Here is a 55,377-nt window from a genome sequence, read left to right as displayed (position 1 = left end):
CGCTGCGGGCAACGCCGCCGGCTTGCCCCTGGTCGGATTTCCGTCCGGCCGGACTGGTTGAGCTCATGGTTCCTAACTTCGCTTTCATAGTGCCGTCCCCGCCATGTCCCAGATCTGTTCCATCCGGACCAGCATCACGGCGATGGTGAGTCCGACGGCGCCCAGGACCAAGTTGCTCCAGCGGCTTCGTTCCAGCATGGACCACCAGAACGCCGCGACCGGGACCAGCAGGGCCGTGATCCAGTAGCCCCAGAACTCCCAGGCCTCCCCGGCGACCGGTTCTCCCCCGAGCTGCCGGAAGATCGCGGCGACGCCGTAGACGAGCAGGAAAAGTTCGACGGCGGCCACGGCCAGGATCGTGATGTCGTTCGGCGGCTGCCGGATGATCGCGGCGACGATGCAGATGAGCGCGGAAACCAGGCAGATCACCACGCCGGTGATGAAGAAACCGTCGACTACCACTACCGCCCGGCCTCGTCGTTACCCGGTGCGAACACCAGCAGCGGCTTCGCCTCGGAACCCTTGTTGTCCAGCAAGGCCACGAGCCGTCCATCCGGCGCGAACGCCGCGATAGGTCCCGCCTCGGGGCTGGCGGAGATGCGGCGCCCGTGCGAGAGGTCGGCGGCCTCGGCCGGTGCCAGCTCGCGCGCGGGAAAGAGCGCGCGGGCCGCGTCGTCCAGTTCCAGCAGCTGCAGCTCCTGGGCCAGTTCCTCGAGGGTTGCGGCAGAGCCGATCCCGTACGGACCGACCTGGGTCCGCCGGAGGGCCGTCAGGTGTCCGCCGACGCCCAGGGCAGCGCCCAGGTCCCGGGCCAGCGCCCGGATATAAGTGCCGGACGAACATTCCACGGTGGCATCGATGTCCAGGAGCTTGCCGCCCCGTTCGCGCCGGATGTCGTGGATGTCGAAGCGGTGGACCGTGACCGGCCTTGCGGGAAGGTCCACCTCGGCGCCGGCCCGCACCCGCGCGTAGGAGCGCTGGCCGTTGACCTTGATCGCGGAGACGCTGCTGGGGACCTGCTCGATGTCCCCGGTCAGGTCGGCGACGGCGGCGCGGATCGCGTCCTCGGTGACGGCCGCGGCGATGGTCTCGTTAGTGATATCGCCCTCGGCGTCGTCGGTCACCGTTGACTGGCCCAGCCGGATGGTCGCCGTGTAGGTCTTCCTGGTGCCCACGATGTAGGTCAAAAGCCGCGTCGCGCGGTTGATGCCAACGACAAGGACGCCGGTGGCCATCGGATCCAGTGTGCCGGCGTGGCCCACTTTCCGGGTGCCCGCCAGCCGCCGCATGCGGCCGACCACGTCATGGCTGGTCCACCCCTGCGGCTTGTCCACGATAATCAGTCCTGAACGGAGCGGCCCGGAATTCACGCCTTTCAGTATATGGGTGTCCGGATGCTGCGAACGACGCCGGTGTCTCAGTACTCGGTCTTCGCGTCCAGTTGTTCCCAGCTGCGGAAGGGCTCCTGCGACGTCGGCACCGTGATCTGGGAGACCGGCATCAGCGCTTCCTGGCCCCGTCCCATGATGTAGTCGTAGAAGGCGGCGTCGTCGAAACCTGCCCGTGCCGCGTCATGGCGGTCGGCGGCGAAATACACCCGGTCCAGCCTGGACCACAGCGCGGCGGAGAGGCAGAGCGGGCAGGGCTCGCAGCTGCTGTACAGCGAGGCGCCGGCCAGGTTGAACGTCCCAAGCTCCTGGCAGGCGCGCCGGATGGCCACGACTTCCGCGTGGGCGGTCGGGTCGTTGCTTGCGGTAACCCGGTTGGTGCCTTCGAAAACCCGGCCGTCCGCAGCGACAACGATGGCGCCGAAGGGGCCGCCCTGGGCGTCGACGTTCCTGACTGCCAATTCCACAGCCTGGGTCAGGTATTCGGCGATCTTGTCGTCCATGGCACCACCTTGGTTCGAGGACACTGCTTCGGTCGTTGGCAGCTCCCGCTGCCGGGAATAGCTCGACCCTACTGCACCATCCTGTGCCGGAACGCCGTGCCGTCATCAAAGCAGTCATCAAAGCCGTCATTAAAGGACAGTGCCCGGCACTGTGGAGAGCGCAAACACGCTCTTCGCCACAGTCCGGGCGCTACCGGAGTCTCCTCCGGCGGGGGCAGGTGCTGCACCGGCCCCACGGGGTTAGGTCAGCTCGACGGGATCAGCGGGTGCCGTCGCGCTCGTCGGGATCGGCCGCGAAGTCTTCCTCGTCGTCGTCCTCTTCATCCTTGCGGTAGGGATCGGAGTCCCCGGCGAAGGTCGCACCCTCGGCAAGGGCGGCCACCTCGGCATCCCGGGCCTTGGCCGTCCGCAGGAGTTCCTCCAGGTTGCTGGCGTTGACCGGGATCTCGTCCGGCACGAACTCCAGGGTCGGCGTCAGCCGGGCCGTAATGTTCTTGCCGACCTCCGAGCGGAGGATGCCCTTGGCAGACTCGAGGGCCTTGCGGGTGTCGCTCTGCTGGGCCTCGTCGCCGAAGACGGTGTAGTACAGCGTGGCGTGCTGCAGGTCGCTGGTGACGCGGGCGTCGGTGATGGTGACGAAGCCGAGCCGCGGATCCTTCACCCTGCGGTCCAGCGCCTGTGCTACGACGACCTTGATCCGGTCAGCCAGCTTGGCTGCGCGGGCTGGATCAGCCATGGGTCCCCTCCTCATGTCGGGTGGTTAAGGGGCGGACGCCTGGCCGGCTTTGCGGCCGGTCCAGGCGCCCGCCCGGGAGAACTGACTAGACGCGCGGCTTCTCGCGCATCTCGTAGGTCTCGATGATGTCGCCTTCCTTGAGGTCGTTGAACGACCCCAGGCCGATGCCGCACTCGAAGCCCTCGCGGACCTCGGTCGCATCGTCCTTGAACCGCTTGAGCGACTCAACGGTGAGGTTCTCGCCGATGATGTTGCCGTCGCGGGAGACGCGCGCCTTGGAGTTACGGCGGATCGTGCCCGAGCGGACAATCGAGCCGGCGATGTTGCCGAACTTGGAGGAACGGAAGATCTCGCGGATCTCGGCGGTGCCGAGCTGCGCTTCCTCGTACTCCGGCTTCAGCATGCCCTTCAGCGCCAGTTCGATGTCATCGATTGCGGCGTAGATGACCGAGTAGAAGCGCATGTCGACGCCTTCGCGGTCGGCCAGTTCGGCCACGCGCTCGGCCGGCTTGACGTTGAAGCCGATGATGATCGCGTTGTCCACGGTCGCCAGGTTGACGTCGTTCTGCGTGATCGCACCGACACCGCGGTGGATAACGCGCAGCTGGACATCTTCGCCGACATCGATCTTGAGCAGCGAGTCCTCCAGCGCTTCGACGGCACCGGACACGTCGCCCTTGAGGATGAGGTTGAGGGTGTCAACCTTGCCCTCGGCCACGGCCTTGTCGAAGTCCTCGAGGCTGATGCGCTTGCGGCGCTTGGCCAGCGCGGCGTTGCGGTCCGCAGCTTCGCGCTTCTCGGCGATCTGGCGGGCGGTACGCTCGTCGTCGGTCACCAGGAAGGTGTCACCGGCGCGCGGCACCGTGGACAGGCCCAGGACCTGCACCGGACGCGACGGCGAAGCCGCCTCGACCTGGTCGCCGTTCTCGTCGAACATGGCACGCACGCGGCCGTGCGCAATGCCGGCCACGATCGTGTCGCCCACCTTCAGCGTTCCGGACTGGACCAGCACGGTAGCGACCGCGCCGCGGCCCTTGTCCAGGTTCGCTTCGATGGCGATGCCGCGGGCGTCCTTGTTGGGGTTGGCCCGCAGGTCCAGCGCCGCGTCCGCGGTCAGCAGGACTGCCGAGAGCAGGTCGTCGATGTTGAGGTTCTGGCGTGCGGAGACGTCGACGAACATGGTGTCGCCGCCGTACTCCTCGGGTACCAGGCCGTACTCGGTCAGCTGGCCGCGGATCTTGTCCGGGTTCGCGCCTTCCTTATCGATCTTGTTCACGGCCACCACGATCGGCACGCCGGCGGCCTGCGCGTGGTTCAGCGCCTCCACGGTCTGCGGCATGACGCCGTCGTCCGCGGCGACCACCAGGATGGCGATGTCGGTGACCTTCGCACCACGGGCACGCATGGCGGTGAACGCCTCGTGGCCCGGGGTATCGATGAAGGTGATCCGGCGCTGCCGGCCATCGTGGTCGAAACCGATCTGGTAGGCACCGATGTGCTGGGTGATGCCACCGTGCTCGCCCTCGACAACGTTCGAGTGCCGGATGGCGTCGAGCAGGCGGGTCTTACCGTGGTCGACGTGGCCCATGACGGTCACGACGGCCGGACGCTTCTCCAGGTCCTCGTCGCCCTCGGCCTCAAGTTCGGCCTCGAGGTCGATGTCGAACGAATCGAGCAGCTCGCGCTCCTCGTCCTCGGGGGAAACGACCTGGATCTTGTAGCCCAGTTCCGCGCCGAGGACCTCGAAGGTCGCCTCGTCCAGGGACTGGGTGGCCGTGGCCATCTCACCGAGGTGGAACAGGACGGTCACCAGTGCGGCCGGGTTCGCCTCGATCTTGTCGGCGAAATCCGTGATGGAGGAGCCGCGGCGCAGGCGGACAACCGTGTTGCCATCGCCGCGGGGAACGCTCACGCCGCCCAGCGACGGTGCGCTCATCTGCTCCAGTTCCTGGCGCTTCGCGCGCTTCGACTTACGCTGCTTGCCGCGGCCGGCGCCACCCTTGCCGAAGGCGCCCTGCGTGCCGCCGCGTCCGCGGCCGCCCTTGCCGAAGCCGCCTCCGGCCGGAGCGCCGCCCGGGGCACCACCCGGACGGCCGGGAGCACCCGGGCGACCGGGACCGCCGGAGCGGCCGGCGGGTGCCGGACGCTCGGTGCGGTTAGGCATCATGCCCGGAGTCGGACGTGCGCCACCGGGACCGCCGCCGGGCCGCGGGGCGCCGGGGCGGGGTGCGCCCGGACGGGGCGCTCCGGGACGGGGTGCACCGGGCCGCGGTGCACCCGGACGGGGACCGCCCTGGCCGGCTGCGGGACGCGGACCGCCCTGGCCGGCAGCCGGACGGGGCGCGCCGTCGCGGCCGCCCCGGGGCATGCCCTGGGACGTGGCGAAGGGGTTGTTGCCCGGACGCGGAGCACGATCGGAATCGCGGTCGCGGCCACCCCGGGGCATGCCCTGGGACGTGGCGAAGGGGTTGTTGCCCGGGCGGGGACCGGAAGGCCGCGGTGCGCCGGGACGCGGGGCGGCGGAACCGGGCTTCGGTGCAGCCGGGGTTTCAGCCGGGGCCGAAGCTGACGCAGCGGCCGGAGCGGACGGTGCGGCCTGGGCCGCAGGTGCCTGCGGTTCGGCCGGTACCGAGGGAGCGGACGGCGCCGCAGTTTCGGCCGGCGTGGAAGCCGCCGGGGCCTGCGGAGCCGGCGAGGGCTTGGCGCCCGGACGCGGCGAGGGAGCGGCACCGGGCTTGGGCCCGGGAGCCGGACGTCCGGCAGGCGCTGGCCGGCCGGAGGGCGCCGCGGCGCCCTTTGCACCGGCGGCCGGGTAGGCATCACGAAGCTTCTTGACTACGGGTGCCTCGATAGTCGACGAGGCGGACCGGACGAATTCGCCCAGTTCCTGCAGTTTGGCAACTGCATCTTTAGAGGTAATACCGAGCTCTTTCGCGAGCTCGTGTACGCGGACCTTGGCCACATTTCTCCTGTCTCGGTCCGCACCGAGCCAGGTACGAACCGTCTATTTCTTGCTGCGGTCTCCCGCACCGCACATGGGGTGCTGCGGAGAACGACCGTGAGCAGTGCACAACAGATAAGTCATCGTTGGGCACTCATCGCTTGGCACTCATCGGGTTTCCATCAGTTTTCTGACCCGCTTTCAGGTTGGACGGTTGTTCGCGCGCTGAAGTAGCTTTCAACGGCGCGGCTATCAACTTTACCCCTAAAGGCTCGGTTAAAGGCACGCCGCTTCAAAGCCAAGGCCATGCACGCGGAATCCGGGTGCAACCAGGCACCCCTCCCGGGCAAGCGGCGGTGGAGATCGACGACGACGGCACCAGGGCCGTCCGGCGCGATGGCCAAACGCAGCAGGCCGGACTGGTCATCCTGCTTCCGGCAGCCAATGCAGGTACGCTGCGGAGGCTTCCGGGGAGACCGGACCGTATTCATTCTAGCGCTTTCGGCAAGCCGGCCACGAACCGGGCCGGTCAAATCGGACAGGGAGGCTATTGGACGGCCACCGCATCCGAGACGATGTCGATCCGCCAGCCGGTCAGCTTGGCCGCGAGGCGGGCGTTCTGGCCCTCCTTGCCGATGGCCAGCGACAGCTGGTAGTCCGGCACCACCACGCGGGCCGAGCGGGCATCCGTGTCCGTGATGGTGACGGAGGTGACGCGCGACGGCGACAGCGCGTTGCCGATGAAGGTCGCCGGGTCCTCGCTGAAGTCCACGATGTCGATCTTCTCGTCATGCAGCTCGGTCATGACCGCGCGCACCCGCGAACCCATCTCGCCGATGCAGGCGCCCTTGGCGTTCAGGCCCGGCACGTTCGCCTTGACGGCGATCTTGGTCCGGTGCCCGGCCTCGCGCGCCAGCGCCACGATCTCGACGCTGCGGTCCGCGATCTCCGGAACCTCAAGTTCGAAGAGCTTGCGCACCAGGCCCGGATGCGAACGGGAGAGCGTGATCGACGGGCCCTTCAGGCCGCGGTGGACGTCCACCACGTAGGCCCTCAGGCGCGCGCCGTGCGGATAGCTCTCCCCCGGCACCTGCTCGGGCGGCGGCAGCAGAGCTTCGACCGTGCCCAGGTCCACCTGCACCATGTTCGGGTTGTGCCCCTGCTGGATGACGCCGGAGACCAGCTCGCCTTCCTTGCCGCGGAAGACGCCGAGCACGTTGTCATCCTCGGCATCGCGCAGGCGCTGCAGGATGATCTGCCGGGCGGTCGATGCCGCGATGCGGCCGAAGCCGTTGGGCGTGTCGTCGAACTCGCCGACGACCTCGCCGTCCTCGTCGACCTCGGCGGCCCAGATGGTCACGTGTCCGCTCTTCCGGTCCAGTTCGGCCCGGGCCTTCTCGATGGAGCCGGGCGTCTTGTGGTACGCCACCAGCAGCGCCTGCTCGATCGTCGGAATGAGCAGATCCAAGGGGATTTCGCGTTCGCGTTCCAGCAGCCGCAGGGCGCTCATGTCGATATCCATGTCAGTCTTCCTCATTCTCAAGTTCGCCGCGCTGCTCAGCCGCGGCCAGTTCTTCGTCCAGCTGGGTGAATTCTATTTCCACTTTCCCGCTGCGGATGTTGCCGAAGGCCAGCTCCACGGGGTCGCCTTCCTTTGGCTTCATTCCCTTCCGGACCGCCAGCTGCGGGCGGAGGGTGACGCCGTCTTCCCGGACCTCCAGCAGGCGCCCGGTCACGTCCTCGCCGTCGATCACCTTGGCACGCACCAGCCGGCCGAGGTTCCGCCGCCAGTGCCGCGGCTCGGTCAGCGGCCGGCTCACGCCGGGCGACGACACTTCAAGATCGTACGGGTCGCCGGCATCGTGCGGATCCTCGTCAAGAATCTTGGAGAGCACCTGCGAGAGCTCGGCGATGGTGTCCAGTCCCACACCGCCCACGCGGTCCTCCGGCAGGTCCACGATGACGTGCACGGTGCGCTGGGTGCCCGCGGTTCGCACCTCGACATCCTCCAGGTAGAGCTCCTTGGCGGCCACGGCCGGTGCTACGAGTTCCTTCAGGCGATCCGCCTCTGCATTGGTGCCGGTTGGATTCCCCGGCTGGAACCCGCCGGTGCGATCGGGCCGATCCGCCATTGCTGCCTCCCGCTAGATGATGTTGTAGCTACTAGCCTAGCGACTTTCCCGGGCAGTCGTTGACGCCCGCCCCGGCGCGGCATGGCATCATCGACTGTTGTGGAACCGTCTCCTGCACCGTCCGCCGCCGCGAAGTCCGGGCGGTTCCTGCGCCGCACGCTCCTGCTGCTGCTGGCCGGCGCCCTGGTCATCGGCCTGGGCACCGTTGTGGCCCCGGTCGACGACGGCCCGCCGCCCCTGAGCACCACCGAGCAACTGCTCGTGGACGCGGAGGACAGCCTGCTGGATGCCGCGGGCAGCCTGGAGGCGCTGGCCGCAGCGAACGGCGAAAATAACGACGGCGGATCGCGGCTGGCCGCCCGCCTCGCCCAAGACCTGCGCCGGCAGGCGGCGCTGTTCCCCCTGGTCACCACCTGGCCGTCAGGTTCCCCCGCGGCCCAGGACGGCTCAGGCGAGGCGCGGCCGTCCGCAGGGGCCGTGCCGTCCGAGGGCGGGGAGCAACCCGCGGCCATGTCCGGCCCGGCCACGAGCGAACCCGCGCCGAGCCCGCAGCAGGCACTGGATGCGCTGTCCGGTACGTACCGGCTCCTGCTCGACGGCTCTCAGGCTGCCGAGCCGGGACTGGCACGGCTGCTCGCCTCCGTCGGCGCCGCCGTCTACAGCCAGGCCACCGCCCTGCACGGTGCCTACCCCCAAACCGAGCCTCCCGCACGGTGGACGCCGCCCCCGACGGCCGCCGCGCCGGAATGTCCGCCCGCTGCGAGCGGAGCCTCCTCGTCTTCCCCCGCCCCCGAGCCTCAGCCCGTGGACACCACCTCCCCTGGCACCCAGGGGAGCACCGAGGCGCAGGCCGTGGCCGGCGTCGTCGTCACCGAATACCGCACGATCTTTACCTACGAAGCCGCGCTGCCCAGGCTCTCGGGCAACGAACGCGCCGCCGCCGAGGAACGCTACGCGGTGCACCGCGCGCTGGCGGGCCGGTGGGAGGATCTCGCCGCCGCGGCCTGCCTCGGGCTGCCGGAGCGCGCGGCCGCCTACCCGTTCCCGGCCGACCCGGCCGCGCAGCCGCTTGAGGCGCTGGCCGCAGCCGAACAGGACACGGCCTCCGCGTTGGCCGACGCCGTCGCCTTCAGCCGGTCCCTGCGCGGAGCGGCGGCAGCCGACCTTGCCGCGGCGGCGCTCCGGCTCGCCGCGACCGGAGGCCGGCCGCCGCTCACCCCGGGTCTGGACGAGGACGGCGGCGAGGGCTGAGCCGGACGCGCGGGGCGGGCTGCAAACCGGGCCCGCAGTCAACGGGCCGGCCGCGGCGGAGCTACCCGCCCAGCACGTTCTCCTGCACCACGTCGTAGCCGAGCTTGATAATCAGCGCGGCCACAACGAGCAGGAACACGACCCGGATGAACCGGCTGCCCTTGGTGATCGCCATCCGGGCGCCGACATAGCCGCCGGCCATGTTGGCCACGCCGAGCAGCAGGCCGAGGCCCCACAGCAGGGCGCCGCTGGGAAGGAAGAACATCAGGGCGCCGGCGTTGGTCGCCATGTTGACGATCTTGGCCTTGGCGCTGGCGGCCAGGAAGTTGTAGCCGAGGATGGCCACCATCGCGATGATCAGGAACGAACCGGTCCCCGGACCGATCAGGCCGTCATAGAAGCCGATGACGAGCCCGATCCCGGCGGCGGTGCCGAAGTGCCGCACGCCGCTGTAACGCAGCTTCGTGAGGGTCCCGGCGGTGGGGCGGAGCGCAGTGAAGACGGCGACGACGATCAGCGCGACGATGATGATCGGCTTGAAGACCTCGGCCGGCAGCGCGGTGGCGACGATGGCCCCGGCGAAGCTGCCCGCCAGGGCCACACCGGCCATCGGCAGCGCCGTCTTCAGGTCCGGGTGGGCCCGGCGGTAGTACGTCACCGCGCTGGTCGTGGTGCCGAAGATCGAGCCCATCTTGTTCGTGGCCAGCGCCTGGACCGGGCTGATGCCGGGCACCAGCAGCAGGGCGGGAAGCTGGATCAGCCCTCCGCCGCCGACCACGGCATCCACCCAGCCCGCGGCGAAGCCGGCGACGACCACCAGGAGGATCGTCGCCAGCTCGAGCTCTTCGAGCCCGGAGATCACTTCCCGGTAAGCGCCGCCACGTAGGCGACCGCGTCCTCCAGCGGAATGTTCTGCGCCTCGCCGGTGGCGCGGTCCTTCACCTCGACGACGCCGTCAGCCAGGCCGCGCCCGACCACCACGATCGTCGGCACGCCGATCAGCTCGGCGTCGCCGAACTTCACGCCCGGGGAGACCTTGGGCCGGTCGTCATAGATGACGTCGAGGCCGGCGGCTTCGAATTCGTCGGCGAGCTCGGCGGCCGCCTCGAAGATTTCCGTGCCCTTGCCCGTGGCCACGAGGTGCACGTCCGCCGGTGCCACGTTCCGCGGCCAGACCAGCCCCCTGCCGTCATGGTTGGACTCGGCCAGCGCGGCCACGGCGCGGGTGACGCCGACGCCGTAGGAACCCATGGTCACGGTGGTGAGCTTGCCGTTGGAGTCCAGGACCTGCAGGCCGAGCGCCTCCGCATACTTCCGGCCGAGCTGGAAGATGTGTCCCATTTCGATGCCGCGGGCGGCCTCGAGCGCGCCGGAGCCGTCCGGGGCGGGGTCGCCCGCGCGCACCTCGACGGACTCGATCACGCCGTCCCAGCCGAAGTCGCGCCCGGCGACGAGGCCGAACACGTGCTTGCCGTCGAGGTTGGCACCGGTGATCCAGCTGCTGCCGGAGACCACGCGGGGATCCACCAGGAACAGCAGGCCGGTCTTGCCCTCGGTACCCAGCACAGCGGCGTCAAGGCTCTCCCCCGGTCCGATGTAGCCCTTGACCAGGCCCGGGTGCTTCTTCAGGTCGTCTTCGGTAGCCGGCTCGATGCCCACTTCGCCGCCGACCGGCAGGAAGCCCGCGATGTTGGCCTCCACGCGCTTGAGGTCGACCGCGCGGTCGCCCGGGACGCCGATCACCAGGATCTGGCGTTCCCCGGTCGGCAGCGTGGCGGCCAGCACCACGTTCTTGAGCGTGTCAGCGGCGGTCCACGGCCGGTCGGCCCGGGGCGCGATCTCGTTGGCGGCGGCCACGAGGGTCTCGATGGTCGGAGTGTCCGGGGTGTCCTTCACCTCGGCCGCGGGTGCTCCGCTGAAGTCGATGGCCGGCGGCACCACGGTGGTGACCGCCTCGACGTTGGCGGCATAGCCGCCGGCCGAGCGCACGAACGTGTCCTCGCCGACCTCGGTCGGATGCAGGAATTCCTCGCTCTTCGAGCCGCCCATGGCGCCCGCGGTCGCCTTGACCGGAATCACTTCGAGTCCGAGCCGGTCGAAGATCCGCAGGTACGCGGCCCGGTGCGCCGCGTAGCTGGCGTCCAGACCGGCGTCGTCGATGTCGAAGGAGTAGGAGTCCTTCATGATGAACTCGCGGCCGCGCAGCAGGCCGGCCCGCGGGCGGGCCTCGTCGCGGTACTTCGTCTGGATCTGGTACAGGCAGACCGGCAGGTCCTTGTAGGAGGAGTACAGGTCCTTGACCAGGAGCGTGAACATTTCCTCGTGCGTGGGCGCCAGCAGGTAGTCCGCCTCCTTGCGGTCCTTCAGCCGGAACAGCCCCTCGCCGTACTCGGTCCAGCGGTTCGTCGCCTCGTACGGTTCGCGCGGCAGCAGTGCCGGGAAGTGGACTTCCTGCGCGCCGATCGAGTTCATTTCCTCGCGCACGATCGCCTCGACCTTGCCCAGGACCTTCAGGCCCAGCGGCAGCCAGGAGTAGATCCCCGGGGCGGCCCGGCGGATGTAGCCGGCGCGGACCAGCAGCTTGTGGCTGGCGACCTCTGCGTCAACCGGGTCTTCGCGCAAAGTGCGCAGGAACAGAGTGGAAAGTCGCAGGACCACGCTTGGAATCCGTTTCTGGGTCAGGGAGGAAGAATCAGTTACCCATCCTACGGTTCCTCACCCCGCAGGCGTGAACCGGGCGGCACGCGGCCTGTCCGCCCGGCGCGGGGACGTCAGAACAGCACGGTCGCGAAGGTGCCGACCCGGGTGAAGCCGACCCGCTCGTACGCCAGGATCGCCCGTTGGTTGTAGTCGTTGACGTAGAGGCTCGCCACCGGTGCGAACCGGCGGGAGAGTTCGACGACGGCGGCCAGCGCCGGCGCGGCCAGCCCCCGGCCGCGGTACTTGGGATTCATCCACACGCCCTGCAGCTGCACGGCCGCGGTAGAGACGTTGCCCAGTTCGGCTTTGAAGACCACCTCGCCGTTGCCGTCGCGCTGGATGAGCGAATGCCCCTTGCCGATCAGGCTGCGAACGCGCTGGCGGTAGTGCTGGCCGCCTCCGGACATCGGCGAGTAGCCGACTTCCTCTTCGAACATGGCGACACACGCCGGCAGCAGCACGTCCAGGTCCTCCGGCTCGGAGAACCTGACGTCGGGCGAAGCCGGTACGGCCGGTTTGCCGCGCAGTTCCATCAGCGGCTGCCGCGGGCGGACGTCGAAGGGCCGGCTGGCGGTCTGCTGGTAGGACGACCAGATGCCCATGACCGCCTCGGCCGGCCCGAAGATCGACGACGTGCGCCGGTTCGCCGCGGCCAGGAAACTGCCGAGGCGGGCGCCTTCCTCGGCGCTCAGGCCGGTCGGGACGACGTTGACTCCGGCCCAGCACGCCCCGGTCAGCCCCTCGGGGGTGAAATAGCCGAGGATCTCGGCTCCGGAGCCGGTCGGCCGCGCGGTCTTGGCGGTCTCGAGGTGGGCGGCGAGGAACACGTTGCCCACGGGATCGCGGTTGACCACGTCCCACAGGGCCGACGTGTCCTCGTCGGCCAGGACCCGGATGCCGGTTTCGCCGGGGGCCGCCTGGGCAGCGCCGGCGGTGCGGTCCCGCTGCCTGCTAGCTGACGGTAACCACGGGGCTACCCTGGACAGCATCTTCGCCATCGGCGTCCCCCATTTCCTCGGCAATTCTCATTGCTTCTTCGATGAGTGTCTCAACAATCCGGTCTTCGGGCACAGTCTTGATGACTTCGCCCTTCACGAAGATCTGGCCCTTGCCGTTGCCGGAGGCCACACCGAGGTCGGCTTCCCGGGCTTCGCCCGGACCGTTGACGACACAGCCCATGACGGCCACGCGCAGCGGGACCTCCATCCCTTCCAGCCCGGCAGTCACCTCGTCCGCCAGGGTGTAGACGTCCACCTGGGCCCGCCCGCAGGAGGGGCACGAGACGATTTCGAGCTTCCGCTCGCGCAGGTTCAGCGACTGCAGGATCTGCAGGCCGACCTTGATTTCCTCCACCGGCGGCGCCGACAGCGAGACGCGGATGGTGTCCCCGATGCCCTTGGACAGCAGCGCGCCGAAGGCGGTGGCGGACTTGATGGTGCCCTGGAACGCCGGCCCGGCCTCGGTCACGCCCAGGTGCAGCGGCCAGTCCCCGCGCTCGGCCAGCAGCTCGTAGGCGCGGACCATGACCACCGGGTCATTGTGCTTGACGGAAATCTTGAAGTCATGGAAGTCGTGCTCCTCGAAGAGCGATGCCTCCCAGACGGCGGATTCGACGAGCGCCTCGGGAGTGGCCTTGCCGTACTTCTGCAGCAGCCGGGGATCCAGCGAGCCGGCGTTGACGCCGATCCGGATCGAGGTGCCGGCCGCCTTGGCCGCATCCGCGATCTCCTTGACCTGGTCATCGAACTTGCGGATGTTGCCGGGATTCACGCGGACGGCAGCACAGCCGGCGTCGATCGCGGCGAACACGTACTTGGGCTGGAAGTGGATGTCCGCGATGACCGGGATCTGGGACTTCTTGGCGATGATCGGCAGCGCCTCGGCGTCGTCCGCGCTCGGGCAGGCGACACGGACAATATCGCAGCCGGCGGCGGTCAGCTCGGCGATCTGCTGCAGCGTCGCGTTGATGTCCGTGGTGGGAGTGGTGGTCATGGACTGGACGCTGACGGGCGAATCCGACCCGACTCCGACCGAGCCGACTTTGATCTGGCGGGTCTTGCGCCGCGGAGCCAAAACGGGCGGCGGCGCCGCCGGCATACCTAGGTTGACCGAAGTCAATGCATCCTCCATGAGCCTTGGGGCAGTTGCTGATCAGGTTTCATTATCCTCCTCGCGGCGCGGGCTTTCGATTGCGCGCCGTGTGGGAAACCTCATGCGTAGTCGGCGAACGCTCCCGTAACCGGCTGCCACTCGGTGACCTTTAGCGCCGAGACCAGGTTCTGCACGTTGAACGGGTCCTGCTTCAGCTCCTGCAGCAGGCCGGCCTCGTCCTGGGCCGTAAAGATCAGCAGGGCGCCGGCGCCGTCGGCATAGGGCCCGGAGGCCAGCAGCCGGCCGGCGGCAACGAAGCCGTTGAGCCATTCGCGGTGTGCCGGCCGGTGCTCGTCGCGGGCGGCTTCCGAGTCGGCGGCGTAGACATACTCCACAGCAAAAACAGTCATGGTGGACACCTTACCCGCCCCGGGGACCGCCGGATTAATCACTGGTACGACACGAACCACGGCGCCGGACTGACGCCCAGGTACGTCCGCTCGGGCGTGAAAGCGGGCATGTCCTCGTCGTAGAAGTTCTTCCATCCCATCCAGGTTCCCTCCGGCAGGTCCTGCCGCAGGGACCGCCAGGTGTCCAGCTTCTGTTCCGGGGTGCCGTGACCGTCCGCGTGCACGACGACGGCGAGTTCCTCGTGCGACATGTCCAGGTCTTCGCGGTTGCCGATCATGCGCAGCTGGAACTGGTGCAGGATGAGCACCTTCTGCGGCAGGTTGTTCCGGCGGGTCAGGCCGGCCAGCCAGGCCGAGACTTCGTTGATCTCCGCCGCCGGCACGGAGCCGATCTGTTCCATGTGCCGCTGCCCCTCCTGCAGCCGCCACTCGGGGTCGAGGGCCAGGCCGACATGCGGCAGCTTCAGCAGTTCTTCATACCGCTTGGCCTGGGTCAGGAAATCCGTGGTTCCCGGCTGCAGGTCCAGCACCACGTAAACGCCCGCCTCGCCGGCCGCGTCCACCCAGCGGCGCAGTTCAGGCACATCCGAGTCCGCCGAATAGTCGCCGTCCGCCCCGGCCGCCTCGGTGGCGACGGTCGCGATGATCTCGAAGGCCGGCTGCACTGGCTGGTCGCTGTACGGCTGGTACTGCTTCGCGAGCTCCTTGGCCCGCTTGATCGCCGCCTGCACGCCCTGCTCCCCCAAGGCGCCGAGCGCCGAGCCGGACGGATGGCCGTAGAGCGCCACCATGCGCCGGGTCGGGAACGCGAGCAGTCCCCCGCCCGGGAGCTCCGGCGCAGTGAGGGCCGCCTCTGCACGGGCGGCGAACGCATCGGCGTCCCCGAAGGCCGCGCCCAGCCCGATCACGTTGTTGTCCGGTGCCGCCCGCAGGAAGTCAATGGTCTCCGGGTCTTCGCGCGGGTCCGCCGCCGGGTCCTGCTGCACGCGGGCACCGGCAGCGCGCGCGACAGCCACCGCCGCCGGCAGCTCCCCTTCCGCTTCTGGAGCCAGCAGCACGGAGCCGGGCGCCGTTCCGCCGGCCCCGGCGGGACGCTCCGCCCGGTCGTCCAGGCCGAGGAGCGCAATTCCGGGCAGCAGCGCGGACCACGCGGACGTTGGCGCCGCCGAGGATGCCCGCGTTCCGGACGTTCCGGCGGGGCTCGGACCTTGGGCCGCTTCCCCACCGGCAGCAGGCGAGGCACCCAAACCCGCAGCCGTCGTCGTACTCTCTGCGGGCGTGCCGAAGACCTTGGCGCTGCGCACCCCGAGCCGTTCGAGCTCGGCCGGCAGCCCGTCGGCCGCGAGCAGGACCGGCACGCCCAGGCTGACCGCTTCCGCGGCGGCCTGCTTGACGGCCGCGGGGTCTTCGGGCGGCGCGAGTACCGCGACGGGACTGGATTCGAAGAGGGCGCGGCTGGCCGCGAGGGCCGCCTCGGCGTCCGTCCCGGCAATCAGTTGGGGTGCCGCTCCCCCTGGCTTCAGGACGACGCGGTCCTGCGCCTGGCGGGTCGACTGGCCCGGGGAGGCCCCGACCTCCACGGTGGAACAGCCGCCGAGGACCAGCGCCGCGGCGGCCGCGGCCGCCGCCAGCACCCGGGCGTGATGCCGATGTCCGGCCTGGAGCACGCGCCCCGGTCGCCTGTCCGCCATGGATCGCCTCCCGCCGTCGTCCGTACTGCCAGACTAGGCCGGTCGCGAAGCATTGGGGAGGCAGTTCCGGTCCCCCGGGCGTGTCAGAGCCTGCCGGGGCAGGGCGGCCTGCGCCGGCGGAGGCTAACCGAAAATGTTCACCGGTTTGACGATGTCCGCATAAATCAGCAGCGCGCCCATGCCCAGCATGACGATCGCGACCGCGTAGGTCAGCGGCAGCAGCCGGGCGATGTCCACCGGCCCCGGATCCGGGCGCCGGAAGAGCCTGGCCACGCCGCGGCGCACGGCCTCCCAGAGGGCGCCGGCGATGTGCCCGCCGTCCAGCGGCAGCAGCGGGATCAGGTTGAAGACGAACAGGGCCAGGTTGACCGAGCCGACCAGCCCGATCAGCGACGCCGCCCGTGCCTCCATCGGGATCTCGTCCATCGCGGTGATTTCGCCGGCGATCCGGCCCACGCCGACCACGCTCATCGGGCCGTTGGGGTCGCGCGGGGCATCGCTGAACGCGGCCTCGGCGACGTCCGCCAGCCGCTGCGGGAGGTGAAGCACGACGCCGGTAATCGCCTGCAGGTTTTCGCCCACCGCCGGCAGTACCTCCGTGGCTGGCTGCGGGGTCAGTTCGGTGGTGGAACCCATGCCGACGAAGCCGGCCTGCTCCACGACCGGATCGCCGCTGGCATCCAGCACCGGCTGGTTGTCCTCGCCCAGCACCGGGCGCTCGGTCAGGATCGGGGTGATGGTCGTGCGGATGGTCTGTCCGCCGCGTTCGAGCACGATCGGGGTCTGCTGGCCGGCGGCGTCGCGGATCCAGCGGGTGAGCTCGTACCAGTCGGTCACGGGCTTGCCGTCGAATTCGGTGACGGTGTCCCCCGGCCGGATGCCGGCGGCGGTGGCAGGCGCCTCGGGGTCGGAGGGCAGGCAGTCCGTCTGGCCGGTCTCGGCCTGCTGGCTGGCGGGGACCACGCACTTGTTGACCTGCGCGATCGTGGTGCTCGGCTGGGCCGTGCCGAAGCCGACCATGACAATGCCGAGCAGGACGACGCCGATCAGCAGGTTCATGAACGGGCCGCCGAGCATGATGATGATCCGCTTGTAGACGGGCAGCTTGTAGAAGAGCCGGTTCTCGTCGCCGGGCTGCAGCCGCTCGGCGTCGGCCGTCCGGGCGTCCTCCGCCAGCTGCTGGAACAGCCCCGTGCTGGACTTGCGCACCCTGCCGTCGCCGCCCTTCGCCGGCGGGTACATGCCGATCATGGAGACGTAGCCGCCGGCGGGGACCGCCTTCAGCCCGTACTCCGTCTCCCCCTTGCGCCGGGAGAACAAGGTCTTGCCGAAGCCGACCATGTACTGGGTGACGCGCACGCCGAACAGCTTGGCCGGCACGAGGTGGCCCACCTCGTGCAGCGCGATGGACACGGCGATGCCGACGGCCACGAAGAGCACGCCGAGGACAAAAAGAAGAACGGTCACAACATTCCTAAACGCTCGCGTGCGGTTTTCCGTGCCCACCGTTCCGCGGCCAGCACCGATTCGACCGTCAGCTCGCCGGAGGGTGCATGCTGGTCCAGCACTGCCGAGATCGTTTCCACGATGGCAGGGAAGCCGATCCGGCCCTCGTGGAAGGCATGCACGGCCTCTTCGTTGGCGGCGTTGTAGACGGCCATGCCCGTACCCGACCCAGCACTGGCCTCCTTGGCCAGCCGCACCGCCGGGAACACGTCCTCGTCCAGGGGCTCGAACGTCCAGCTCGTGGCCTTTGACCAGTCGCAGGGCGCGGCGGCGCCGGGAACGCGGTCCGGCCAACCCATGCCGAGGGCGATCGGCAGCCGCATGTCCGGCGGCGAGGCCTGGGCGATGGTGGAGCCGTCGGTGAACTGCACCATCGAGTGCACCACCGACTGCGGGTGGACCACGACATCGATCCGCTCCAGCGGCACGTCGAACAGGAGGTGCGCCTCGATCACTTCGAGCGCCTTGTTGACCATGCTCGCGGAGTTCGTGGTGACCATGCGGCCCATGTCCCACGTGGGGTGGGCCAACGCCTGCGCGGGCGTCACGCCGGCCAGCTGCCGCCGGGTGAAGCCGCGGAACGGGCCGCCCGACGCGGTCACGATCAGCCGGTCCACCTCGCCGCCGGTCCCCGCGCGCAGGGCCTGTGCCAACGCCGAATGCTCGGAATCCACCGGCACGATCTGCCCGGACCCGGCAGCCGCCTTCACCAGCGGGCCGCCGGCAATCAGCGACTCCTTGTTCGCCAGCGCGAGCACGTGCCCGGCTTCGAGGGCGGCCAGGGTGGGCGCCAGCCCGATCGAACCGGTGATGCCGTTGAGCACGACGTCGGCGTCCTCCCAGGCGGCGGTCCTCGCCGCCGCGTCGGGGCCGGCAAAAAGCTGCGGCGAGTAGCCCGCGAGCGCCGCGTCCTCCGCGGCGGCCTTGATCGCCGTCGACAATTCCTCCACCGTTCCGGAAGCGATGCCGACTGCCTGGGCACGGGTGTGGACCGCCTGCCGGGCGACCAGCTCCAGCTGTCCTCCGCCGGCGGCGAGCGCGGTCACTTCGAAACGCTCCGGCGCGGCGTCGACCACGTCGATGGCCTGGGTGCCGATGGACCCCGTGGAGCCGAGCAGCACAACCTTCCGTCGGCTCGGCGGGGCAGCATCTCGGCTCTGGTCGCGGAACTCCATAGCTTCCAGTATCCCGCACCGGCTCCGCTGCCTCGGACGCACCGGGCGGCTCGGGGCCCTCCCCGGCTAACCGACGCGCGACGCCCCGCCTGTCCCTCGGCAGCGCGGGCTATCGGGCTAGCCCTCCGCCGACCCCGGAGCCGTCCCCGCCGCCTCAAGCGCGTTGCGGTGCCCTTCCTCCGTCCACATCAGGCAGGACCGGCTGGCCGTGGCAACGACGACGCCGTGCTGGTTCCGCCCCGTATGCGCCATGGTGACGATTCCCTGGCCGGGCCGGGAGGACGAGAGCCGCTTGTCCGTTACGACCGTCTCCGTATACAGCGTGTCCCCGTGGAAGAGCGGATGCGGGAACGTGACGTCGGTCAACCCCAGCTGCGCCACGATCGTGCCCTGGGTCAGCTGGGTGACCGACTGCCCGACCACGGTGGCGAGCGTGAACATGGAATTCACCAGCCGCTGGCCGAACGGCTGCGTCCCGGACCAGGCCGCGTCCAGGTGGAGTGCCTGCGTGTTCATGGTGGCCGTGGTGAACAGCACGTTGTCGGTCTCGGTCACGGTCCGGCCCGGCCGATGGACATAGGTCGTCCCCACATTGATCTCCTCGAAGTACAGGCCGCGCTGGACGACGGTCTTGTTCATACGTCGTCCACCTCGTGCTCCTCGATCTTCAGCTCCGCCCCCGTCGCGGCGACCACCTCGTCCACCGGGACGCCGGGCGAGACTTCGCGCAGCACCAGGCCGCCGTCCGTGACATCGATGACGGCCAGGTCCGTGATGATCCGGTCCACGCAGCCCCTGCCGGTCACGGGAAGGGTGCACTCGGCCAGGATCTTGGGGCTGCCGTTGCGGTCCACGTGCTCCATCATCACGATCAGCCGCTTGGCGCCGAAGACCAGGTCCATCGCGCCGCCCATGCCCTTGACCATCTTGCCCGGGACCATCCAGTTGGCCAGGTCTCCGTTTTCGGCCACCTGCATGGCGCCGAGCACTGCCACGTCCACGTGCCCGCCCCGGACCATGCCGAAGGACGTGGCGGAGTCGAAGATCGCCGCGCCCTTGTTCAGGGTCACCGTCTCCTTCCCTGCGTTGATCAGGTCCGGATCCACCAAGTCCTCCACAGGGTAGGGTCCGACGCCGAGGATCCCGTTTTCGGAGTGCAGCACCACCTCCACGCCGGCGGGAATGTAGTTGGGGATCAGCGTGGGCATCCCGATACCCAGGTTCACGTACTGCCCGTTCCTCAGTTCCCGGGCCGCCCGGGCCGCCAGTTCGGTGCGGGAGAGCGCCATGTCAGTTCCCCTCCCCACCGGTTCCGGCCGGCTGCGGCGCGGCAACCGTGCGCTTTTCGATCCGCTTCTCCACGTTGCCGGCGACGACGACGCGCTGGACGAAGATGCCCGGCGTGTGGATCTGCTGCGGGTCCAGCTCCCCCGGCTCCACCAGCTCTTCCACCTCCGCGATGGTGGTCCGGCCTGCCATCGCGCAGAGCGGGTTGAAGTTCATCGCCGTTACGTGGAAGACCAGGTTCCCCAGCCGGTCGCCCCGCCAGGCATGCACCAGCCCGAAATCCGGGCGCAGCGATTCCTCGAGCACGTAGTCCTCGCCGCCGAAACTGCGCACCTCCTTAGGCTCGGACGCGATCGCGACGTTACCCTCGGCGTCGTACTTCTGCGGCAGTCCGCCCTCGCTGACCTGGGTACCCACCCCCGCCGGCGTATAGAAGGCCGGAATGCCCGCGCCGCCCGCGCGCAGCTTCTCGGCGAGGGTGCCCTGCGGGGTGAGGACCACCTCCAGCTCTCCGGCCAGGTACTGCCGCGCGAACTCCTTGTTCTCGCCCACGTAGGAGCTGATGGTGCGGCGGATGCGCCCGTCCCTGAGCAGCACCCCGAGGCCCCAGTCGTCCACCCCGCAGTTGTTGCTGATCGTCTCCAGGTCCGTGGTGCCGGCGTCGTGCACGGCCTGGATCAGCGCCACGGGGATCCCGCAGAGCCCGAACCCGCCGACCGCCAGCGAGGCGCCGTTGCGGATGTCCGCCACGGCCTCGGCGGCGCTGGCTACAACCTTATTGATCACTGCAGTCCTCCTTCGGGCCTCGGCCGGCCGCCGGGTTACAGGCCCAGCCCCCGGGCGATCAGCATCAGCTGCACCTCCGTCGTTCCCTCCCCGACTTCCAGGATCTTCGAGTCCCGATAGTGCCGGGCCACGCGGAATTCGTTGATGAACCCGAAGCCGCCGAAGATCTGCGTGGCGTCCCGGGCATTGTCCATGGCTGCTTCGCCTGACACCATCTTGGCAATCGCGGACTGGGTTTTGAAGGGCTTGCCCGCCAGCATCCGGGCCGCGGCATCGTAATAGGCCAGCCTGGCGGTGTGCGCGCGGGCCTGCATCCGGGCGATCTTGAACTGGATGGACTGGTAATGGCCGATGTTGTGGCCGAACGCCTGCCGCTGCTTGGCGTAGGTCAGCGCCTCGTCCACGCAGCCCTGCGCCGCCCCGGTGGCCAGGGCGGCGATGGCAATCCGTCCCTCGTCCAGGATCTGGAGGAAGTTGGCATAGCCGCGCCCGCGCTGCCCGAGCAGGTTGGCCTCCGGCACCCGCACGTCATCCAGCGTGAGCGGGTGCGTGTCCGAGGCGTTCCAGCCGACCTTGTTGTAGGCCTTCTCCGCGGTGAAGCCGGGCGTGTCCGTGGGCACCAGGATGGTGGAGATCTCCTTGCCGGCGCTCCCGTCCGCCCGCTGCACGGCGCCCGTGACCGCCGTGACCGTGACCAGCCGGCTGATCCGCGTCCCGGAGTTGGTGATGAATTCCTTGCGGCCGTTCACCACCCATTGGCCGTCCTCGAGCCGCGCGGTGGTCTTGGTGCCGCCGGCATCCGAGCCTGCTTCCGGCTCGGTCAGCCCGAAGCCGGCAAGGGCGTCGCCGCTGGTGAGCATGGGCAGCCACTGCCGGCGTTGCTCCTCGGTGCCAAAGCGGTAGACCGGCATGGCCCCGAGCGAGACGCCCGCCTCAAGCGTGATGGCCACGGACTGGTCCACCCGCCCGAGCTGTTCCAGCGCGAGGGCGAGGGCGAAGTAGTCCCCGCCCATGCCGCCGTACTCTTCCGGGAAGGGCAGCCCGAACAGCCCCAGCTCGCCCATCTGCTTCACGATTTCGTACGGGAACGAGTGCTCCTCGTCATGCTTTGCCGAAGCCGGGGCCACCACCTCGTCGGCGAATTCGCGCACGGTGTCCACCAGGTCCCGGTAGTCCTCGCTCAGGGAGAAATCAGGCATCGCTTGGCCTCTTTCTGTACGGGCCCGTCCGCCGCCGGACCGGGAACGGCCGCCGGCGTCCCGGGCACCGCGTCCGCGGGAACGCCGGGCTGGTAATGTCCACCCGGGAAGGCAGAGTCCACATCGACGCCGTTCTTCCTCCGGGGGCCGCGGAACCGGCCCGGGACTGGCCTCGGCCAGCCGTTTTGGTTAGTGTGGATTAACTGAAATTCAGCGTAATGTCCGTCACATCAAATGTCCAGCACCACAGCTGGCAGGAGGAAATGCCGTGTCCGTCAACGCCGCCGCCGACGCCGGACGGGTCACCGGACGCAGCCAAGCCAAGGCTTCCCGCCGCGCGGCCCTGCTGGCCGCGGCCGCCCAGCTTTTCGCCGAACGGGGCTTTAACGGAGTCTCCATCGAAGACCTTGGCGCGGCGGCGGGCGTCAGCGGGCCGGCCGTCTACCGGCACTTCAGCAGCAAGCACGCGGTCCTGTCCGCCCTGCTGACCGGGGTCAGCCAGGACCTGCTGGACGGCGGGCGTGCCGTCGTCGACAGTTCCCCCGACCCCGAGGACGCCCTGCGCGGGCTGATCGAATTCCATGTCGACTTCGCCCTGAGCAATCCGGACGTCATCCGCGTGCACGACCGGGACCTGGACAGCCTCCCGCCGGAGGAATCGGCCCACGTGCGGGACCTGCAGCGCCAGTATGTCGAGGTCTGGGTGGCCGTGCTCTCCCAGATGCTTCCGGCCCAGGACACTCCGCGGCTGCGGATGCGCGCGCACGCCGCCTTCGGCCTGATCAACTCCACGCCGCACTCGCTGCACCGGGGCAAGCGCCAGCGGGACAAGGGCTGGCGCCGAAACCTGCTGGAACAAATGGCATGGGCAGCCCTGAAAGCCGAGTAGTCTGTTGAGACCACCTAGACCCGAAAGGTTCCAAAATGATTGAGTTGCGCCCCGTGGAGCCGGCGGACCTGGACAAGTTCTTCGAGTACCAGCGGGACCCGGATGCCAACCACATGGCCGCATTCTCCGCCAAGGACCCTTCCGACCGAGGCGTCTTCAACCACCACTGGCAGAACATCCTCAATGATGAGCAGATTGTTGTCCGCACCGTCACCGCGGACGGCGAGGTCGTCGGCAGTGTCCTGGCCTACCCGTCCGAGGGCTACCCGGAACTCAGCTTCTGGACCGCCAAGTCGCACTGGGGCCGGGGCATCACCTCCGCCGCGGTAGAGAAGTTCCTGGCCGAGTTCACCGCCCGGCCGATCCGTGCCCGCGCCGTCAAGGACAACCTTGGCTCCATCAAGGTGCTCGAAAAGGCCGGGTTCAAGCCGGTCGGCGAGTCCAAGGGGTTCGCCAACGCCCGCGCAGCAGTGGTGACCGAGGAGATCCTCGAGCTGGTCTGATCAGACCATCGCCAGGAGCACGGCGGGGTCGCTGATGATCGCGCCGACATCCGACAGGAACCGTGCCGCCTGCTCCCCGTCCACCAACCGGTGGTCGAAGGACAGGCTGAGCGTCATCACCTGGCGCAGTTCGATGCCGCCTCGGTACTCCCACGGCCGCCGCTGCACCGCGCCCGTGGCGAGGATCGCCGTCTCCCCCGGGTTGAGGATGGGCGTCCCGGCGTCGATGCCGAAAACGCCGATGTTGGTCAGCGAGATGGTGCCGCCGGAGAGTTCTGCCGGCGCCGTCCTGCCCTCCCGCGCCCGGCCGGCCAGTTCCGCCAGCGCGCCGGCAAGCGCCGCCAGGTCCAGGGCCTGCGCATCCTTGATGTTCGGGACCAGCAGCCCGCGCGGCGTCGCGGCGGCGATGCCCAGGTTGACGTAGTTCTGCTGCACGATCTCCTGGTGCTCCTCGTCCCACCGCGCGTTCAGCAGCGGGTGGCGGTCCAGCGCGACGCAGAGGGCCTTCGCCGCCAAGGTCAACGGGGTCAGCTTGGTCCCCGTGAAGGCGCGCTGCCCGCGGAGCCGGTCCAGCAGTTCCAGGCCGGCCGTCGCGTCGACCGTCAGGAACGACGTGGCATGCGGAGCCGTGAAGGCGCTGGCCACCATCGCCGCGGCCATCTGCCTGCGCACGCCCTTGACCGGCAGCCGGCTTTCACGCTCCGCGGCGCCGCCGAGCCAGCGCCTGCCGGCAGCCGCTGGCACCCCTGCTGGCGGCATGGCAGGCGGGACGGCGGCACCGGCACGGAAGCCCTCGACGTCCGCACGCGTGATCAGCCCGTCCCGCCCTGTGCCGCGGACAAGGGCGAGGTCCACCCCGAGCTCCCTGGCCAGCTTGCGCACCGGCGGCGTCGAACGCGGCCGTTCCTTCAGCTCCGGTTCCGTCCCGCCGGCAACTGCGAATGCGGGGCCGGTCCGGCCCGCAAGCGGCGGAGCGGCGGGAGCAGCGCCGGGCGGCGGCGCATCGAAAGTACGACGGCGGCGCGCCGGCTTCCCGGTCCCCTCGGCTTGGGCACCGTACCCCACCAGGACCGCCTCGCGGGCCGGGGCGGACACCGGCGCGTGCGCAGCCGCGGAATTACCCGCGGCGAGCCCGGCTGGCCCGGCCGATGCCTGTCCGGCGTCTGCCGCTCCGGTATTCGCCGCTCCGCTATTCGCGTCGCCGGCCACCTCGAAGGAGACGATCGGCTCGCCGACGTTTACCGTGGTTCCCGGAGCCTCATGCAGGGTCTTGACCACGCCGGCGAACGGCGACGGCAGCTCCACGACCGCCTTGGCCGTCTCGACTTCGCCCAGGATCTGGTTGAGTTCGACCTTGTCCCCCTCGGCCACCCGCCAGCTCACGATCTCCGACTCGGTCAGGCCCTCGCCCAGGTCCGGCAGCTTGAACACGCGTACCGCCATCAGTACCCCTCCCCGCCGCCGAGCGAATTCCGGCGGTCCAGCACCCGGTCCACGCCGTCGAGGATGCGGTCCAGGTTGGGGAGGTGGTGCTGCTCCATTTTCGCCGGCGGGTACGGAATATCGAAGCCGGTGATCCGTTCCGGGGCGTGCTCCAAGTGGTAGAAGCAGCGCTCGGTGATGGAAGCAGCCAGTTCGGCGCCCAGGCCTCCGGTCCTGGACGCTTCATGGGCCACGACCAGCCGGCCGGTCTTGCGCACCGAGGCCTCCACCGTGCCGAAATCGATGGGCGACAGCGAGCGCAGGTCGATCACCTCGAGGGAGATCCCCTCCTCGCGGGCTGCTGCCGCCGCTTCCCGGGCCACCTGGACCAGCGGCCCGTAGGTGACGAGCGTCGCGTCGTCGCCGGGCACTTCCACCCTGGCCTGCTCCATCGGATAGCTATCCAGCCCGGCTTCCTCGTCCACCTCTCCCTTGGTGTGGTAGCGGCGCTTGGGCTCGAAGAAGAGCACCGGGTCATCGCAGGCAATGGCCTGCTGGATCATGAGGAACGCGTCCTGCGGGTTCGACACTGAGACCACGCGCAGGCCCGGGGTGTGCAGAAAGTACGCTTCCGGTGATTCCGAATGATGCTCCGCCGCCCCGATTCCGCCGCCGAACGGAACCCGGATGGTCAGTGGCATCTTGACCCTCCCCCGGGTGCGGTAATGCAGCTTGGCCACCTGGCTCACAATCTGGTTGAACGCCGGATAGATGAACCCGTCAAACTGGATTTCGCACACCGGGCGGTATCCGCGGTAGGCCATGCCGACGGCCGTACCAAGAATTGCGGATTCCGCCAGTGGGGCATCGATGACCCGGTGGGCACCGAAGTCTTTTTGCAGCTCGTCCGTGATCCGGAAGACGCCGCCCAGCATACCGATGTCCTCGCCAATGAGGACCACCTTCGAATCCCGCTCCATCGCGCGGCGCAGGCCGGAGTTGATCGCCCGGCCGAAGGTCATGGTGCTCATGACGCACCTCCCGGAGCCGTCTCGAATGATGCAAGGTACCGCTGGTAGTCCCGACGCTGGCCGGCCAGGACTGCGTGCGGCGTGGCGTAGACATTGTCGAACACGTCGAGCTCGCCCGGCTCGGGCATGCTGACGCAGGCCTCGCGCAGCTCGTTGGCCGCCCGGTCCGCGGCCTCCCGGACCCGTTCCGTGACGTCCGCCCCGAGGAGCCCCTCCGCGTCCAGCAGCCGGCCGAGCCGGTCGATGGGATCGCGTCCCTTCCAGTCCTCAAGTTCATTGGGATCCCGGTAACGGGACGGATCATCCGCCGTCGTATGCGGACCCATCCGGTAGGTCACCGCCTCGATGAAGGTGGGACCGCCGCCGCCCCGCGCCCGGTCCAGGGCCTGGCGTGTCACCGCGAGGCAGGCCAGCACGTCGTTGCCGTCCACCCGGACGCTCGGGATACCGAAACCGGGAGCGCGGTCCGCAATGTCGCGCTGCGCCTGCAGCCGCACCGGCTCGGAGATGGCCCACTGGTTGTTCTGGCAGAAGAAGATGACGGGCGCCTGGAAGCTGGCGGCAAACACCATGGCCTCATTCGAGTCCCCCTGGCTCGTTGCGCCGTCGCCGAAGTACGAGACCGCCACCGAGTCGGCGCCGTCGAACTTCGTGGCCATCGCGTAGCCGGTGGCGTGCAGCGTCTGCGCGCCGATGATGACCTGCGGCGTGGCCATGTTGACGGCGTACGGATCCCAGCCGGAAGGGGCGTTGCCGCGCCAGACCCGGAGCATGTCCGCATAGCCCACGCCCCGGCAGTAAGCCACGCCGTTTTCGCGGTAGCTGGAGAAGACGAAGTCGTCCTTGCGCAGGGCGCGGCCGGAGCCGATCTGCGCCGCTTCCTGCCCCAGCAGCGGCGGCCACAGCGCCAGTTCCCCCTGCCGCTGCAGGGCGGTGGCTTCCTGGTCGAGCCGGCGGACTACGACCATGTCCTCGTAAAGGCCCTGCAGCGCCGCGCCGTCGACGTCCTCGATCCATTCCTCGAAGCCGCCGCCGGTCCGGGTGCCGTCCGGCGCCAGAAGCTGGATGAGGTCTTCCTGCGGAACCGGGCCCATGCCATGTAGGGACACTGCTGCACGCGCTCCTTCGCTCGTGGTGTTGCCGCCCCGGTGTTCTTGTGGATGTCCGAACCGGCTTAGGGCCTTCCGACGCCTTTGTCGGAAGGTAGTTGTGACGATACTCACATGAGGCATCAAGCGCAATCTCCATCGCCGTGTCTGCGCATATTGCTCTGTTGGAGCGGGTTTGATCGTGCTAACGTTTCGCACTATGCGGCCCTTGGACGGCACTGACATCCGGTTGCTGACGGCTCTGTCGAGGGACGCCCGCAGCACCGTCGTCGCGCTCGCGCAGCAGCTAGGACTCTCCCGCAACACCGTGCAGGCCCGGCTTGCCCAGCTTGAAGCCAGTGAGGTGTTCCTGACGTTCGAGCGCCGGATCAGTCCGGCCGCTTTGGGCTATCCGCTGAAGGCGTTCATCCACATCCACGTGCAGCAGCGCAAACTGGAGCAGATCACCGCGGAACTGGCGTTGATTCCCGAGCTGCTGGAGGCCTACGGCGTTACCGGAAACGCGGACATCCTCGCCCAGGTGGTCTCGCGCAGCGCCGAGGACCTGTTCCGGATCAACAGCCAGGTGCTCGCCATCGACGGCGTGGAGCGCACGGACACCTCCCTGGCCATGCATGAGCTGGTCCCGTTCCGCGTCGGCCCGCTGCTGCGCCAGGCCGAGGATCCTTCGGCCGGCTGACTGCTGCACAGCCGCCCGGTTCGGGAGTAGGCTCGGGGCACGACGTCCCGCGCACCAGCCGCCGGCTGAGAGACGACGGCGCCCCGCGGGCCCAGGTGCGAAGGAGTCAGTGCCATGCAGATCGGCGTTCCCCGCGAAGTCAAGAACAACGAGTTCCGGGTGGCGATCACCCCGGCCGGCGTCAACGAACTGATCCTCTCCGGCCACGCCGTAACGGTGGAAACCGGGGCCGGCCTCGGCTCCGCGATCACCGACGAGGACTACACGGCGGCCGGAGCCCGGATCGCCGACTCCGCGGACGAGGCCTGGTCGGAGTCCGAACTCGTCCTGAAGGTGAAGGAGCCCGTGGCGGAGGAATACCACCGGCTCCGCCCGGATCTGACCCTCTTCACGTACCTGCATCTGGCGGCGGACGCGCAGCTGACGGCGCAGCTGTGCGAACAGCGGGTGACCGCCGTGGCCTACGAGACGGTGCAGCTGCCGGACCGCTCGCTGCCGCTGCTGGCACCGATGTCCGAGGTCGCCGGGCGGCTGGCGCCCCAGGTCGGAGCACAGACCCTGCTCAAGCCCCAGGGCGGCCGCGGCGTGCTCATGGGCGGCGTGCCGGGCACGCACGCCGCCAACGTCGTCGTGATCGGCGCGGGCGTCGCCGGGGCCAATGCCGTCTCGATGGCGGTCGGCATGCGGGCCAACGTGACCGTGCTGGACACGAACGTGCGCCGGCTCCAGCAGCTCGACGACCTCTACCAAGGGCGCGTCAACACCATCGCGAGCAACGCCTGGGAGCTGGAGACGGCGGTGCTGCAGGCGGACCTGGTGATCGGCGCCGTCCTCGTGCCCGGAGCGAAGGCGCCGAAGCTCATCACCAACGAGCTGGTCTCGCGCATGCGGCCGGGCGCCGTGCTGGTCGACATCTCGATCGACCAGGGCGGCTGCTTCGAAGATTCCCGCCCGACCACGCATGCGGATCCGACGTTTGCCGTGCATGACACCGTGTTCTACTGCGTCGCCAACATGCCCGGCGCCGTTCCGCGGACGTCGACCTACGGGCTGACCAACGCCACGCTGCCCTATGTCAGGGCGATCGCCGAGGAAGGCGTGGACGCCGCGGCCCGGCGGCTGCCCGAACTGCTGCCCGGCGTGAACACACGGGACGGCCACATCGTCTCCGAGCCGGTCAAGCTCGCCCACCCCCAGCTCGCCTGACCACGGGCCCCTTCCGCAACTGCCGGGACGACGGCGGGCGGGCCCGGAATGCTCCGGACCCGCCCGGGTCTCTCTCCGGCTCCGGCCGTTGGAACGGCCGCCGGCTCTGTGAGGCCTAGTGGTCGACCGCCTTCTCGGCGCCTACACCGGTGAGCGAACGGACCTCCATTTCGGCCTGCTTCGCCGGGTCCTCGACCGTCTTGTCCAGCACGGTGCCGAGCCATCCGAGGAAGAACGCCAGCGGGATGGAGACGATGCCCGGGTTCTTCAGCGGGAACCAGGCGAAGTCCGCGCCGGGGATCATCGACGTTTCGGATCCAGAGACCACCGGGGAGAAGGCGATCAGGACGACGGCGGCGGCGAGGCCTCCGTACATCGACCACACTGCACCGCGGGTGGAGAATTTCTTCCAGAACAGGGAGTAGATGATCGTCGGCAGGTTCGCCGAGGCCGCGACCGCGAAGGCCAGCGCCACCAGGAACGCCACGTTCTGTCCCTGGGCGCCGATGCCGCCGAGGATGGACAGGACGCCGATGACCACGACCGTGCGGCGGGCGACCTTGACCTCGCCGTCCGCGTCGACTTTGCCCTTGCGGACCACGTTGGCGTAGATGTCGTGGGCGAAGGACGCCGCGGCCGTGATGGTCAGGCCGGCGACGACGGCCAGGATGGTGGCGAACGCGACGGCGGAGATCACGCCCAGCAGCAGCGGGCCGCCGAGGTGGAACGCCAGCAGCGGGGCCGCGGAGTTCACGCCGCCCGGGGCCGCATTTATGGCGTCCGGTCCGATCAGCGCGCCGGCGCCGTAGCCGAGCACCAGGGTGAACAAGTAGAACGCGCCGATCAGCCAGATGGCCCAGACCACCGAGCGGCGGGCCTCCTTCGCCGTCGGAACGGTGTAGAAACGCATCAGCACGTGGGGCAGGGCCGCGGTGCCGAGCACCAGCGCCAGGGCCAGCGAGATGAAGTCGAACTTGGACGTTTCGCTCACGCCGTACTGGAGGCCCGGGTTGAGGATCTCGGGGTTGCCGGCCGTCGCGGCGGCGTCGCCGAGCAGCGCCGAGAGGTTGAAGCCGTACAGCGCCAGCACCCAGACGGTCATGACGAACGCACCGGCAATCAGCAGGCAGGCCTTGATGATCTGTACCCAGGTGGTGCCCTTCATGCCGCCCACCAGGACGTACAGGATCATCAGCGCGCCGACGACGGTGATGACGATGGACTGGCCGAGCCGGTCATCGATGCCGAGCAGCAGCGAGACCAGCGCGCCCGCGCCCGCCATCTGGGCCAGGAGGTAGAAGAAGCAGACGGCCAACGTCGTCGTCGCCGCAGCGATCCGCACCGGGCGCTGCTTCAACCGGAAGGACAGCACGTCCGCCATGGTGAACTTGCCGGTATTGCGCAGCAGTTCCGCCACCAGCAACAGCGCCACCAGCCATGCCACCAGGAAGCCGATCGAGTAGAGGAAGCCGTCATAGCCGTTGATCGCGATCGCCCCGACGATGCCGAGGAAGGAGGCGGCGGAGAGGTAGTCGCCGGCGATGGCGGTGCCGTTCTGCGGGCCGGTGAAGGACCGGCCGGCGGCATAGTAGTCCGCCGCGGTCTTGTTGTTCCGGCTGGCCCGGAGCACGATCACCATGGTGATGGCAACGAACAGGCCGAAGATCGTCATGTTCAGCCACGGCTCGCCCACCTGCGTGGTCTCCTGCGTGACGGTGGTGAGCGGAAGCATCACTTGGTCCCTCCTGCCGGGGGCTGCTCGGTGGACTCCAGGTCATGCCGGATACCGGCGGCGATGGGATCCAGCTTCTTGTTGGCGTAGCTGACGTACCACATGGTGATCGCGAAGGTGCTCACGAACTGGAGCAGGCCCATGACCAGGCCGACGTTGATGTTGCCCACGAGCTTGATGGACATGAAGTCGTGCGCATAGTCGGCCAGCAGCACGTACAGGAAGTACCAAAGCAGGAATGCGATGGCCATCGGGAAAACGAAACTGCGGTGGCGGTGCCGGAGCTCCTTGAACTCGGGCCGCTGCTGGACTTCCTGGAAGTCCACGGTGGCCGTCGGGTCGGCCTCCGGGCTGGGTTGTTGTCCCATGTCTGCCTCCTTGTGAGGGTGTGTGACTGGGATCACTCTGCTACGCGGCCCTGCGTGCTGTCCCGCCCTTCGCGCCGGCGATCGCCGAACGGCAATTGCGCTGCGACGAATGGCGGCCCGTTGCGCCGAACTGCCGTTAGGGTGAAGGCATGGTCAGCCCGGCGGTCGATATTGCCCTCATCGCGGCGATCGCCATTATTACCGTGGCGGTCGTCTCGCTGGTCGGGTTCAAGCTCAGCCGGTCCAGCCGGGAACTGGGTTCCGAGGCAGAACTGGCCACGTACAACACGCTGCACACGGCAGGGCTCGCGGGGCCGTACCTGCGCCGGGGGCTGACGCCGGACGGGGCGGCCAAGGCCGCGGGCTACCTTCGCGGAATGCTGGACAGCAGCCGGCTGGTGATCACGGACGAGGCCGGCGTGCTGGCGTGGGACCCGCAGACGGAGGACCATGACGAGGACGCCATGGTGCTGGCCGGCAAGGTGCTGGAGTCCGGGCGCACCCAGGTCTACCGCCGGCCCCGGGGAACGCCGGCGGACGGCGCAGCGGAGGGGCTCGCGGCGGAGGCGGTCTTCTCCCCCATCCGGGTCCAGGAGCGCGTGGTGGGAACCATCGGTGCCTACAGCGCCCAGGTGAAGCCGTCGCTGGTCCGGGCCACGAACGAGGTGGCCGCCTGGGTCGCCACGCAGATCGAGCTGGCCGAACTGGATGCTTCCCGGACCCTGCTGATGGAGGCCGAAGTACGCGCTCTGCGCGCGCAGATCAGCCCGCACTTCATCTACAACTCGCTCAACGCGATCGCGTCCTACATCCTCACGGATCCGGTCCGCGCCCGCGAACTGGTGATCGAGTTCGCCGACTTCACCCGCTACTCGTTCCGGCGCCACGGGGACTTCACCACCGTCGCGGAGGAGCTCCGGTCGATCGACCGCTACCTGCTGCTCGAGCGCGCACGGTTCGGCGACCGGCTCAAGGTCAGCCTGCAGATCGGCCCCGAGGTGCTCAGCACCGTCATTCCGTTCCTGTCCCTGCAGCCGCTGGTCGAGAACGCCGTCCGCCACGGGCTGGAGGCCAGGGAAGGGCCCGGCCATATCACCATCACCGGGCGGGACGACGGCGAGTATGCGGTCCTGGGCATCGAGGACGACGGCGTGGGCATGGACCCGGACCGGCTGCGCCAGATGCTCGCCGGGCACACGGCCGGGGACCACGTGGGCCTGCGCAACGTCGATTCCCGGCTGCGCCAGGTCTACGGGGACGACCACGGCCTGGTCATCGAGACCGCGCCCGGCGCCGGGACGCTGATCACGATGCGGATCCCGAAGTTCCAGCCCGGCCACGAAGTGTGAGCAGGCCCGCGCCCGTGGCCGGGCAGGACGCCGGGCCACGCGGATCCGGGCAGGCTTCCCGGGCCCCCGGACTCAGTAGACTGTCCCCTATGGTCAACGTTGTCATCGCCGACGATGAAGTGCCCGCCGTCGAAGCCCTCGCCTACCTCCTTGCCCGGGATCCCCGGATCGGCAAAATCCACAAGGCGACCAGCGGCGCGGAAGCACTGCGCGCGCTGGAGAACCACGACGTTGACGCGATGTTCCTGGACATCCACATGCCGGCCCTGACCGGCCTCGACATCGCCAGGGTGATATCGCGCTTCAGCCGGCCGCCCGCCGTCGTATTCGTCACGGCTGACGAAGACCAGGCTCTGGAGGCGTTCAACCTGGCCGCGGTGGACTACCTGCTGAAGCCGGTACGCGCCGAGCGGCTGGCCGAATCGGTCAGGCGGGTATGCGAGCTGATGGAAGACGGCGCGGCCCAACCGGAAGTGATCACGGTGGACCAGGGCGGCATCACGAAGATGATCAGGCGGGACGAGATCAAGTTCGTCCAGGCCCAGGGCGACTACGCGCGGCTCCACACCGCCGAGGGCAGCTACCTGATCCGGGTGCCGCTGAACGACCTGGAACGCCAGTGGGCCGACGCCGGCTACCTGCGGATCCACCGCTCCTACCTGGTGTCGGTCGGCGCGATCCAGCAGATGCGCACCGCCGGCGGACGGGCCAGCGTGCTGGTGGACGGAGCCGAACTGCCGGTCAGCCGCCGCAGCCTGCCCGCGGTCCGCGACCGGCTGGAGGCGAACCGCGTCAGGCCGGGCGGATGAGCCAGGAGCCGCAGCGCCGCCCGCCGGCTCGGGTCCGCGTCACCGCTCCCCGCACCCGCGCGGCCGCCGCCCGGAGCCGCTACAGCGTCTCGCGCGAGCTGGCAGAGCAGTCCGAACTGGGCGAGATGTTCATCCGCTCGCTCATGCGTTCCCAGCTCCGGCTTGCCCTTGTCGTAGCGGGCGGGTTCGGGCTGATCCTGCTCGGCGTGCCCATGCTGATGCTGCTCTTCCCCAGCGTCAACGGCATGAGCGTCTTCACGGTGCCGCTGCCGTGGCTGCTGCTCGGCGCAGGTGTCTACCCCGTCATCATCGTCTGCGCCGCGCTCTACAACCGGGCGGCGGCGCGCAATGAGGACCGCTTCCGGCAGCTGGTCGATGACGACCGCGGCTCCCGGCCAGCGTGGTCGGCGGAGCCCGAATGACCCCGGCGGTACTCGTCGGGCTCGGCGCCGTCTGCGTGGCCACGGTGCTGATCAGCGTCTACGGGCTGCGGATTTCCAGGACAACGGGCGACTTCTACGTCGCGTCCAGGACGGTGCGTCCGTGGTGGAACGCGTCGGCGATCGGCGGCGAATACCTGTCCGCCGCCAGCTTCCTCGGCGTCGCGGGACTCATCCTCGTCTCGGGCATCGACGCGCTTTGGTTCCCGATCGGCTACACGGCCGGCTACCTGATGCTGCTGCTGTTCGTCGCCGCACCCCTGCGCCGCTCCGGCGCCTACACGCTCCCGGACTTCGCTGCGGCCAGGCTCGACTCGCGTCCGGCGCGCCGGGTGACGAGCGTCCTGGTGGTCACCATTGGCTGGCTGTACATCGTGCCGCAGCTGCACGGCGCCGCCCTGACCGTACGCATCACCACCGGGCTCCCCGCGTGGGTGGGCGCCGCCGTCGTTGTTGTGGTGGTCGTGCTGACGGTGATGGCCGGCGGAATGCGCTCGATCACGTTCGTCCAGGCGTTCCAGTACTGGCTGAAGCTGACCGCGCTGGCGGTACCGGCCGTCTTCGTACTGCTCACGCTCGGAGCCCAGGGGGCGCCGATCACCGACGGCGGGGCGGCCTTCCTGCGGGACCTGGACGTCACCGACGCGGCCTCGCCCTACCGCAACGTTTCGCTCATCATCGCCCTGCTGTTCGGCACCCTCGGGCTGCCGCACGTCCTGGTCCGGTTCTACACCAATCCGGACGGGTCTGCCGCGCGGCGGACCACGGTCATCGTACTGGGGCTGCTCGCGCTCTTCTACCTCTTCCCCACCATCTTCGGGGTGCTCGGGCGGATCTACACGCCCGACCTTGCGGTGGGCGGCCAGGCGGATGCCACGGTGCTGCTGCTCCCGCAGCGGGTGCTCGGTTCCACCGGCGGCGACCTGCTGGCCGCCCTAATCACGGGCGGTGCGTTCGCGGCGTTCCTATCGACGACGTCGGGGCTGGTGGTCTCGCTGGCCGGGGTGGTCAGCCAGGACCTCTTCCACGGCAGCGTCAAAGGATTCCGCTGGGCCGCCGTGCTGTCCGCAGCCGTTCCCCTGGTGGTCGCCCTGGCCACCGATTCAAGGGCGCTGGCCGGCAGCATCGGAACGGTCTTCGCGTTTACCGCCTCCACGATCTGCCCGATGCTGCTGCTGGGCATCTGGTGGCACGGCCTCACGGCGGCCGGCGCCATCGCCGGTATGGCCGCCGGCGCCGCGGTCTGCGGTTCGGCGATCGTCGCCGCGGCGGTCGGCGGCGCAGCGCTCGGCCCGTTCGCGGAACTGCTGGCCCAGCCCGCCGCCTGGAGCGTGCCGCTGGCGTTCGCCGTCATGGTCGTGGTCTCGAGGCTGACGGCTTCCCGCCAGCCCGCTACCGTCAGCCGAGTTATGGCCCGGCTGCATGCGCCGGAACGGGCGGACACGGGCTGGCGGCCGGCGGGACCGCAGGCCTAGTCGATCGCCGCCATCAGCTCGACCGCCCGGTCCAGGAAGGCGTCCACCTGGGCCTCTTCGTAGCCCTCTTCGCCCTTGGCCTCGCGGAACACCGCCCGGCGGACCACGTCAACGCTCAGCTGCTGGTCCCTCTCCAGGTACCCCAGCAGTTCTTCGCACAGGGCGTCCACGTCTTCGACGTTGTAGCTCGGTGCGTTGCGCTTGGTCGGGCGGCGGAACCGTTCTCCCGGCTCACGGTGCAGGCGGGCGCGCAGCCCGGCGGACACCCGGCCGATCTGTCCCAGCCAGGCCTCCTCGCCCTCGGCATCGATCAGGGCGTCGCGCTCGCGCTGGGCGAAGACATCCTCCAGCCGGTCCAGGGCGGCGTCGACGGCCCCGGGGTCGTAGCCACCGCGTGCCGGTTCGAAGGTCATTGCCCGGACATCGCGGCTGGTGATCCGGGCACCATCGGCTTCGTGGGAGTTGAAGTGCTCACGTGCACGGGCCAGGAACTGATCCACTTGGCGGACGTTGTAGCCGAGTTCGCGGCGTCCCACCCGTTCGAAGGGCGCCGGCTCCCTGTCCGCATCACTTGCTAGTCGCGCCATGGTCAGCTGGAGCATCCCCCTTCAAGAGCGGCTTCAGTCGCCGCGGTCCAAGCTTGGTCCGGCCCTGCTGCCGGACAAATCAGATAATAGTTTAAGCGGTTATTCCGCCTGCGCGTGCCGCCCGGCACCGCGCACATGGTGCCGGGCAGACTGCATCATCACATGATGGCGCCGGGCGCCAGCACCACGGCCAGCACGTACGCCACCGGCGAGGCGAAGACAATCGAATCGAGGCGGTCCATCACACCACCGTGTCCCGGCAGGATGTTGCTCATGTCCTTGATGCCCAGTTCCCGCTTGACCATGGATTCGGCCAAGTCGCCGGCGGTGGAGGCCGCGACCGTTGCGATGGCCAGCACGAGCCCGAACCACCATTGCAGGTCCAGGATGAAGACCGAGCAGAGCACGCCCACCACGACGGCGCCGCCCACCGACCCGGCGAAGCCCTCCCAGGACTTTTTCGGGCTGATCTTCGGAGCCATCGGATGCTTCCCGAACAGCACGCCGACCAGGTAGCCGAACGTATCGTTGGCCACGACAAGCAGCAGCATCGTGGCCACCTTGAGCGCCCCGTCCGGTTCGTCGAGGAGCAGCAGGGCGAAGCTGATGAACAGCGGCACCCAGCAGAGGATGAACACCCCTGACATGATCCGCCGCACCGCGTCCCGGGCCGTATCCAGGCACTGGTAGACCATGATCGCCACCACCGTCCCGACCAGCGCGAAGGCCTGCGCTTCCGGCCCGCCGTAGTAGGCCGCGAACGGCATGGCCACCGCCCCCGCGAACAGCGGGGGCTTGGGCACAAGGATGTCCTTGACGGCCAGCGCCCGGGACACCTCCCACACGCCGATGACGCAGAATCCCGCCACCAGCGCCACGAAGGCATCCGGGAGGAAGAACAATCCGACCAGGACCGTGACCAGCAGCGTGAGGCCCACGGCGATGGCGGCGGGAAGGTTACGGCCGGCGCGCGACGGCTGCCCGGTAGCCCGCTTCCGACGGCGCCGGGCCGCCTGCACGCCGGAACCAGCCTTGGGGGCCGGCGGACCGCCAGCCCGGGTTGAAGGCTGGTCCGTATCCATCAGACTTCGAGCAGCTCTGCTTCTTTGCGCTTGAGCAGCTCGTCCACGTTGTCGGTGTGGGACTTCGTCTTGGCGTCCAGGTCCTTCTCGGCGCGGGAGCCCTCGTCCTCCCCGATGTCGCCGTCCTTGACCAGCTTGCCGATCGTGTCCATCGCCCGGCGGCGGATGTTGCGGATCGAGACCTTCGCGTCCTCGGCCTTGCCGCGGACCACCTTGACGTACTCCTTGCGCCGCTCTTCGGTCAGCTCCGGCAGGACGACCCGAATGACGTTGCCGTCGTTGGCCGGATTGGCACCGATGTCGGAGTCACGCAGGGCCTTCTCGATGTCGTTCAGCGCCGACTTGTCGTACGGCGTGATGAGCAGCGTGCGGGCTTCCGGGTTCTGGAAGGATGCGAGCTGCTGCAGCGGGGTCGGGGTGCCGTAGTAGTCCACGGTGACCTTGGAGAACAGTGCCGGGTTCGCGCGGCCCGTCCGGACGGTCGCGAAGTCTTCCTTGGCCACTTCAACGGCCTTGTCCATCTTCTCGACAGCCTCGTGCAATGTTTCTTGAATCACGGTCTCTCCTTCGACATTCTGTGTCCGCCTCACGGCGGCAGGGGCTCTGCTATCCATCCTAGGCCATGCTCCGCGGCCCTTCGGCTAAGCGGAAACGGCCGTACCGATCTTCTCGCCGACGATGGCACGCGTGACGTTGCCTTCGCCCTCCATGCCGAAGACGACCATGGACAGCTTGTAGTCCTTGCAGAGGCTGAAGGCGGTCTGGTCCATGACCCGGATGTTCCGCCGCATGGCGTCGTCGTAGGTCAGCGTGTCGAGCTTCTGCGCCTGCGGGTCCTTCTTCGGGTCGGCGGTGTAGACACCGTCCACCCCGTTCTTCGCCATGAGTACGACGTCGGCATGCACTTCCAGCGCGCGCTGGGCTGCGACGGTGTCAGTGGAGAAATAGGGCAGACCGGCGCCGGCACCGAAGATTACGACCCGGCCCTTCTCCATGTGGCGGATGGCGCGGCGCGGAATGTAGGCCTCGGCCACCTGGCCCATGGTGATGGCGCTCTGGACGCGGGTGTCCACGCCGGCCTGCTCCAGGAAATCCTGCAGGGCCAGGCAGTTCATCACGGTGCCGAGCATGCCCATGTAATCGGCGCGGGAACGGTCCATGCCGGACTGGGAAAGTTCGGCACCGCGGAAGAAGTTCCCGCCGCCGACGACGATGGCGACTTCGACCTCCCCGACGGTCGCCGCGATCTGCTTGGCGATCCCCCGCACCGTATCGGGGTCGACGCCGAGCTTGCCGCCGCCGAAGACCTCACCGGAGAGCTTGAGAAGGACCCGCCGCCTCTTGGGAAGAACGTCTGCGGGCTTGGTTTCGGTTACGGTCTGGGATTCCATCGTGCCTCCCGGGCGTGCTTTGGTTCGACAGTTGTAGCTGGGTTGGTTGGCGGTTTCGGGCAGGAAAAAGGGGTGGTCACCGCTGGTGACCACCCCCTCCTCGCTGGTCGGATCAGTGCCTGTTGGCGCCGGATCCTCTAGATGCTATCCGCGATGCTATCAGGCACCCACGCGGAAACGCGCGAAACCGGTTGCGTTGGCGCCGGCCTGCTCGAGGACCTTGCCGACGGAGACCTTCGGGTCCTTGGCGAACGGCTGGTCGAGCAACACGATCTCCTTGAAGAAGCCGTTCAGCCGGCCTTCGACGATCTTCGGCAGCGCGGCCTCGGGCTTGTTCTCGGCGCGTGCGGTTTCGTCGGCGATGCGGCGCTCGTTCTCGACGGTCTCGGCCGGGACTTCCTCGCGGGTGAGGTAGGTCGGCGCGAAGGCAGCAGTGTGGACGGCCACGTCGTGGGCGGCCGCCACGGCGGCGTCACCCTCGGCGTCGACGGCGAACAGCACGCCGACCTGGGCCGGCAGGTCCTTGGACGTTTTGTGCAGGTAAGCATCGACGGTCTTGCCCTCGACGCGGGCCAGGCGACGGACAACGACCTTCTCGCCCAGCACGGCGCCCTCTTCGACGACGACCTCGTTCAGCGGCTTGCCGTCCACCTGGGCGGCCAGCAGCGAGTCCAGGTCGGAAGCGCCGGAATCGACGGCGACGGACAGGACCTTATCGGCGAGGTCGATGAACTTGGCGGACTTGGCCACGAAGTCGGTCTCGCAGTTGACCTCGACCATGACGCCGACGGTTCCGTCGATGACCTTGGCAGCAACCAGGCCCTCGGCGGTGGAACGGCCTTCGCGCTTGGTGGCGCCCTTCAGGCCCTTGATACGGATAAGCTCCACGGCCTTGTCGGCATCGCCGTTGGCCTCGTCGAGAGCCTTCTTCACATCCATCATGCCGGCGCCGGTGCGCTCGCGCAGAGCCTTGATATCAGCAGCGGTGTAATTCGCCATTTGGACTCCAGTCCCTCCGTAGTAAGTACTAATGCTGTTCCACCAGTGCGGCTGGCCGGTTACCGGCCAGCCGCAGCAGTGGAGATCCGGCAGGCCGCGAACGGATTGCCGGGGAGATCGGATTTACTTTTCGGTCTCGGCCTCGGCCGGGGCTTCGGCGGATGCTTCGGCCGGTGCGGCCTCGGCAGCCGGAGCCTCCGCAGCCGGAGCCTCGGCGGAAGCGGAACCCTCAAGCAGCTCGCGCTCCCACTCGGCCAGCGGCTCTTCGGTGCCGCCGGTAGCAGCACCGCCACCCGCAGCACGGTTGTTGCGCGCGATCAGGCCCTCGGCAACGGCGTCGGCCACGACGCGGGTCAGCAGGTTTACGGAGCGGATGGCGTCGTCGTTGCCCGGGATCGGGAAGTCGACCTCGTCCGGATCGCAGTTGGTGTCGAGGATGGCCACCACGGGGATGTTCAGCTTCTTGGCCTCGTCAACGGCCAGGTGCTCTTTCTTGGTGTCCACGATCCAGACCACGGACGGAGCCTTGGTCAGGTTGCGGATGCCGCCCAGGGTGGTTTCCAGCTTGGTCTTCTCGCGCTGCAGCAGCAGGAGTTCCTTCTTGGTGTGGCTGGAACCGGCTACATCTTCGAAGTCGATCTCTTCGAGCTCCTTGAGGCGCTGGATGCGCTTGGAGACCGTGGAGAAGTTGGTGAGCATGCCGCCCAGCCAGCGCTGGTTGACGTACGGCTGGCCAACGCGGGTGGCCTGCTCGGCGATGGCTTCCTGCGCCTGCTTCTTGGTGCCGACGAACAGCACGGTGCCACCGTGGGCCACGGTGGCCTTGACGAACTCGTAAGCGCGGTCGATGTAGGACAGCGACTGCTGCAGGTCGATGATGTAGATGCCGTTGCGCTCGGTGAAGATGAAGCGCTTCATCTTCGGGTTCCAGCGACGGGTCTGGTGGCCAAAGTGAACGCCGCTGTCGAGCAGCTGGCGCATGGTAACGACTGGCATGTCGTCACTCCTTCCGGCAGTATCCGCGCGCGTCGCGCAGGGCATACTGCCTATAGACGGTTGTCAGCCCGCAGCCCGGTTGGGCGGGGCTCCTGGCACCGGCCAGCCCTGGTCAACGAGGATCAGGGCGCACGTCCGGACCGGCCGAGCCGGACCGCCTGGACATACCCCGATCGGGGAGAATCCCCGGCGGGTAACAGATGCGCGTAGTCAGTTCGTTCTTCATCTCAGATCCGCACTTCGTTTGGACATGACTCATGGAGACAGGAAACTGCTCCGCCTAGTGTACTACAGCGCGAGGGCACCAACTTACGGAGAGCGTGGCAGGTCCGGAGCCTCCGGCCCTCTCCGCACTCCCCCTGCACAGGCCTGCCAGAGGTGGGGCCCCCCCACATTCGGGCACACGCCATGCCCGCCCGGACAGCCCGGCCGGCAGGATCGGTGCATGGCGATTCATGCAACGGCAATGCGCGCGGCCGCGCCCCTCCTGGCCGCAGCCCTGGTGCTGCCGGTGCCAGCTGCCGGGACCGGAGCCGCAGCCGCAGGCTTCGCACCGGACTGGGACTGGCCGGCGGATCCCGCCCCGGGGATCCTGGGCACTTTCGACCCGCCGCCGGAGCCGTGGCTCAGCGGCCACCGCGGAGTGGATCTGGCCGGGGCGGAAGGAAGCGACGTGCTGGCCCCGGAGGCGGGCCGGGTGAGCTTCGTCGGCACGGTCGTCGACCGCGGAGTCGTCACTATCGACCACGGGGGCGGACTTCGCAGCAGCTTCGAGCCCGTGGACAGCAGCCTGCGCAAGGGCGACTCGGTGGCCGCCGGGGACATCCTCGGCACCATAGCCGGCACCACCCATTGCTCGCCGGGATGCTTCCACTGGGGTGTCAGGCTGGGCGAGGAGTACGTCAATCCGCTGCAGTTCGTCATCGACCTGCGCCCCTCCGTACTCCTCCCACGACCCGGGCAGGCCAGCTATCCGGACCCCACCTAGACGAAGGCGGGGATGCCGGTGATGGAACGGCCGACAACCAGGGAATTGATCTCGTGCGTTCCCTCGTAGGAGTAGATGGCCTCCGCATCCGCGAAGATCTTGGCCATCTCGTAGTCGGCGACAATGCCGTTGCCGCCTAGAATGCCGCGTCCCAAAGCTACGCTTTCCCGCATGCGCGCCGTCGTGAACGCTTTGGCGAGGGCGGACTGTTCGTCGCGCGCGGCACCGGCGTCCTCCAGCCGCGCCAGCTGCACCATCATCCCCATGGAGGCGACAGCGTTGCCGAGGATCTGCACAAGCTGGTCCTGCACGAGCTGGAAGGATGCCAGCGGCCTGCCGAACTGCTGGCGCTCCAACGAGTAGCGTCGGGCCACATCGAAGGCTGCCAGCTGCTGCCCGACCGCCTGCCAGGCGACAGCAAGCCGGGTGACCTTCAGTACCTTGTTGGTGTCCTTGAAGCTGTTGGCGCCCTTCAGGTGGAACTCGTCCGGCACGGCAACGTTGTCCAGGACGATGTCGGCGTTCTGCACGGTACGCAGGCTGATCTTGTTCTCGATCCGGGTCGCGGAATAGCCCGGAAGCGCGGTGTCGACGAGGAAGCCCTTGACCTGGTCGTCCTGTATGTCGCGGGCGTAGATGACCACCCAGTCGGAGAACGTGGCGTTACCGATCCAGCGCTTGGCTCCGTTGAGGATCCACTGGCCGCCGTCCCGCCTGGCGGTGGTGCGGGTGCCGCCGGCAACGTCGGATCCGCCCAGGGGCTCGGTCAAGCCGAAGGCCCCGATTTTCCTGAGCGCGTAGATGTCAGGCAGCCAGGCCTCCTTCTGCTCCTCCGACGCCAGCGCTTCGATGGAACCGGTGAACAAACCGTCGTGGACACCCATGAAGGTCGCGATGGAGGTGTCGGCCCGGGTGAACTCCGCATGGATCATGCCGGCCAGCAGATTGGAGCAGCCCTGCCGCCGAACCGGCGAGATGACATCCAGTTCGGCCAGCTTGGGAATGATCTCCATCGGAAACTCGGCCCTGTTCCAGCAGTCCACCGCGATGGGCCTGACCTCCTTGTCCAGCCATCCGCGCACCTCCTGCAGCCGGTCTCGCTCAGCCGGCTGCAGCTGCTGCTCGAAACCGAAGAAGTCGCCGTCGGGATAGGGAAGGTTGTTCAGATCGATTGAGGGTCGCCCCATTGCTGCTCCTTGCCGCTCGCCGGCGCCAGGGGCGCCGGACCACCATGTTACCCATGAGTAACATAGTCGATCGGCGGCAGCACGGCAATGGAAGCCCGGGTCCGACAGAAGCTGCTGGGGGCAAAAAAGAAACGCCTAGCCAGTTCCCCGGATTCGGGGACTGACTAGGCGTTCTGCTGTAGGGCGACTGGGACTTGAACCCAGGACCAAAGGATTATGAGTCCTCTGCTCTGACCGGCTGAGCTACCGCCCCCTGCACACTGCAGTCCGCACCCGGACCGCGTCCGGCCGGACAAGCCAACGTAGACATACTAGTGGCTCCCAACTCCCGGATGCACTTCGCCTCGCGGCCGCCACAGGATCAGGACCTGAAGTCCTCCGCCGAAGCACCCCGGTACAGCCGCTCGAACGTGTCCATCGTCTTGTCTATCGCGTGGCGCGCGGCCTTGGCGTGGCTGGCCTCCCCCATCGCTGCGAGCTCCGCCTCGGGCTGCCCGAGGACCAGCTCCAGCTTCGCCGCCAGGTCCGCCGCATCACGGGGCGCGAAGAGGTAGCCATTGACGCCGTCGTCCACCAGGTGCGGCAGCGCCATGGCGTTGGCCAGGAGCACGGGCTTGCTGGCAGACATCGCCTCCAGCGAGACCAGCGACTGCAGTTCCGCCGTGCCGGGCTGGCAAAAGACCGTGGCCCGCAGGTACGCGCGGCGCAGTTCGTCGTCATCGACGTAGCCGAGGAACTTCACCCGTTCACCGAGGTTCAGCTCGGAGACCTTGGCCTCAAGCTGGGGCCGCACCTCGCCGTCCCCGACGATCTCGGCACGTACGTTGAGGGCCGGGTCGGTCTTGGCCAGCGCCTCGATCAACACATCCACATGCTTTTCCTGGGCCAGGCGGCCGACGAAGAGCACCGTGGGGTGCTCCGGCCTGTCGATGACTTCCCCGTCCGCGGGCTCGTAGTGCGCTGAGTCGATTCCGTTGGACAGCGGCAGCACCTTGTCCAGGCGCGCATGGTCCTTCATCGCCTTGGCAGCCAGCGGCGTCGGCGTGGTGACGACGGCGGCTTTGCCCATGATCTTGCCCATGTCGCGCCAGGAGTTCCGGGCCACGATATCGAGGAACCACTGCGGGAACGGCAGGAACGGTTCCAGGTTCTCCGGCATGAAGTGATTGGTGGCGATGGTGCGGATGCCGCGCCGGACCGACTCCGCAATGGTGGCCTGGCCGATCATGTAGTGACACTGGATGTGCACAACGTCGGGCTGCACGTCGTCGAAAATCCGCCGGATCTCGGACTTGATCTCCCAGGGGAAACAGATGCGCCAGCTCTCGTGCGTGGGAACCGAATGCGACCGCAGACGGTGGACACGGGCCTCCCGGCGCTCTTCGAGGTAGCTGGCGCCCTTGCCGGGACGGGCGGCGATCACGTGGACATCATGGCCCCTCCGGGTCATGGCCTGCGCCAGCCGAAGGCCGAAAACGGCGGCACCGTTGACGTCCGGCAGGTAGGTGTCCGCCGCGATGAGGATCTTCAGCGGCCGCTGCCCCTGGCCGTTGTCCGCCTGTTGCGGAACTCCCTGCTGGTCAATCGCAATGCTGTTCATATGCTCTATTCGTACCTAGGGTTCCTCGTGGCGGCGGACTGCGCCCGCCGTCGTGCTTCTTCCTGCTTCTGCAAAACGTCAGGATGGTGGCGGGATAGAACGATGACCCCCACAATAGCAACCAACCCCATGCCAACCATGGCAATGGCGATCACGGGTTCGACGTCGGGTCGCAGTTCACCGAGCACGAAAATGCCGATGGCGATACCGACGAGCGGGTCGATGACGGTGAGCCCGGCGATCACCAGGTCGGGCGGCCCGCTCGAGTAGGCGCTCTGCACAAACCAGGAACCGAGGCCCGCAGCGGCGGCGATGGCGATGATGCTGAAAACCGGGACATTGGCGAGGAAGCCGCCGTTCGGATTGAACAGGTTCAGCCCGATGATCCTGACCAGCACAGCCACGAAGCCGAAGAGCATGCCCGCGCCCAGGATGTAGGTGAACGCGTTGAGGCGGTGCCTGAACGTCAGTTCCAATGTGAGGAACACGGCAATGACGACGGCGAGCAAGAGTACCGTCGACAGCTCCTCTGCGGGGGTGACCGGATGGTTCTCGCCCGTGACGTTCACGGCCAGCAGCACGAAACCTGCGCTGCCGGCAACGCAGGCGGTGATGGCCACAATGGTGATGCGGTTGAGCCGGATCCCCTGGTCCTTGGAGTTGATGATCGTCGTGATGACCAGCGCGATGGCGCCGATGGGCTGGACCACGGTGAGCGGCGCGCTCACCAGTGCGAAGACATTCAAGCCCATCCCGACGCCCAGCATCAATAGCCCGAGGACCCACCGAGGATTGCGCAGCATGCGCATGAGGCCGCTGACCGTCAGCGACAAGCCTCCGGTGTTCGCCTGGACGGCGCTCGCCTGGCGCTGCGTTCCCAGCGCCAGGAAGAAGGCGCCGCATACGGCGCTGAGGATCGCTAGCCAGACCATGCGGTCCTGACTGCCGCCGGCGCTTCCGCCGGGCGCCCGGATCCGGGGTCACTCATGTGCCCGGGCTTCCGGAACGTCGTCGCCCAGGGCAGACCGCAGCGTGCGGTGCTTGAGCCGCGCCGCACGCATGTACCCCCACCAGGCCGCCAGATGCCCCACGCAGCCCAGCACCAGCAGGACGTAGGCAAGGACCTGCAGCCATTCATGCCCGGGTTCCAGGGCCCGGTGGAGCAGCAGCAGCGGCGTCCCGGCCAGGAGCAGCGCCGTGCGGATCTTGCCGACATACGTCACGGGCAGATCCGGGATCCCCCGGAACAGCACCATCGCGTAAATGAGGAGGATGGCATCGGGTATCACGAGGACGAGCAGCAGCCACAGCGGCGCGATGCCAGTGGCGAAAAACGTCACGGCGACCACGATCATCGCCAGCCGGTCCGCCAGCGGATCCAGCCATTTGCCCACGCTGGAAATCTGGTCGAATCGCCGGGCGATGTACCCGTCCACCCAGTCGGTCGAACCCAGGACGGCCAGCACAATCGTGGCCTCGAGGTAGTCTCCCCGTACCACGAGCCAGACGAACAATGGCACCGCCAGGAAGCGCAGGACCGTGATGAGGTTGGGGACGGTCCAGAAGGTGTGGAGCTCGCGGTATTCGTGGTCTTCGCGCGTCCCGGCCCCGATGATCCTCATGCTGCCCCTCCCCTCCCGGCATGCTGCCTGTCCTGCAAGGGCAGGTCAGGCGGGTTCCCCCGACTGTGATGCGGCTGCTACTTCCGCAGCAGGCGCCGCAGCAGAACCGCGAACGTGGCCAGCGAGGCCGCCAGTGCGGCCAGCGGCTTCCACCGCTCCTGCAGGTCATAGCCGGTACCTGCGGAACCGCTGCTCGCGCTGCGCTTGACGGCGGCGATCCGCAGCTCGGCTGCGTGCCTGGCGCGGGAAGCGACCGAGGTTGCGTCCGACTTGATCCTCTCGGACTGCGGCTTGATGTCCAGTTTCTGGCCCAGGCCGTCACGGATCCGGGCCAGATGCTCGCGGCGTTCGCCGGCGCGGGCCCGCAGCTCCTCCAGCGAGGGCGCGGGTTCCTTCGGTGCCTGCTCCACTTCCTTGGGCTCTTCCTTCGGCTCAGGCTTCTGGTCAAGAGTGGACGGATCGAAGCTGCGCCCTTCCTTCAGGACGCCGATGTCGTGCTTGATGCCGCGAATCGCATTCTCCGGCAGCAGCGGCAATTCCTTCTTGACCCGCAGGGCCCCAATGAGCCCCAGGATGCCGCCCACGATGAGGAAGAACGCGGCGAACAGCAGCGCGGACAACCACGGGGCGATGGCTTCGCCCAGACCGAGAATCGCGGCAACGAGCAGGGAAATCGCCATGGACGCCAGCAGGAGCAAGGCCCCGGCGAGCAGGCCGGCGGCAACTCCCACCTTGACGCCCTTGGCCTTGAGCTCCGCAACGGCCAGTGAAACTTCATCATTCAGCTGGCGGGGCAGCAGGCGGCCCGCCACTTGGACAAGTCCCACCAGCGACGACCTGTCGGCGACCGCAATGGTCCTGTTGTTGTCTACGCGAGTCATGGACCCTGCCTCCATTGCTAGATCGGTAGTGCTCGTGTTGCCACAGTCTAAAATTATCATTCGGCGCAGCCGCAACCGGTCAGCCGAAGGAAGTACGTCTGCGCACCCAATCCGTCCATTGCAGCAGGTCACGGGGCGGAATGCCATGACCATCGCGGTCCCGCGCGTTATGCTGGCGGGCAATTGCCCAGCGCAGAGCCTCCGGGGGAAACGAATGACCGCACAACTGCAGTTTCCGAACGAGTTCCTGTGGGGCGCGGCCACTGCGTCATACCAGATCGAGGGCGCGGCGGCAGAGGACGGCAGGCGCGACTCCATTTGGGACACTTTCTGCCGGTTGCCGGGGGCCGTCGCCGGCTCCGATTCAGGAAGCACCGCCTGCGATCATTACCATCGCTACCCGGAAGACATCGCCCTGATGCGCCGGATGGGGCTCGGCGCCTACCGCTTCTCAACCTCGTGGGCACGGATCCGGCCGGACGGCGGACCGGTCAATCCCCGGGGCCTGGACTTCTATTCCCGGCTCGTCGACGGACTGCTCGAGGCCGGCATCACGCCCTGGCTGACGCTCTATCACTGGGACCTTCCACAGGCCTTGGAGGACCGCGGGGGCTGGGCCAACAGGGACACGTCCTACGCCTTCGCGGAGTATGCGCTGAGCGTGCACGACCGGTTGGGCGATCGGGTCCGGGCATGGACCACCTTGAACGAACCGTGGTGCTCTGCCTTCCTCGGCTATTGTTCCGGCGTCCATGCCCCGGGGAGGCAGTCGAGGCCGGATGCCCTGGCCGCCATGCACCACCTTCTGCTCGGCCACGGACTGGCCGCGGCGGCGCTACGCGAACGGGATCCCGAGGCCGAACTGGGACTGACGCTCAACCTGACCGTGCCGGACCCGGCGGATCCGGACGACCCGGTCGACAGGGACGCCGCGCGGCGCATCGACGGGCAGTTCAACCGGGCCTTCCTCGATCCGGTGTTCCGCCAGTCCTATCCCCCGGACTTCCTCGCCGACGTCGCAGCGTACGGGCTGGAACGGCACATCCGCCCGGGAGACCTCGAACTGATCGGCACACCTATCGACTTCCTGGGCGTCAACTACTACCACGGTGAAGCCGTGACCGGGCATCCGGCCACCGAGCAGCTGCTCGCCCACGGCGCGCCCGTGGAGCGGCCGGCGGCCTCGCCGTACCCGGCCGCCGACAATGTCTCGGTGGTACCGCGGGGACTCGCGACGACGGCGATGGGCTGGGAAGTCCAGCCGGAGGGACTGTTCCGGCTGCTGATGCGGCTGCAGGACGAGTACGCGGGCCCCGCCGGCACAGCGCTTTATGTCACCGAAAACGGCGCGGCCTATGACGATCGTGTCTCGGCGGACGGTTCCGTCCAGGACCTGGACCGGCTGGAATTCATCCGGGCCCACGTGGCCGAGTGCCACCGGGCCATCCAGGCGGGAGCCGATCTGCGGGGCTACTTTGCGTGGTCGCTGCTGGACAATTTCGAATGGGCGTGGGGCTACGCCCAGCGCTTCGGCCTTGTCCGCGTGGATTACGACACCCTCGTCCGGACCATCAAGGCCAGCGGGCAGTGGTTCGCCCGGACAGCTGCCGCCAATAGCGTTGCCGACGGCACGTAGTCCTGGAACTCCTTCCGCGCCGCCAAACAGATTGGCTGCCACCAGACAAAAGAGCCCGTCCTGACGGATCAGGACGGGCTCTTTGTCTTTTGCTCCCCCGACTGGACTCGAACCAGTAACCCTTCGATTAACAGTCGAATGCTCTGCCAATTGAGCTACGGGGGAAAGCAGCAGAGACAACCTTACAAGGCTTTTTCCCGGAAATGAAATCCTGTCGAGCGGTTATAAAACCGCCGTGCAGGACCCTTTTTTCCGAACCTCTCGGGCTCCCTCGGGCCTCAACGAGTTTACTAAAGAGCTGCGGGAAACACCAAATCGGCTCCCGCGGCCGTCGGCTACTCGCTGCGCAGCGCCCGTCGCTGCATCTCCAGCTCCATCAGTTCGCGGTTCAGGCGCTGGAACGCCTCGGGATCCGCCGCAGGATCGGTGCGCTGCAATTGGCCCATTTTGTCCGCCTTGAGCTGCGTGATCTGGATGTCGAAGAGCCGGTTCAGGATGCCCCGGCAGTAGAGCCGGACAGCGTCGTCGTTATGGGCCGGCAGCGGCGTGACGGCAAGTTCGGAGACCAGCCCCCTGAGTTCCTCGGGGACCGCCTGCCGCACGCTCTCGACCCACTGCGAGGGCGTCGCCCCGGCAAACCCGGCGGCACGGATGGCCTCGTGCACCAGAGCATGCGCCGGGGCGCGGAAGTTTGCTTCCGTGAAGTGCTGCCACTGCTCGGCGTCGAGCAGTCCCGGCTGCTGCAGTGCGACGATCAAGGCGTCGCGTTCCATTCGGACCGAGGGATCCCGCAGGTCGGGCAGGCTGACTGCCGGCTCCGACGGGGGAGCCTCTTCCGGATGCCCGGCGTCCGGGGTCGCGTAGCCGGCCTCCCCCGGATACCCGGCGTCCTCCGGATACTGGGAATGCTGCTGCTCGCGGCGCTCGACCGCACGGCCGTGGCGGCCATACCGGGACCCGTCACCCTGGCCGCCGTACCGGCCGCCGTCGGGGCGTCCCGGGGCGCCGGAATAGCCTCGCGGCTGGCTGCGGTCCTGGTGCTGGTTCCCTCCGCCATGCTGTCCGTCCCCGCGGTACTGCTGGCCCGGGCCGGAATACTGTCGTGCGGGTTGGCGTTGCTGGGCGCCGGAACGTTGCGCGCCCCCGGCGGCGGCCGTGTCCTGCTGGTCCTTGGCCCGTTTGCCCGCCGCGGCAACAGCCCGCAGCACGTCCTCGACGTCCACACCGAGCCAGCCGGCGAGCTCGCGCGAGTAGGCGGGCCGCATCGCCGGGTCCCGGATCTGCGCCACTACTGGTGCGGCCGCGCGCAAGGCCTGGACGCGGCCTTCCACGGTGTTGAGGTCGAACCGCTTCAAGGTCGCCTTGATGGCGAATTCGAACAGTGGGCGTCGGGAAGAAATCAGTTCCCTGACCGCCGGTTCGCCGCGGGTCATCCGCAGGTCGCAGGGGTCCGCGCCGGTCGGCTCGACGGCAACGAATGTCTGGGCGATGAACCGCTGGTCTTCCTCGAACGCGCGCAGCGCCGCCTTCTGTCCGGCCTCGTCGCCGTCGAACGTGAAGACAACTTCTCCCCCGCTGCCGTCGTCGGACAGCAAGCGCCGGGCAATCTTGATGTGGTCGGCGCCGAAGGCCGTGCCGCAGGTGGCCACGGCGGTGGTTATGCCGGCCAGGTGGCAGGCCATGACGTCCGTGTACCCCTCGACGACGACCAGCTGCCGGTTCCGCGCGATGTCGCGCTTGGCCAGGTCGATGCCGTAGAGGACCTGGGACTTCTTGTACAGCGCGGTCTCGGGAGTGTTCAGGTATTTGGGGCCCTGGTCGTCCTCGAACAGCTTGCGCGCGCCGAAACCGATGGTGTCCCCGGAGATGTCACGGATCGGCCAGATCAGCCGGCCGCGGAAGCGGTCGTAGATTCCCCGGTTTCCCTCGGAAAACATGCCGGTGAGCTTGAGCTCGTCCTGGCTGAAGCCGCGGCCGGTCAGGTGCTTGAGCAGTCCGTCCCACCCCTGCGGGGCGTAGCCCACGCCGAAGTGCTCGGCCGCCGCCTGGTCGAAGCCCCGCCCCTCGAGGAACTGCCGGCCGGCGGCGCCGCCGGGCGTGAGGAGCTGGGCACGGAAGAACTCCGCGGCGATCTTGTGCGCGTCGAGCAGCCTCTGCCGTTTGCCGACGTCTTCGCGGCGCGGCCCGGTCCCGCCGTCTTCGTAGCGCAGCGTGTAGTTGATGCGGTGCGCGAGTTTCTCTACCGTCTCGCTGAAGGTGGTGTGGTCCATCTTCTGCACGAAGGAGATGACGTCTCCGCCCTCACCGCAGCCGAAGCAGTGGTAGGTGCCCACCTGCGGCCGGACATGGAACGACGGCGAGCGTTCGTCGTGGAAGGGGCACAGGCCCTTGAAGGAGCCGATGCCGGCGGACTTGAGCGTGACGTAGCCGTCGACGATCTCCTTGATATCCGTGCGCTGGCGGACCTCGTCAATGTCTTCGCGTTTGATCAGTCCGGCCATGAGAATAGTTTAGGCAACCCCGCCAAATCCGAGGCCCGCCGCCCCGGCCCGTGTAGGACAGGTCACGGGGCAGGCGCGGCCGCGGCCCCTCAGAGCAGGGTGCGGTGCGAGCCCATCAGCCTCTCGTGCAGCGCGATGGCGGAAACGTCGGTGAGGGACGCGATCTGGTCGATGACCACGCGAAGGCGCGCACCGTCGTCGGCCGCGGCCTGCCAGTCCGCCGCGAAGGCTTGTTCCAGGTGGCGGGCGCCCGTGGCGTGCAGTTCATGGACCAGGTCGGTCAGGATTTCCTGCTGGCGCTCGTAGATCGGCTGGCGGAGGTCCGCGGTCATGACGAACGTGGTCGCCAGGCCCTTCATGACAGCGATTTCCAGCACGGTCTCCTGCGGGACCACCAGTTCGGCGGCATAGCGGGTCAGCGGGTCCGGCCCGTAAATGGCCCGTGTCGCCTCCAGCGCGCTGGAACAGAACCGGCCAATGAGCTGGCTGGTCATGTCCTTCAGTGCCGCCATGGACCTGCGGCTGCCGTCCGCCTCCGGCACCCAGACGCCGGACTCCTGGAGCCGGCTCAGCGCAGCGTCCACTTCCGCCGGGTCGGTGTGCGGCAGGTACCACTGCCGGGTGTAGCCGATGACGCGGCTGCGGTGGTCGGCGGTATCCATCCACTTGAGCTGGACGCGGCCGGCGACGATGGCGTCCTCGACGTCGTGCACCGAATAGGAGATGTCGTCCGCGAGGTCCATCACCTGGGCCTCGATGCAGGACCGGCGCTCCGGCGCCCCTTCGCGCAGCCACTGGAAGACCGGCAGGTCATCCTCGTAGGCGCCGAACTTGCTGGTGCGCTTGCCGTGGATCACCGGGGCATCCGCTGCGGACCAGGGGTACTTGCTGGCGGCGTCCAGGCTGGCGCGGGTCAGGTTCAGGCCGGCGGGTGTGCCGTCCGGACGAACGACCTTCGGCTCCAGCCGGGTGAGCAGGCGCAGGGTCTGGGCGTTGCCCTCGAAGCCGCCGATGGCGTGGGCCGCGGCGTTGAGCGCGGCTTCGCCATTGTGGCCGAACGGCGGGTGGCCGAGGTCATGGGCGAGGCACGCGGTGTCCACGACGTCCGGATCGCAGCCCAGGGTGCGCCCCAGCTCGCGGCCGACCTGGGCGACCTCGAGGCTGTGGGTCAGGCGGGTGCGGACGAAGTCGTCCGTGGACGGGGAGACGACCTGCGTCTTCGCACCGAGCCGGCGGAGTGCGGAGGAATGCAGCACGCGGGCGCGGTCCCGCTCGAAGTGCGTGCGGTAGGTGCTCTTGGCAGGCTCCGCCACCCAGCGTTCCTGGTCCGTCTCCGTGTAGCCCGGCATCAGCGGGGCCGGCGTCAGCGCCACCTGCTCAGCCACCGGAAACATCCAGTTCTGCCGCGGCGATCATGGCCCGGTGGTTCTCGTCCAGCTCACGGCTGTCCAGCCAGCCGTCCGGCAGCGCCGGCCGTTTGGGCGTGCCGGCCCGCCCGCGCGGTCCCTCGGCGTCCGCGCCGGGATACGGGGCGGACGGATCCAGCTGGTCCAGCAGGCCGCGCAGGACCTCGAGCGTGGGCACGGCGGCCAGCGCCGCCCGCAGTTCGCCGCCGACCTGGTAGCCCTTGAAGTACCAGGCCACGTGCTTGCGGATGTCGCGCAGGGCCTTGCCCTCGTCCTCGAAGTAGTCGACCAGCAGTTCGGCGTGCCGGTAGAAGCTGTCCGCGACCTCTTTCAGCCCGGGCCGGAAGCGCCGGTCCGTACCCTCGAAGGCGGCCTGCAGATCGCCGAAGAGCCAGGGCCGCCCCTGGCAGCCGCGGCCGACGACGATGCCGTCCACGCCGGTCTGGCGCACCATCCGCACGGCGTCCTCCGCGCTCCAGATGTCACCGTTGCCGAGGACGGGGATGTCCGGCAGGGCTTCCCGGAGCCGGGCAATCGAGTCCCAGTCCGCCGTGCCCGAGTAGAACTGGCTGGTGGTGCGGCCGTGCAGTGCGACGGCGGCGACACCGGCGTCGCGCGCGATCTTGCCGGCGTCGATGTATGTCAGGTGGTCCTCGTCGATGCCCTTGCGCATCTTGATGGTCAGCGGGATGTTGCCGCGGCCGGCTTCGCGGGTGGCCGCCTGGACAATCGCGGTGAACAGTTCCGACTTCCACGGCAGCGCCGAGCCGCCGCCCCGGCGGGTGACCTTGGGCACCGGGCAGCCGAAGTTGAGGTCGATGTGGTCCGCCCGCTCCTCCTCGACCAGCATCCGCACGGCGGCTCCGACCGTCTTGGGATCGACGCCGTACAGCTGCACCGACCGGACCTTCTCATCCTCGTCGTGCGAGATGATGCGCATCGATTCGCGGTTGCGTTCCACGAGTGCCCGGGAGGTGACCATTTCGGCCACGTAGAGGCCGCCTCCGTACTCGCGGCAGAGCCGGCGGAAGGCCTTGTTGGTGATGCCGGCCATGGGAGCCAGGACCACCGGGGTGTCGATGGTCAGCGGCCCGAGCTTCAGCGGAGGGAGCTCCAGTCGGGTGGCGGAGGCGGGTACAGCGGTAACAGTCACCTGCCTATTCTCTCAAATCCGGGCAAATCCACGCGCGCGCCTGTGGACGGCGCCGCCCGGGCGGGCTCAATCCCGCTCGGCGCGCCGCCGGGCCCTGCGGGTCGGCGGCTGTCCGACGGGCTTGCCCGCCAACACCGGAACGGAGGCACCGCCGTCGTCCGCCCCGCCGGGAACGGAGGCACCGACGTCGTTGCCGCCCTGATACCGTGCCGCGGTGCGGTCCCCCGGAAGCGAAGAACCATTCAGCGGTCCGCCGCCGGCCACGTCCACGGTGACGTCCGGGGCACGGCGGATGCCGGTGGCCTTGACCACCAGGACGGCGATCAGCGTGGTCATCGGGATGGCCAGCACCAGGCCGATGGAGCCGACCAGGGTCCGCACGATCTCTTCGGCCAGTTCCCCGCTGGAGAGCGTGTCGAACAGCGGCCGCTCGTAGAGCGAGACGAGGATGAGCACCGGAAGCGCGGCGCCGGCATACGCGAAGGCGATCGTGTAGACGGTGGAGGCGATATGGTCGCGGCCCACGCGCATGGCGCCGGTGAACAGCCGGCGCGCGGAAGCCTGCGGGGCCAGCTCGTACATTTCCCAGACGGCGGAAGACTGCGTGATGGTCACATCGTTGAGCACGCCGAGGCCCGAGATGATCAGCCCGCACATGATGACGCCGGAGAGCGAGATCGTGTCCGCCATGTTGACCAGCTGGTAGGTGTCTTCGTCCCCCACGCCGGTCAGGTAGGCGGCGTCCGTGGCCCAGCCGGCCATCAGCGCCGTCACGCCGAGGCCGAACATGGTGCCGAGCAGGGCCGTGGAGGTGCGGGCGGAGAAGCCGTGGGCGAAGTAGAGGACCCCGACCATGATCACCACCGAGCCGATCAGCCCCAGCAGCAGCGGCGGCTTGCCCTCGACCAGGCCGGGCAGGACGAACTGCGCCAGCACCACGAAGGCGCCGGCCAGGCCCAGGATGGCCCGGAAGCCGCGCCAGCGCGCCACCGCCACGACGACGACGGCGTACAGCACCGCGAGCAGCACCATCGGCACGCTGCGGACGAAGTCGACGAAGATCAGCGTGTTCGGCTGGTCCGGCATGATCCGGCTGAGGTCCAGGTAGCGGATGGAGTCCCCCGCCTCGACGCCGCGGGACTGCGCGATTTCCGGGGTGATCTCGACCGGCTGGAGCGGGCCTCCCGACTTCGGCTCGGTGTAGGCCACCATGCACTGCTGGCCTTCGCCGCCGGCGTCGATCGCGGATTGCGAGGACGGGCAGGTCTCGGTTTCCACGCGCTGCACCGTTCCGGTCTCGAAGGAGACGCCGGGGGCCGTGGCGTACGGGTCCACCACGGTCACGCCGGAGCGGTCCCCGGACGGCCACAGCGCGATCATGCCGACCAGTGTCAGGACGGTTACCGGCAGCAGGATGGCCGCGAGCAGCAGGTTGGCCTTGCGCCGGGCCGCCAGCGTACCCGGGTCCGGAGGGACGTCCGCGTCATGCGTGTGGGTGTGCCCGTGTCCCACGCCTCAGTCGCTGACGATGGCGGTGGCCGGTCCGGTCCTGGCCGCCGTGCCCGCCGCCAGCAGCGGCTCGAGCACGGCGACTACGGCGGTCATCGAGTCATCGACCTCGACCTGGACCGGGTACTGGTGGACCAGCATCGCGAGCAGGCTGCGCACGGCCTGCTCGGCCTCCGCCGGAGCCAGTGCGGTGTCATAGCCCAGCAGCACGTCTGCCGGGGCATCGGTCCGCTGCTGGGTGTAGCTGACGGCGAACGCGCTGATGGTGCCGCCCTGGTCCTTGGGCGCGCTGCGCAGCACCACCGCTCCGGAAGCGCCGGCGGCGTCGTTGAGCAGGATCTGCTGGGCACGGCCCAGCGTCATGTCCGCCCGGTCCCACACGTGCACGGAATTGTAGAAGTCCGTGACCGCCGTCGTCAGTTCCACCGAACCGGTGGCAGCTTCCTCCAGGCGCGGGCCGCCCTCCGCGGCCAGGTCCGGCAGCGGCAGGGCGCCGGGCTGGACCGTGACCACGCGCGAGGTCTGGATCGGGCTGAGCCCGGCGGCGGCGGCGAAACCGGCGCCGGTGCTCTCCGGCACCACCTTCGCGCGCAGCCTGGTCACGCCCGACGGCGAGTGTTCGGCTTCCCCGCGCAGCATGCCCAGGAGCGTCGAACCCACCCCGGAACGGCGGTGGTCCTTGGCCACTTCGACGTAGGCCCAAAGCCGCTCCGGGTGCAGGCTCGTCTCGTAGACCACGCCCGCGGCGACCGGAACCCCCTGGTCCTCGGCCACGATGCAGCGGGACCACGGCGCGTCGGACGAGGGCCGCAGGATCGCGCGGAAGTGCTCCACCTGGGTGGTTTCCGGGTCGCCCCAGATTTCCAGCAGGGCGAGGTCGTCGCCGTCGCGCCATTGCCGGTAGTTCAGCTCAGCCATGTTGCTCCTAGGAAGTTGCGTCGCGTCGGCGCGGTCGGTCAGGCCCCGACGAGGCGGCCGGCCAGGTAGCTCTCCACCTTGTCCAGGCTGACCCGGTCCTGCGACATCGTGTC

54 protein-coding genes and 2 tRNA genes (2 of these 56 cut by a window edge) are annotated in these 55,377 nt (G+C 68.6%); 11 read left to right on the top strand and 45 right to left on the bottom strand.

Annotated elements, in window-relative coordinates; translation table 11 throughout:
* The 9 genes from WFH44_RS03240 to rimP all read right to left on the bottom strand — a co-directional run.
* On the bottom strand, positions 1–67 hold the 5' end (the start) of the coding sequence (locus WFH44_RS03240) for a hypothetical protein (RefSeq protein ID WP_336711672.1). 401 nt of this gene lie to the left of the window's left edge; the window shows 67 of its 468 coding nt (coding positions 1–67); the start codon lies at positions 65–67; the stop codon falls past the left edge of the window.
* A 17-nt stretch (positions 68–84) separates the two neighbouring features.
* Positions 85–462: a hypothetical protein gene (locus WFH44_RS03235; protein WP_336711671.1), complete on the bottom strand. Its 378-nt coding sequence runs from the start codon at positions 460–462 to the stop codon at positions 85–87.
* Positions 462–1,370, bottom strand: coding sequence for a tRNA pseudouridine(55) synthase TruB (gene truB / locus WFH44_RS03230; protein ID WP_336711670.1), 909 nt, complete (start codon positions 1,368–1,370; stop codon positions 462–464). The genes WFH44_RS03235 and truB overlap by 1 nt, the downstream gene beginning before the upstream one ends.
* A 47-nt stretch (positions 1,371–1,417) precedes the next feature.
* On the bottom strand, positions 1,418–1,891 hold the full coding sequence (locus WFH44_RS03225) for a nucleoside deaminase (protein WP_336711669.1): 474 nt from the start codon (positions 1,889–1,891) through the stop codon (positions 1,418–1,420).
* A 259-nt stretch (positions 1,892–2,150) separates the two neighbouring features.
* Complete coding sequence (gene rbfA / locus WFH44_RS03220; RefSeq protein ID WP_336711668.1) at positions 2,151–2,627, bottom strand: 30S ribosome-binding factor RbfA; 477 nt, start codon at positions 2,625–2,627, stop codon at positions 2,151–2,153.
* A gap of 85 nt (positions 2,628–2,712) precedes the next feature.
* Complete coding sequence (gene infB / locus WFH44_RS03215) at positions 2,713–5,589, bottom strand: translation initiation factor IF-2 (RefSeq protein ID WP_336711667.1); 2,877 nt, start codon at positions 5,587–5,589, stop codon at positions 2,713–2,715.
* Positions 5,590–5,750: 161 nt separating this feature from the next.
* Positions 5,751–6,059, bottom strand: coding sequence for a YlxR family protein (locus WFH44_RS03210; RefSeq protein ID WP_336711665.1), 309 nt, complete (start codon positions 6,057–6,059; stop codon positions 5,751–5,753).
* Positions 6,060–6,115: 56 nt separating this feature from the next.
* Positions 6,116–7,090, bottom strand: a complete 975-nt coding sequence (gene nusA / locus WFH44_RS03205) for a transcription termination factor NusA (RefSeq protein WP_336711664.1) — start codon at positions 7,088–7,090, stop codon at positions 6,116–6,118.
* Position 7,091: 1 nt separating this feature from the next.
* Entirely contained in the window at positions 7,092–7,700 is a 609-nt protein-coding gene (gene rimP / locus WFH44_RS03200; RefSeq protein WP_336711663.1) for a ribosome maturation factor RimP, read from the bottom strand.
* A gap of 99 nt (positions 7,701–7,799) precedes the next feature.
* Between rimP and WFH44_RS03195 the strand changes: the two genes are divergently transcribed.
* The gene (locus WFH44_RS03195; RefSeq protein WP_336711661.1) at positions 7,800–8,951 is read left to right on the top strand and encodes a DUF4439 domain-containing protein; all 1,152 of its coding nucleotides are present in this window, start codon (positions 7,800–7,802) and stop codon (positions 8,949–8,951) included.
* 61 nt (positions 8,952–9,012) lie between these two features.
* On the opposite strand, the gene WFH44_RS03190 is transcribed toward WFH44_RS03195, so the two are convergent.
* From WFH44_RS03190 to WFH44_RS03135, 12 genes are all read right to left on the bottom strand, one after another.
* Positions 9,013–9,813 (bottom strand): sulfite exporter TauE/SafE family protein, encoded by an 801-nt coding sequence (locus tag WFH44_RS03190; RefSeq protein ID WP_336711660.1) that lies wholly within the window; start codon positions 9,811–9,813, stop codon positions 9,013–9,015.
* A complete protein-coding gene (locus WFH44_RS03185) occupies positions 9,810–11,609 on the bottom strand; it encodes a proline--tRNA ligase (protein ID WP_336711659.1) in 1,800 nt (599 codons plus the stop codon). Before WFH44_RS03185 ends, WFH44_RS03190 begins: the two co-directional genes overlap by 4 nt.
* Positions 11,610–11,722: 113 nt before the next feature.
* On the bottom strand, positions 11,723–12,649 hold the full coding sequence (locus WFH44_RS03180; protein ID WP_336711657.1) for a GNAT family N-acetyltransferase: 927 nt from the start codon (positions 12,647–12,649) through the stop codon (positions 11,723–11,725).
* Entirely contained in the window at positions 12,603–13,769 is a 1,167-nt protein-coding gene (gene ispG / locus WFH44_RS03175) for a flavodoxin-dependent (E)-4-hydroxy-3-methylbut-2-enyl-diphosphate synthase (RefSeq protein ID WP_262104112.1), read from the bottom strand. Before ispG ends, WFH44_RS03180 begins: the two co-directional genes overlap by 47 nt.
* Positions 13,770–13,861: 92 nt before the next feature.
* Entirely contained in the window at positions 13,862–14,152 is a 291-nt protein-coding gene (locus WFH44_RS03170) for a YciI family protein (protein ID WP_336711656.1), read from the bottom strand.
* Between the two features lie 38 nt (positions 14,153–14,190).
* Positions 14,191–15,843 (bottom strand): hypothetical protein, encoded by a 1,653-nt coding sequence (locus tag WFH44_RS03165; protein ID WP_336711654.1) that lies wholly within the window; start codon positions 15,841–15,843, stop codon positions 14,191–14,193.
* 123 nt (positions 15,844–15,966) lie between these two features.
* Positions 15,967–17,310, bottom strand: a complete 1,344-nt coding sequence (locus tag WFH44_RS03160; RefSeq protein WP_336711652.1) for a M50 family metallopeptidase — start codon at positions 17,308–17,310, stop codon at positions 15,967–15,969.
* A complete protein-coding gene (dxr, locus tag WFH44_RS03155) occupies positions 17,307–18,524 on the bottom strand; it encodes a 1-deoxy-D-xylulose-5-phosphate reductoisomerase (protein ID WP_336711651.1) in 1,218 nt (405 codons plus the stop codon). Before dxr ends, WFH44_RS03160 begins: the two co-directional genes overlap by 4 nt.
* A gap of 117 nt (positions 18,525–18,641) precedes the next feature.
* The gene (locus WFH44_RS03150; protein WP_336711649.1) at positions 18,642–19,163 is read right to left on the bottom strand and encodes a MaoC family dehydratase; all 522 of its coding nucleotides are present in this window, start codon (positions 19,161–19,163) and stop codon (positions 18,642–18,644) included.
* Positions 19,160–19,813, bottom strand: a complete 654-nt coding sequence (locus WFH44_RS03145; RefSeq protein ID WP_336711648.1) for a CoA transferase subunit B — start codon at positions 19,811–19,813, stop codon at positions 19,160–19,162. The genes WFH44_RS03150 and WFH44_RS03145 overlap by 4 nt, the downstream gene beginning before the upstream one ends.
* 1 nt (position 19,814) lies before the next feature.
* Entirely contained in the window at positions 19,815–20,597 is a 783-nt protein-coding gene (locus tag WFH44_RS03140; RefSeq protein ID WP_336711646.1) for a CoA transferase subunit A, read from the bottom strand.
* Between the two features lie 35 nt (positions 20,598–20,632).
* Entirely contained in the window at positions 20,633–21,796 is a 1,164-nt protein-coding gene (locus WFH44_RS03135; RefSeq protein ID WP_336711644.1) for an acyl-CoA dehydrogenase family protein, read from the bottom strand.
* 268 nt (positions 21,797–22,064) lie between these two features.
* Between WFH44_RS03135 and WFH44_RS03130 the strand changes: the two genes are divergently transcribed.
* Both WFH44_RS03130 and WFH44_RS03125 read left to right on the top strand, forming a co-directional pair.
* Positions 22,065–22,685, top strand: coding sequence for an SACE_7040 family transcriptional regulator (locus tag WFH44_RS03130; protein WP_336711643.1), 621 nt, complete (start codon positions 22,065–22,067; stop codon positions 22,683–22,685).
* 35 nt (positions 22,686–22,720) lie between these two features.
* Entirely contained in the window at positions 22,721–23,188 is a 468-nt protein-coding gene (locus tag WFH44_RS03125) for a GNAT family N-acetyltransferase (protein WP_264794452.1), read from the top strand.
* Here the strand turns inward: WFH44_RS03125 and WFH44_RS03120 are convergent, their stop codons facing one another.
* Genes WFH44_RS03120 through pdhA form a run of 3 tightly spaced genes read right to left on the bottom strand, consistent with a single transcriptional unit; the run spans position 23,189 to position 26,735 of the window.
* Positions 23,189–24,631 (bottom strand): dihydrolipoamide acetyltransferase family protein, encoded by a 1,443-nt coding sequence (locus tag WFH44_RS03120; RefSeq protein ID WP_336711641.1) that lies wholly within the window; start codon positions 24,629–24,631, stop codon positions 23,189–23,191.
* Positions 24,631–25,641 (bottom strand): alpha-ketoacid dehydrogenase subunit beta, encoded by a 1,011-nt coding sequence (locus WFH44_RS03115; RefSeq protein ID WP_336711639.1) that lies wholly within the window; start codon positions 25,639–25,641, stop codon positions 24,631–24,633. Before WFH44_RS03115 ends, WFH44_RS03120 begins: the two co-directional genes overlap by 1 nt.
* Positions 25,638–26,735 carry a pyruvate dehydrogenase (acetyl-transferring) E1 component subunit alpha gene (gene pdhA / locus WFH44_RS03110; protein WP_336711821.1) on the bottom strand — a complete coding sequence of 366 codons (1,098 nt, stop codon included), beginning with the start codon at positions 26,733–26,735 and terminating at the stop codon, positions 25,638–25,640. The genes WFH44_RS03115 and pdhA overlap by 4 nt, the downstream gene beginning before the upstream one ends.
* Before the next feature lie 214 nt (positions 26,736–26,949).
* Between pdhA and WFH44_RS03105 the strand changes: the two genes are divergently transcribed.
* Positions 26,950–27,429 (top strand): Lrp/AsnC family transcriptional regulator, encoded by a 480-nt coding sequence (locus tag WFH44_RS03105; protein ID WP_336711637.1) that lies wholly within the window; start codon positions 26,950–26,952, stop codon positions 27,427–27,429.
* Between the two features lie 114 nt (positions 27,430–27,543).
* Entirely contained in the window at positions 27,544–28,635 is a 1,092-nt protein-coding gene (gene ald / locus WFH44_RS03100; RefSeq protein WP_336711635.1) for an alanine dehydrogenase, read from the top strand.
* Between the two features lie 115 nt (positions 28,636–28,750).
* On the opposite strand, the gene WFH44_RS03095 is transcribed toward ald, so the two are convergent.
* Positions 28,751–30,367, bottom strand: a complete 1,617-nt coding sequence (locus WFH44_RS03095; protein ID WP_336711819.1) for a solute symporter family protein — start codon at positions 30,365–30,367, stop codon at positions 28,751–28,753.
* A complete protein-coding gene (locus WFH44_RS03090) occupies positions 30,367–30,735 on the bottom strand; it encodes a DUF485 domain-containing protein (protein WP_336711633.1) in 369 nt (122 codons plus the stop codon). Before WFH44_RS03090 ends, WFH44_RS03095 begins: the two co-directional genes overlap by 1 nt.
* A 149-nt stretch (positions 30,736–30,884) precedes the next feature.
* Between WFH44_RS03090 and WFH44_RS03085 the strand changes: the two genes are divergently transcribed.
* The 4 genes from WFH44_RS03085 to WFH44_RS03070 all read left to right on the top strand — a co-directional run bounded on the left by WFH44_RS03085 (position 30,885) and on the right by WFH44_RS03070 (position 34,808).
* Complete coding sequence (locus WFH44_RS03085; protein ID WP_336711631.1) at positions 30,885–32,084, top strand: sensor histidine kinase; 1,200 nt, start codon at positions 30,885–30,887, stop codon at positions 32,082–32,084.
* A gap of 89 nt (positions 32,085–32,173) precedes the next feature.
* Positions 32,174–32,893 (top strand): LytR/AlgR family response regulator transcription factor, encoded by a 720-nt coding sequence (locus WFH44_RS03080; protein WP_336711629.1) that lies wholly within the window; start codon positions 32,174–32,176, stop codon positions 32,891–32,893.
* A complete protein-coding gene (locus WFH44_RS03075; protein WP_336711627.1) occupies positions 32,890–33,315 on the top strand; it encodes a hypothetical protein in 426 nt (141 codons plus the stop codon). Before WFH44_RS03080 ends, WFH44_RS03075 begins: the two co-directional genes overlap by 4 nt.
* Positions 33,312–34,808 (top strand): sodium/solute symporter, encoded by a 1,497-nt coding sequence (locus tag WFH44_RS03070; RefSeq protein ID WP_336711625.1) that lies wholly within the window; start codon positions 33,312–33,314, stop codon positions 34,806–34,808. The genes WFH44_RS03075 and WFH44_RS03070 overlap by 4 nt, the downstream gene beginning before the upstream one ends.
* Here the strand turns inward: WFH44_RS03070 and WFH44_RS03065 are convergent.
* From WFH44_RS03065 to rpsB, 6 genes are all read right to left on the bottom strand, one after another.
* Positions 34,805–35,410 carry a DivIVA domain-containing protein gene (locus WFH44_RS03065; protein WP_336711624.1) on the bottom strand — a complete coding sequence of 202 codons (606 nt, stop codon included), beginning with the start codon at positions 35,408–35,410 and terminating at the stop codon, positions 34,805–34,807. The genes WFH44_RS03070 and WFH44_RS03065 overlap by 4 nt on opposite strands.
* A 143-nt stretch (positions 35,411–35,553) precedes the next feature.
* Complete coding sequence (locus WFH44_RS03060; RefSeq protein WP_336711623.1) at positions 35,554–36,477, bottom strand: phosphatidate cytidylyltransferase; 924 nt, start codon at positions 36,475–36,477, stop codon at positions 35,554–35,556.
* The gene (frr, locus tag WFH44_RS03055; RefSeq protein WP_262104090.1) at positions 36,477–37,034 is read right to left on the bottom strand and encodes a ribosome recycling factor; all 558 of its coding nucleotides are present in this window, start codon (positions 37,032–37,034) and stop codon (positions 36,477–36,479) included. Before frr ends, WFH44_RS03060 begins: the two co-directional genes overlap by 1 nt.
* Before the next feature lie 84 nt (positions 37,035–37,118).
* The gene (gene pyrH / locus WFH44_RS03050; RefSeq protein WP_336711622.1) at positions 37,119–37,868 is read right to left on the bottom strand and encodes a UMP kinase; all 750 of its coding nucleotides are present in this window, start codon (positions 37,866–37,868) and stop codon (positions 37,119–37,121) included.
* A gap of 159 nt (positions 37,869–38,027) precedes the next feature.
* On the bottom strand, positions 38,028–38,867 hold the full coding sequence (tsf, locus tag WFH44_RS03045; RefSeq protein ID WP_336711621.1) for a translation elongation factor Ts: 840 nt from the start codon (positions 38,865–38,867) through the stop codon (positions 38,028–38,030).
* Between the two features lie 123 nt (positions 38,868–38,990).
* Positions 38,991–39,863: a 30S ribosomal protein S2 gene (gene rpsB, locus WFH44_RS03040; RefSeq protein ID WP_336711620.1), complete on the bottom strand. Its 873-nt coding sequence runs from the start codon at positions 39,861–39,863 to the stop codon at positions 38,991–38,993.
* Positions 39,864–40,308: 445 nt separating this feature from the next.
* On the opposite strand from rpsB, the gene WFH44_RS03035 reads away from it, so the two are divergent.
* Positions 40,309–40,851, top strand: coding sequence for a M23 family metallopeptidase (locus WFH44_RS03035; RefSeq protein ID WP_336711618.1), 543 nt, complete (start codon positions 40,309–40,311; stop codon positions 40,849–40,851).
* Here the strand turns inward: WFH44_RS03035 and WFH44_RS03030 are convergent.
* The 6 genes from WFH44_RS03030 to WFH44_RS03005 form a co-directional block, all read right to left on the bottom strand.
* Positions 40,848–42,038, bottom strand: a complete 1,191-nt coding sequence (locus WFH44_RS03030; protein WP_336711617.1) for an acyl-CoA dehydrogenase family protein — start codon at positions 42,036–42,038, stop codon at positions 40,848–40,850. The genes WFH44_RS03035 and WFH44_RS03030 overlap by 4 nt on opposite strands.
* Before the next feature lie 179 nt (positions 42,039–42,217).
* Positions 42,218–42,291: transfer RNA gene (locus tag WFH44_RS03025), tRNA-Ile, on the bottom strand.
* 108 nt (positions 42,292–42,399) lie between these two features.
* A complete protein-coding gene (locus tag WFH44_RS03020; protein WP_336711615.1) occupies positions 42,400–43,638 on the bottom strand; it encodes a glycosyltransferase in 1,239 nt (412 codons plus the stop codon).
* A 5-nt stretch (positions 43,639–43,643) separates the two neighbouring features.
* Complete coding sequence (locus WFH44_RS03015) at positions 43,644–44,570, bottom strand: DMT family transporter (protein WP_336711614.1); 927 nt, start codon at positions 44,568–44,570, stop codon at positions 43,644–43,646.
* Positions 44,571–44,618: 48 nt separating this feature from the next.
* A complete protein-coding gene (locus WFH44_RS03010) occupies positions 44,619–45,260 on the bottom strand; it encodes a CDP-alcohol phosphatidyltransferase family protein (RefSeq protein ID WP_336711613.1) in 642 nt (213 codons plus the stop codon).
* Between the two features lie 77 nt (positions 45,261–45,337).
* Entirely contained in the window at positions 45,338–46,141 is an 804-nt protein-coding gene (locus WFH44_RS03005; protein WP_336711611.1) for a phage holin family protein, read from the bottom strand.
* 214 nt (positions 46,142–46,355) lie between these two features.
* On the opposite strand from WFH44_RS03005, the gene WFH44_RS03000 reads away from it, so the two are divergent.
* Positions 46,356–47,777 (top strand): GH1 family beta-glucosidase, encoded by a 1,422-nt coding sequence (locus WFH44_RS03000; protein ID WP_336711609.1) that lies wholly within the window; start codon positions 46,356–46,358, stop codon positions 47,775–47,777.
* A 92-nt stretch (positions 47,778–47,869) separates the two neighbouring features.
* On the opposite strand, the gene WFH44_RS02995 is transcribed toward WFH44_RS03000, so the two are convergent.
* The 7 genes from WFH44_RS02995 to WFH44_RS02965 all read right to left on the bottom strand — a co-directional run.
* Positions 47,870–47,942, bottom strand: a tRNA-Asn gene (locus WFH44_RS02995).
* A 170-nt stretch (positions 47,943–48,112) separates the two neighbouring features.
* Positions 48,113–50,278, bottom strand: coding sequence for a DNA primase (gene dnaG, locus WFH44_RS02990; protein WP_336711608.1), 2,166 nt, complete (start codon positions 50,276–50,278; stop codon positions 48,113–48,115).
* An 89-nt stretch (positions 50,279–50,367) separates the two neighbouring features.
* Positions 50,368–51,672, bottom strand: coding sequence for a deoxyguanosinetriphosphate triphosphohydrolase (locus tag WFH44_RS02985; RefSeq protein WP_336711606.1), 1,305 nt, complete (start codon positions 51,670–51,672; stop codon positions 50,368–50,370).
* Positions 51,656–52,837, bottom strand: coding sequence for a tRNA dihydrouridine synthase DusB (dusB, locus tag WFH44_RS02980; RefSeq protein WP_336711604.1), 1,182 nt, complete (start codon positions 52,835–52,837; stop codon positions 51,656–51,658). The genes WFH44_RS02985 and dusB overlap by 17 nt, the downstream gene beginning before the upstream one ends.
* A 66-nt stretch (positions 52,838–52,903) precedes the next feature.
* Positions 52,904–54,349, bottom strand: coding sequence for a YibE/F family protein (locus WFH44_RS02975; protein ID WP_336711603.1), 1,446 nt, complete (start codon positions 54,347–54,349; stop codon positions 52,904–52,906).
* A gap of 3 nt (positions 54,350–54,352) precedes the next feature.
* On the bottom strand, positions 54,353–55,264 hold the full coding sequence (locus tag WFH44_RS02970; RefSeq protein ID WP_336711601.1) for a GNAT family N-acetyltransferase: 912 nt from the start codon (positions 55,262–55,264) through the stop codon (positions 54,353–54,355).
* Positions 55,265–55,302: 38 nt separating this feature from the next.
* On the bottom strand, positions 55,303–55,377 hold the 3' portion of the coding sequence (locus WFH44_RS02965) for a glycine--tRNA ligase (protein ID WP_336711817.1). The gene runs 1,314 nt beyond the window's last position; the window shows 75 of its 1,389 coding nt (coding positions 1,315–1,389); its start codon lies beyond the right edge, outside the window; its stop codon occupies positions 55,303–55,305.

Source organism: Arthrobacter sp. USHLN218, from assembly GCF_037144715.1.
In the GTDB taxonomy this organism is placed as follows: Bacteria; Actinomycetota; Actinomycetes; order Actinomycetales; family Micrococcaceae; genus Crystallibacter.
This window is presented reverse-complemented; position numbering and strand designations above follow the sequence as displayed.

Excerpts from the sequence above, each read along its gene's own strand:
- nusA (WP_336711664.1), bottom strand. The coding sequence starts at position 7,090 with ATGGATATCGACATGAGCGCCCTGCGGCTGCTGGAACGCGAACGCGAA.
- rbfA (WP_336711668.1), bottom strand. The coding sequence starts at position 2,627 with ATGGCTGATCCAGCCCGCGCAGCCAAGCTGGCTGACCGGATCAAGGTC.
- WFH44_RS03225 (WP_336711669.1), bottom strand. The coding sequence starts at position 1,891 with ATGGACGACAAGATCGCCGAATACCTGACCCAGGCTGTGGAATTGGCA.
- WFH44_RS03035 (WP_336711618.1), top strand. The coding sequence starts at position 40,309 with ATGGCGATTCATGCAACGGCAATGCGCGCGGCCGCGCCCCTCCTGGCC.
- WFH44_RS03010 (WP_336711613.1), bottom strand. The coding sequence starts at position 45,260 with ATGAGGATCATCGGGGCCGGGACGCGCGAAGACCACGAATACCGCGAG.
- WFH44_RS03065 (WP_336711624.1), bottom strand. The coding sequence starts at position 35,410 with ATGCTCCAGCTGACCATGGCGCGACTAGCAAGTGATGCGGACAGGGAG.
- WFH44_RS02985 (WP_336711606.1), bottom strand. The coding sequence starts at position 51,672 with ATGTTTCCGGTGGCTGAGCAGGTGGCGCTGACGCCGGCCCCGCTGATG.
- WFH44_RS03165 (WP_336711654.1), bottom strand. The coding sequence starts at position 15,843 with ATGGCGGACAGGCGACCGGGGCGCGTGCTCCAGGCCGGACATCGGCAT.
- WFH44_RS03170 (WP_336711656.1), bottom strand. The coding sequence starts at position 14,152 with ATGACTGTTTTTGCTGTGGAGTATGTCTACGCCGCCGACTCGGAAGCC.
- WFH44_RS02970 (WP_336711601.1), bottom strand. The coding sequence starts at position 55,264 with ATGGCTGAGCTGAACTACCGGCAATGGCGCGACGGCGACGACCTCGCC.
- WFH44_RS03145 (WP_336711648.1), bottom strand. The coding sequence starts at position 19,813 with ATGGCGCTCTCCCGCACCGAACTGGCGGCCCGGGCGGCCCGGGAACTG.
- pyrH (WP_336711622.1), bottom strand. The coding sequence starts at position 37,868 with ATGGAATCCCAGACCGTAACCGAAACCAAGCCCGCAGACGTTCTTCCC.
- rimP (WP_336711663.1), bottom strand. The coding sequence starts at position 7,700 with ATGGCGGATCGGCCCGATCGCACCGGCGGGTTCCAGCCGGGGAATCCA.
- rpsB (WP_336711620.1), bottom strand. The coding sequence starts at position 39,863 with ATGCCAGTCGTTACCATGCGCCAGCTGCTCGACAGCGGCGTTCACTTT.
- tsf (WP_336711621.1), bottom strand. The coding sequence starts at position 38,867 with ATGGCGAATTACACCGCTGCTGATATCAAGGCTCTGCGCGAGCGCACC.
- dxr (WP_336711651.1), bottom strand. The coding sequence starts at position 18,524 with ATGGAGTTCCGCGACCAGAGCCGAGATGCTGCCCCGCCGAGCCGACGG.
- ald (WP_336711635.1), top strand. The coding sequence starts at position 27,544 with ATGCAGATCGGCGTTCCCCGCGAAGTCAAGAACAACGAGTTCCGGGTG.
- WFH44_RS03150 (WP_336711649.1), bottom strand. The coding sequence starts at position 19,163 with ATGAACAAGACCGTCGTCCAGCGCGGCCTGTACTTCGAGGAGATCAAT.
- WFH44_RS03075 (WP_336711627.1), top strand. The coding sequence starts at position 32,890 with ATGAGCCAGGAGCCGCAGCGCCGCCCGCCGGCTCGGGTCCGCGTCACC.
- WFH44_RS03085 (WP_336711631.1), top strand. The coding sequence starts at position 30,885 with ATGGTCAGCCCGGCGGTCGATATTGCCCTCATCGCGGCGATCGCCATT.
- pdhA (WP_336711821.1), bottom strand. The coding sequence starts at position 26,735 with ATGGGCCCGGTTCCGCAGGAAGACCTCATCCAGCTTCTGGCGCCGGAC.
- dnaG (WP_336711608.1), bottom strand. The coding sequence starts at position 50,278 with ATGGCCGGACTGATCAAACGCGAAGACATTGACGAGGTCCGCCAGCGC.
- WFH44_RS03115 (WP_336711639.1), bottom strand. The coding sequence starts at position 25,641 with ATGAGCACCATGACCTTCGGCCGGGCGATCAACTCCGGCCTGCGCCGC.
- WFH44_RS03095 (WP_336711819.1), bottom strand. The coding sequence starts at position 30,367 with ATGCTTCCGCTCACCACCGTCACGCAGGAGACCACGCAGGTGGGCGAG.
- WFH44_RS03000 (WP_336711609.1), top strand. The coding sequence starts at position 46,356 with ATGACCGCACAACTGCAGTTTCCGAACGAGTTCCTGTGGGGCGCGGCC.
- WFH44_RS03020 (WP_336711615.1), bottom strand. The coding sequence starts at position 43,638 with ATGAACAGCATTGCGATTGACCAGCAGGGAGTTCCGCAACAGGCGGAC.
- WFH44_RS03015 (WP_336711614.1), bottom strand. The coding sequence starts at position 44,570 with ATGGTCTGGCTAGCGATCCTCAGCGCCGTATGCGGCGCCTTCTTCCTG.
- WFH44_RS03135 (WP_336711644.1), bottom strand. The coding sequence starts at position 21,796 with ATGCCTGATTTCTCCCTGAGCGAGGACTACCGGGACCTGGTGGACACC.
- WFH44_RS03060 (WP_336711623.1), bottom strand. The coding sequence starts at position 36,477 with ATGGATACGGACCAGCCTTCAACCCGGGCTGGCGGTCCGCCGGCCCCC.
- WFH44_RS03105 (WP_336711637.1), top strand. The coding sequence starts at position 26,950 with ATGCGGCCCTTGGACGGCACTGACATCCGGTTGCTGACGGCTCTGTCG.
- WFH44_RS03080 (WP_336711629.1), top strand. The coding sequence starts at position 32,174 with ATGGTCAACGTTGTCATCGCCGACGATGAAGTGCCCGCCGTCGAAGCC.
- WFH44_RS03210 (WP_336711665.1), bottom strand. The coding sequence starts at position 6,059 with ATGAATACGGTCCGGTCTCCCCGGAAGCCTCCGCAGCGTACCTGCATT.
- WFH44_RS03180 (WP_336711657.1), bottom strand. The coding sequence starts at position 12,649 with ATGGCGAAGATGCTGTCCAGGGTAGCCCCGTGGTTACCGTCAGCTAGC.
- WFH44_RS03005 (WP_336711611.1), bottom strand. The coding sequence starts at position 46,141 with ATGACTCGCGTAGACAACAACAGGACCATTGCGGTCGCCGACAGGTCG.
- WFH44_RS03090 (WP_336711633.1), bottom strand. The coding sequence starts at position 30,735 with ATGGGACAACAACCCAGCCCGGAGGCCGACCCGACGGCCACCGTGGAC.
- WFH44_RS03125 (WP_264794452.1), top strand. The coding sequence starts at position 22,721 with ATGATTGAGTTGCGCCCCGTGGAGCCGGCGGACCTGGACAAGTTCTTC.
- WFH44_RS03070 (WP_336711625.1), top strand. The coding sequence starts at position 33,312 with ATGACCCCGGCGGTACTCGTCGGGCTCGGCGCCGTCTGCGTGGCCACG.
- WFH44_RS03120 (WP_336711641.1), bottom strand. The coding sequence starts at position 24,631 with ATGGCGGTACGCGTGTTCAAGCTGCCGGACCTGGGCGAGGGCCTGACC.
- WFH44_RS03030 (WP_336711617.1), bottom strand. The coding sequence starts at position 42,038 with ATGGGGCGACCCTCAATCGATCTGAACAACCTTCCCTATCCCGACGGC.